At 69.9% G+C, this 55,929-nt stretch carries 55 protein-coding genes (1 of these 55 only partly in view); 28 read left to right on the forward strand and 27 right to left on the reverse strand.

What is annotated here, in order from left to right; all coding sequences use genetic code 11:
- Positions 1-404 (reverse strand): hypothetical protein (locus ACTOWL_RS19850; protein ID WP_441323000.1); only part of this gene is annotated, 404 nt, incomplete at its 3' end.
- A 236-nt stretch (positions 405-640) separates the two neighbouring features.
- On the opposite strand from ACTOWL_RS19850, the gene ACTOWL_RS19855 reads away from it, so the two are divergent.
- From ACTOWL_RS19855 to ACTOWL_RS19890, 8 genes are all read left to right on the forward strand, one after another.
- Complete coding sequence (locus ACTOWL_RS19855) at positions 641-1,702, forward strand: LacI family DNA-binding transcriptional regulator (RefSeq protein WP_441323001.1); 1,062 nt, start codon at positions 641-643, stop codon at positions 1,700-1,702.
- 65 nt (positions 1,703-1,767) lie between these two features.
- Positions 1,768-3,042, forward strand: a complete 1,275-nt coding sequence (locus ACTOWL_RS19860; RefSeq protein ID WP_441323002.1) for an extracellular solute-binding protein — start codon at positions 1,768-1,770, stop codon at positions 3,040-3,042.
- A 277-nt stretch (positions 3,043-3,319) separates the two neighbouring features.
- Entirely contained in the window at positions 3,320-4,168 is an 849-nt protein-coding gene (locus tag ACTOWL_RS19865) for a carbohydrate ABC transporter permease (RefSeq protein ID WP_441323003.1), read from the forward strand.
- A complete protein-coding gene (locus ACTOWL_RS19870; protein WP_441323004.1) occupies positions 4,165-5,010 on the forward strand; it encodes a carbohydrate ABC transporter permease in 846 nt (281 codons plus the stop codon). The genes ACTOWL_RS19865 and ACTOWL_RS19870 overlap by 4 nt, the downstream gene beginning before the upstream one ends.
- 14 nt (positions 5,011-5,024) lie before the next feature.
- Complete coding sequence (locus ACTOWL_RS19875) at positions 5,025-6,065, forward strand: ABC transporter ATP-binding protein (RefSeq protein WP_441323005.1); 1,041 nt, start codon at positions 5,025-5,027, stop codon at positions 6,063-6,065.
- 37 nt (positions 6,066-6,102) lie between these two features.
- Positions 6,103-7,383, forward strand: coding sequence for an MGH1-like glycoside hydrolase domain-containing protein (locus ACTOWL_RS19880; protein ID WP_441323006.1), 1,281 nt, complete (start codon positions 6,103-6,105; stop codon positions 7,381-7,383).
- 2 nt (positions 7,384-7,385) lie between these two features.
- Positions 7,386-8,426: a zinc-binding dehydrogenase gene (locus ACTOWL_RS19885; protein WP_441323007.1), complete on the forward strand. Its 1,041-nt coding sequence runs from the start codon at positions 7,386-7,388 to the stop codon at positions 8,424-8,426.
- Positions 8,427-8,583: 157 nt separating this feature from the next.
- A complete protein-coding gene (locus tag ACTOWL_RS19890; protein WP_441323008.1) occupies positions 8,584-9,018 on the forward strand; it encodes a response regulator in 435 nt (144 codons plus the stop codon).
- Positions 9,019-9,148: 130 nt separating this feature from the next.
- Here the strand turns inward: ACTOWL_RS19890 and ACTOWL_RS19895 are convergent, their stop codons facing one another.
- From ACTOWL_RS19895 to ACTOWL_RS19920, 6 genes are all read right to left on the reverse strand, one after another.
- Positions 9,149-9,475, reverse strand: a complete 327-nt coding sequence (locus ACTOWL_RS19895) for a hypothetical protein (RefSeq protein ID WP_441323009.1) — start codon at positions 9,473-9,475, stop codon at positions 9,149-9,151.
- Positions 9,476-9,722: 247 nt separating this feature from the next.
- Complete coding sequence (locus tag ACTOWL_RS19900) at positions 9,723-11,132, reverse strand: adenylate/guanylate cyclase domain-containing protein (RefSeq protein ID WP_441323010.1); 1,410 nt, start codon at positions 11,130-11,132, stop codon at positions 9,723-9,725.
- Between the two features lie 209 nt (positions 11,133-11,341).
- A complete protein-coding gene (locus ACTOWL_RS19905) occupies positions 11,342-11,821 on the reverse strand; it encodes a hypothetical protein (protein WP_441323011.1) in 480 nt (159 codons plus the stop codon).
- A 160-nt stretch (positions 11,822-11,981) separates the two neighbouring features.
- Positions 11,982-12,281 carry a helix-turn-helix domain-containing protein gene (locus ACTOWL_RS19910; protein WP_441323012.1) on the reverse strand — a complete coding sequence of 100 codons (300 nt, stop codon included), beginning with the start codon at positions 12,279-12,281 and terminating at the stop codon, positions 11,982-11,984.
- Positions 12,282-12,371: 90 nt separating this feature from the next.
- Positions 12,372-12,701, reverse strand: a complete 330-nt coding sequence (locus ACTOWL_RS19915; protein ID WP_441323013.1) for a type II toxin-antitoxin system RelE/ParE family toxin — start codon at positions 12,699-12,701, stop codon at positions 12,372-12,374.
- A 55-nt stretch (positions 12,702-12,756) separates the two neighbouring features.
- Positions 12,757-13,467 (reverse strand): transcriptional regulator NanR, encoded by a 711-nt coding sequence (locus tag ACTOWL_RS19920; protein WP_441323014.1) that lies wholly within the window; start codon positions 13,465-13,467, stop codon positions 12,757-12,759.
- A gap of 128 nt (positions 13,468-13,595) precedes the next feature.
- Here ACTOWL_RS19920 and ACTOWL_RS19925 point away from each other — a divergent pair, with 128 nt between their 5' ends.
- Positions 13,596-14,669 carry a tartrate dehydrogenase gene (locus tag ACTOWL_RS19925; RefSeq protein ID WP_441323015.1) on the forward strand — a complete coding sequence of 358 codons (1,074 nt, stop codon included), beginning with the start codon at positions 13,596-13,598 and terminating at the stop codon, positions 14,667-14,669.
- Here the strand turns inward: ACTOWL_RS19925 and ACTOWL_RS19930 are convergent.
- Positions 14,651-15,580, reverse strand: a complete 930-nt coding sequence (locus tag ACTOWL_RS19930; RefSeq protein ID WP_441323016.1) for an AraC family transcriptional regulator — start codon at positions 15,578-15,580, stop codon at positions 14,651-14,653. The genes ACTOWL_RS19925 and ACTOWL_RS19930 overlap by 19 nt on opposite strands.
- 169 nt (positions 15,581-15,749) lie before the next feature.
- On the opposite strand from ACTOWL_RS19930, the gene ACTOWL_RS19935 reads away from it, so the two are divergent.
- Entirely contained in the window at positions 15,750-16,955 is a 1,206-nt protein-coding gene (locus ACTOWL_RS19935) for an MFS transporter (RefSeq protein WP_441323017.1), read from the forward strand.
- A 7-nt stretch (positions 16,956-16,962) separates the two neighbouring features.
- Here ACTOWL_RS19935 and ACTOWL_RS19940 read toward each other — a convergent pair whose 3' ends face one another.
- The 13 genes from ACTOWL_RS19940 to ACTOWL_RS20000 all read right to left on the reverse strand — a co-directional run bounded on the left by ACTOWL_RS19940 (position 16,963) and on the right by ACTOWL_RS20000 (position 29,301).
- Positions 16,963-17,841: an N-acetylmannosamine kinase gene (locus ACTOWL_RS19940; RefSeq protein ID WP_441323018.1), complete on the reverse strand. Its 879-nt coding sequence runs from the start codon at positions 17,839-17,841 to the stop codon at positions 16,963-16,965.
- Positions 17,831-18,676, reverse strand: coding sequence for a MurR/RpiR family transcriptional regulator (locus tag ACTOWL_RS19945; RefSeq protein ID WP_441323019.1), 846 nt, complete (start codon positions 18,674-18,676; stop codon positions 17,831-17,833). The genes ACTOWL_RS19940 and ACTOWL_RS19945 overlap by 11 nt, the downstream gene beginning before the upstream one ends.
- 4 nt (positions 18,677-18,680) lie before the next feature.
- Complete coding sequence (locus ACTOWL_RS19950) at positions 18,681-19,502, reverse strand: carbohydrate ABC transporter permease (protein WP_441323020.1); 822 nt, start codon at positions 19,500-19,502, stop codon at positions 18,681-18,683.
- Positions 19,499-20,392, reverse strand: a complete 894-nt coding sequence (locus ACTOWL_RS19955; RefSeq protein ID WP_441323021.1) for a carbohydrate ABC transporter permease — start codon at positions 20,390-20,392, stop codon at positions 19,499-19,501. Before ACTOWL_RS19955 ends, ACTOWL_RS19950 begins: the two co-directional genes overlap by 4 nt.
- Positions 20,392-21,717, reverse strand: coding sequence for an ABC transporter substrate-binding protein (locus tag ACTOWL_RS19960; RefSeq protein ID WP_441323022.1), 1,326 nt, complete (start codon positions 21,715-21,717; stop codon positions 20,392-20,394). Before ACTOWL_RS19960 ends, ACTOWL_RS19955 begins: the two co-directional genes overlap by 1 nt.
- 35 nt (positions 21,718-21,752) lie before the next feature.
- Entirely contained in the window at positions 21,753-22,439 is a 687-nt protein-coding gene (locus ACTOWL_RS19965; protein WP_441323023.1) for an N-acetylmannosamine-6-phosphate 2-epimerase, read from the reverse strand.
- 97 nt (positions 22,440-22,536) lie between these two features.
- Positions 22,537-22,818 (reverse strand): helix-turn-helix domain-containing protein, encoded by a 282-nt coding sequence (locus tag ACTOWL_RS19970; RefSeq protein ID WP_441323024.1) that lies wholly within the window; start codon positions 22,816-22,818, stop codon positions 22,537-22,539.
- Positions 22,815-23,153 (reverse strand): type II toxin-antitoxin system RelE/ParE family toxin, encoded by a 339-nt coding sequence (locus ACTOWL_RS19975; protein WP_441323025.1) that lies wholly within the window; start codon positions 23,151-23,153, stop codon positions 22,815-22,817. The genes ACTOWL_RS19970 and ACTOWL_RS19975 overlap by 4 nt, the downstream gene beginning before the upstream one ends.
- 45 nt (positions 23,154-23,198) lie before the next feature.
- Positions 23,199-23,792 carry a sarcosine oxidase subunit gamma gene (locus ACTOWL_RS19980; protein ID WP_441323026.1) on the reverse strand — a complete coding sequence of 198 codons (594 nt, stop codon included), beginning with the start codon at positions 23,790-23,792 and terminating at the stop codon, positions 23,199-23,201.
- The gene (locus ACTOWL_RS19985) at positions 23,785-26,742 is read right to left on the reverse strand and encodes a sarcosine oxidase subunit alpha family protein (protein WP_441323027.1); all 2,958 of its coding nucleotides are present in this window, start codon (positions 26,740-26,742) and stop codon (positions 23,785-23,787) included. Before ACTOWL_RS19985 ends, ACTOWL_RS19980 begins: the two co-directional genes overlap by 8 nt.
- Positions 26,739-26,999 (reverse strand): sarcosine oxidase subunit delta, encoded by a 261-nt coding sequence (locus ACTOWL_RS19990; RefSeq protein ID WP_441323028.1) that lies wholly within the window; start codon positions 26,997-26,999, stop codon positions 26,739-26,741. Before ACTOWL_RS19990 ends, ACTOWL_RS19985 begins: the two co-directional genes overlap by 4 nt.
- Positions 27,000-27,010: 11 nt before the next feature.
- On the reverse strand, positions 27,011-28,261 hold the full coding sequence (locus tag ACTOWL_RS19995; RefSeq protein WP_441323029.1) for a sarcosine oxidase subunit beta family protein: 1,251 nt from the start codon (positions 28,259-28,261) through the stop codon (positions 27,011-27,013).
- A gap of 95 nt (positions 28,262-28,356) precedes the next feature.
- Positions 28,357-29,301 (reverse strand): GlxA family transcriptional regulator, encoded by a 945-nt coding sequence (locus ACTOWL_RS20000; RefSeq protein ID WP_441323030.1) that lies wholly within the window; start codon positions 29,299-29,301, stop codon positions 28,357-28,359.
- A 166-nt stretch (positions 29,302-29,467) separates the two neighbouring features.
- Here ACTOWL_RS20000 and ACTOWL_RS20005 point away from each other — a divergent pair, with 166 nt between their 5' ends.
- From ACTOWL_RS20005 to ACTOWL_RS20090, 18 genes are all read left to right on the forward strand, one after another.
- A complete protein-coding gene (locus tag ACTOWL_RS20005; RefSeq protein WP_441323031.1) occupies positions 29,468-32,773 on the forward strand; it encodes a transglutaminase family protein in 3,306 nt (1,101 codons plus the stop codon).
- A gap of 28 nt (positions 32,774-32,801) precedes the next feature.
- Positions 32,802-35,291, forward strand: a complete 2,490-nt coding sequence (locus ACTOWL_RS20010; RefSeq protein ID WP_441323032.1) for a circularly permuted type 2 ATP-grasp protein — start codon at positions 32,802-32,804, stop codon at positions 35,289-35,291.
- A 163-nt stretch (positions 35,292-35,454) separates the two neighbouring features.
- Complete coding sequence (locus ACTOWL_RS20015) at positions 35,455-36,336, forward strand: transglutaminase family protein (protein ID WP_441323033.1); 882 nt, start codon at positions 35,455-35,457, stop codon at positions 36,334-36,336.
- 163 nt (positions 36,337-36,499) lie between these two features.
- Positions 36,500-37,570, forward strand: a complete 1,071-nt coding sequence (locus ACTOWL_RS20020; protein WP_441323034.1) for an extracellular solute-binding protein — start codon at positions 36,500-36,502, stop codon at positions 37,568-37,570.
- Between the two features lie 189 nt (positions 37,571-37,759).
- Complete coding sequence (locus ACTOWL_RS20025) at positions 37,760-38,884, forward strand: ABC transporter ATP-binding protein (RefSeq protein ID WP_441323035.1); 1,125 nt, start codon at positions 37,760-37,762, stop codon at positions 38,882-38,884.
- Between the two features lie 3 nt (positions 38,885-38,887).
- A complete protein-coding gene (locus ACTOWL_RS20030; protein ID WP_441323036.1) occupies positions 38,888-39,781 on the forward strand; it encodes an ABC transporter permease in 894 nt (297 codons plus the stop codon).
- A gap of 14 nt (positions 39,782-39,795) precedes the next feature.
- Positions 39,796-40,587 (forward strand): ABC transporter permease, encoded by a 792-nt coding sequence (locus ACTOWL_RS20035; RefSeq protein WP_441323037.1) that lies wholly within the window; start codon positions 39,796-39,798, stop codon positions 40,585-40,587.
- Positions 40,584-41,360: an aldolase/citrate lyase family protein gene (locus tag ACTOWL_RS20040; RefSeq protein ID WP_441323038.1), complete on the forward strand. Its 777-nt coding sequence runs from the start codon at positions 40,584-40,586 to the stop codon at positions 41,358-41,360. The genes ACTOWL_RS20035 and ACTOWL_RS20040 overlap by 4 nt, the downstream gene beginning before the upstream one ends.
- 27 nt (positions 41,361-41,387) lie before the next feature.
- Positions 41,388-42,212, forward strand: coding sequence for a carbon-nitrogen hydrolase family protein (locus ACTOWL_RS20045; protein WP_441323039.1), 825 nt, complete (start codon positions 41,388-41,390; stop codon positions 42,210-42,212).
- Positions 42,213-42,220: 8 nt separating this feature from the next.
- On the forward strand, positions 42,221-42,886 hold the full coding sequence (locus ACTOWL_RS20050; RefSeq protein WP_441323040.1) for an RraA family protein: 666 nt from the start codon (positions 42,221-42,223) through the stop codon (positions 42,884-42,886).
- Positions 42,887-42,962: 76 nt separating this feature from the next.
- A complete protein-coding gene (locus ACTOWL_RS20055) occupies positions 42,963-43,880 on the forward strand; it encodes a LysR family transcriptional regulator (protein WP_441323041.1) in 918 nt (305 codons plus the stop codon).
- Between the two features lie 72 nt (positions 43,881-43,952).
- Positions 43,953-44,696 (forward strand): FadR/GntR family transcriptional regulator, encoded by a 744-nt coding sequence (locus ACTOWL_RS20060; protein WP_441323042.1) that lies wholly within the window; start codon positions 43,953-43,955, stop codon positions 44,694-44,696.
- Positions 44,697-44,731: 35 nt separating this feature from the next.
- The gene (gene rpiB, locus ACTOWL_RS20065; protein WP_441323072.1) at positions 44,732-45,169 is read left to right on the forward strand and encodes a ribose 5-phosphate isomerase B; all 438 of its coding nucleotides are present in this window, start codon (positions 44,732-44,734) and stop codon (positions 45,167-45,169) included.
- Positions 45,170-45,172: 3 nt separating this feature from the next.
- The gene (locus tag ACTOWL_RS20070; protein ID WP_441323043.1) at positions 45,173-46,093 is read left to right on the forward strand and encodes an NAD(P)-dependent oxidoreductase; all 921 of its coding nucleotides are present in this window, start codon (positions 45,173-45,175) and stop codon (positions 46,091-46,093) included.
- Between the two features lie 11 nt (positions 46,094-46,104).
- Positions 46,105-46,788 carry an amino acid ABC transporter permease gene (locus tag ACTOWL_RS20075; RefSeq protein ID WP_441323044.1) on the forward strand — a complete coding sequence of 228 codons (684 nt, stop codon included), beginning with the start codon at positions 46,105-46,107 and terminating at the stop codon, positions 46,786-46,788.
- A gap of 13 nt (positions 46,789-46,801) precedes the next feature.
- Positions 46,802-47,473 carry an amino acid ABC transporter permease gene (locus tag ACTOWL_RS20080; protein ID WP_441323045.1) on the forward strand — a complete coding sequence of 224 codons (672 nt, stop codon included), beginning with the start codon at positions 46,802-46,804 and terminating at the stop codon, positions 47,471-47,473.
- 34 nt (positions 47,474-47,507) lie between these two features.
- Positions 47,508-48,236 carry an amino acid ABC transporter ATP-binding protein gene (locus tag ACTOWL_RS20085; RefSeq protein WP_441323046.1) on the forward strand — a complete coding sequence of 243 codons (729 nt, stop codon included), beginning with the start codon at positions 47,508-47,510 and terminating at the stop codon, positions 48,234-48,236.
- A 55-nt stretch (positions 48,237-48,291) separates the two neighbouring features.
- Positions 48,292-49,089 (forward strand): transporter substrate-binding domain-containing protein, encoded by a 798-nt coding sequence (locus ACTOWL_RS20090; protein ID WP_441323047.1) that lies wholly within the window; start codon positions 48,292-48,294, stop codon positions 49,087-49,089.
- Between the two features lie 174 nt (positions 49,090-49,263).
- Here ACTOWL_RS20090 and ACTOWL_RS20095 read toward each other — a convergent pair whose 3' ends face one another.
- The 6 genes in view from ACTOWL_RS20095 to ACTOWL_RS20120 are tightly spaced (at most 39 nt apart) and all read right to left on the reverse strand, a layout consistent with a single transcriptional unit that may run on beyond the window.
- The gene (locus tag ACTOWL_RS20095) at positions 49,264-51,150 is read right to left on the reverse strand and encodes a CocE/NonD family hydrolase (RefSeq protein WP_441323048.1); all 1,887 of its coding nucleotides are present in this window, start codon (positions 51,148-51,150) and stop codon (positions 49,264-49,266) included.
- Positions 51,147-52,733: an ABC transporter substrate-binding protein gene (locus tag ACTOWL_RS20100; protein ID WP_441323049.1), complete on the reverse strand. Its 1,587-nt coding sequence runs from the start codon at positions 52,731-52,733 to the stop codon at positions 51,147-51,149. The genes ACTOWL_RS20095 and ACTOWL_RS20100 overlap by 4 nt, the downstream gene beginning before the upstream one ends.
- Before the next feature lie 39 nt (positions 52,734-52,772).
- Positions 52,773-53,765: an ABC transporter ATP-binding protein gene (locus ACTOWL_RS20105; RefSeq protein WP_441323050.1), complete on the reverse strand. Its 993-nt coding sequence runs from the start codon at positions 53,763-53,765 to the stop codon at positions 52,773-52,775.
- The gene (locus ACTOWL_RS20110; protein ID WP_441323051.1) at positions 53,762-54,736 is read right to left on the reverse strand and encodes an ABC transporter ATP-binding protein; all 975 of its coding nucleotides are present in this window, start codon (positions 54,734-54,736) and stop codon (positions 53,762-53,764) included. The genes ACTOWL_RS20105 and ACTOWL_RS20110 overlap by 4 nt, the downstream gene beginning before the upstream one ends.
- 25 nt (positions 54,737-54,761) lie before the next feature.
- Complete coding sequence (locus tag ACTOWL_RS20115) at positions 54,762-55,670, reverse strand: ABC transporter permease (protein ID WP_441323052.1); 909 nt, start codon at positions 55,668-55,670, stop codon at positions 54,762-54,764.
- On the reverse strand, positions 55,667-55,929 hold the final stretch of the coding sequence (locus ACTOWL_RS20120) for an ABC transporter permease (RefSeq protein ID WP_441323053.1). It continues 709 nt past the right edge of the window; only the last 263 of its 972 coding nucleotides appear in the window; the start codon falls outside the window, past its right edge; the stop codon is at positions 55,667-55,669. Before ACTOWL_RS20120 ends, ACTOWL_RS20115 begins: the two co-directional genes overlap by 4 nt.

Raw genomic sequence — 55,929 nt, forward strand, 5'->3', positions numbered from 1 at the left:
CCGAAGCGCCGGCGAGCCTCTTCCTTCTCGTCCTCGGTCTCGGCGCCGTCATAGACCGCGGCGCCCATGGCCAGCATCACCCGCAGCTCGGGCGACGCCTCGTCGGTCGTCCCGGCCGGTCGGGCCGCGGCCTTCCTCGGCCGCGCCTCGGGCGGACGGGACATCTTGTCCTCCAGCAGCAGGGTCAGACGCACCGAGCGGGCGATGCCGGCGATCCGGGTGCAATAGTCGACGCCGGGCTGCGGCGCCTCGACCGCCTCGGTGCGGGCCGCCTCGGCGACCTCCATCTGGATCTCGGTCAGCCGGGCGAGCACGCGCAGACGCCGCGCCGCCCGCTCCTCCGCGGGAGCGGCCGGGGCCTCCGAAACCGAATCGGTCTGCGCCTTGTCCATAGAACGTAGCATGAACAAGATCGCAAATTAATGCAACCGAACAATGTGTTAACTAACTCCGCCCGATTCCCGGCTCGGGCGGCGGCAGGCTGGATCGCCACGCCCCTGCGGGGCTCGCGATGACGGTGGAGGGGTCCCGGCGCTTGACCCTGTTTTGAATCCACGACACACTTCCAAAACGTTTTGGGAAACGCCCCGGCGTCGTCCAAATCGTTTTGGAATCAAATGCGGAACAGGGAGGCCGGCGGGTGACGGCGCAGCGGCAGATCCGCTTGAAGGAGCTGGCGGCGAAGCTCGGCCTGTCGCCGACCACGGTGTCGCGCGCCCTGGCCGGCTATTCCGACGTCAGCGCCGAGACCCGCCGCCGGGTCGAAGAGGCCGCCCGCACCCATGGCTATGTCGCCAGCCGGATCGGCCGCATGCTGGTCTCGGGCCGCACCAACATCGTCGGCGTGCTGCTGCCGATCAGCGCCCACAACTTCATGGATGATTTCCTCGGCCAGTTCCTGTCCGGCGTCGCCGACGGGCTGGCCGGGCGCGGCCGCGACCTGTTCCTGGCCGCCGTGCCGCGCGGCCAGGACGACCTGACCGTGCTGAGGCACGTCGTCGATGGCGGCCATATCGACGCCGTGGTGATCAACCGCGTCACCCACGACGACCCGCGCGTGCGCTATCTGATCGAGCGCCGCTTCCCCTTCGTCGCCCATGGCCGGCTGCTGGACCCGCCGCCGGCCTATCCCTGGTTCGACACCGACGGCGAGGCCGCCTTCGCCGGGCTGGTCGACCGGCTGCACGCGCTGGGCCACCGCGAGTTCGCGCTGCTGGGGCCGAGCGAGCCCTACAGCTATGCCGAGTTCCGGCGCCGCGGCTTCGAGAGCGCCCTGGCCGGGCACGGCATCCGCCTGGCGCCGGAGCGGCTGCCGACGGTGCCGGTCGCCGACCGCGCCGCCGCCATCGCCGCGTCGCAGCGCCTGTTCGCCCTGCAGCCGCGCCCGACCGCGATCATCGGCATGACCGACCGGCTGGCGCTGGCGGTGATGGAGGCGGCGCAGGAGGCGGGCCTGCGCATCCCCGCCGACCTGTCGGTCGTGGGCTTCGACGACGTGCCGATCGCTGCCTATGCCCGGCCGCCGCTGTCGACCTTCGACCAGGACATCGAGCGCAGCGCCGCGGTCATCGCCGGCATGGTGGTGGACGTGATCGAGAGGGGGTTCGACGGCGTCCAGCCGCGCCTCGCCGAGGTGACCTTCGTCGACCGGGCCAGCCACGGCCCGGCCGCGAAGCCACGGAAACGCGCCCGCCCCGGGTGACCAGGGCCGGCGTGAATTGGACCGGCACCGTGGAGGCCGGCCGCAGACAAAGAGGGAGGACAGGAATGACCATCCGGACCACAGCCGCCGCTTTTGCCGCCGGCCTGATCGGCCTCGGCCTGGCCGGCGCCGCCGGCGCCCAGGAGATCCTCTTCTGGTCGACCCAGGCGACGCCGGTCGAGGAATCGCAGGCGATGCGCGAGAGCGTGCTGGCCGGCTTCGGCAAGCCGGTGACCTATTCGGCGCAGGAGCCGGGGCCGTTCATGACCCGCATCCAGGCCGAGCTGAAGGCCGGGTCCGGCGCCGTCACCGTCATCGGCGGGCTGCATGGCGAGTTCGCCAGCATCCCGGACGGGCTGGTCGACCTGTCCGGCATCGTGCCCGACGGCGCCATCGCCAAGCCCTATCTCGATCTCGGCAGGCTCGGCACGGCCGAGCAGAAATACCTGCCCTGGATGCAGGCGACCTATGTCATGGCCGCCAACAAGCAGGCGCTGCAATACCTGCCGCAGGGCGCCGACATCAACGCCCTGACCTATGACCAGCTGGCCGCCTGGGGCAAGGCGATGGCCGCGGCCGCCGGATCGCCCAAGATCGGCTTCCCGGCCGGGCCGAAGGGGCTGATGCACCGCTTCTTCCAGGGCTATCTGTACCCGTCCTACACCGGGTCGCCCGTGGTGAAGTTCAAATCGCCCGAGGCCGAGGCGATGTGGACTTCGTTCCGCGACTTCTGGGCCACCTCCGTCACCCCGGCCTCGACCGGCTACGCCTTCATGCAGGAGCCGCTGCTGACCGGCGATGTCTGGGTCGCCTGGGACCATGTCGCCCGGCTGAAGGACGCGCTGAACCAGAAGCCGGACGAGTTCGTGGTGTTCCCGGTGCCGGCCGGGCCGGCCGGGCGCGCCCATATGCCGGTGCTGACCGGCATCGGCATCCCGAAGACCAGCAATTCGCCGGAGGACGCCAGGGCGCTGGTGGCGCATATGGAGACGCCGGAGAACCAGATCGCGACGATGAAGGCGACCGGCTTCTTCCCGGTGGTCGAGGTCAAGCTGCCGGACGACGTGCCGACCAGCATCAGGATGCTGCAGCCGGTGGTGGCGGCGCAGAGCGCGGCCAAGGATTCCCTGCCGGTGCTGCTGCCGATGGGGCTGGGCGACGCCGGCGGGCGCTACAACAAGGTGTTCAGCGACACCTTCCAGCGCATCGTGCTGTCCGGCCAGGACGTGCGTGAGGTGCTGGACGAGCAGGCGCAGAGCCTGCAGGCCATCTTCGACGAGAAGGGCGCGCCGTGCTGGGCCCCGGATCCGGTCGGGACCGGGCCGTGCAAGGTTCAATGAGCGCCGAGGCCATGAATTTCACCCTCCCCCTCCCCTTGCGGGAGGGGGTTGGGGGGAGGGGTCTGGTGCCGTCGGCATCGACGCCGAACGGGTGTTGCGACCCGGTCGTCGCCCTGGACGATCAGGCATCGGCTCTCTTCGATCGACACCCCCTCCCCCTACCCCCTCCCGCGAGGGGAGGGGGAGAGTGGAAGGCTGGGGCCGCTCCGATCGATGGACTGACCGAAACGTCCGGCACCGCTTCCCACCCTGCCGCGCCTGACCGACGGAGCCCGCCATGAGCGACGCCCGCTTGCTGCCCTATATCCTGCTGGCCCCGGCCACCGTGTTCCTGCTCGGCTTCTTCCTGGTGCCGTTCGGGCAGGTGGCGGTCGAGGCCTTCACGCAGTACGGCCATTTGTCCTTCGGCAATTTCCAGTCGATCGCGCGCGACTGGAAGTTCTGGCCTTCCGTGCGCAACACCTTCGTGCTGACGCTGATCCTGGTGCCGCTGCAGATCGCCCTGGCGCTGGCCATGGCCAGCCTGGTGATGGCGCTGAAGCGCGGCCGCGACGTGGCGCTGTACATCTTCACCATCCCGCTCGGCATCTCCGACCTCGCGGCCGGGCTGATCTGGCTGGCCATCCTCGAGCAGAACGGCTTCCTCAACAGCGTGCTCTACTATGTCGGCCTGATCCCGGGCCCGAAGCTGCTGCTGAGCTACCAGAGCATCGTGGCGCTGTTCGCCGCCATCATCATCGCCGAGCTGTGGCGCGCCACCGCCATCGTGCTGGTGATCCTGGTCGCCGGCATGTCGCTGATCCCGAAGGAATACTACGAGGCGGCGGAGGTGTTCGGCGCCAGCCCGTGGAAGCGCTTCGTCCGGATCACCCTGCCGCTGCTGCGGCCCAGCCTGCAGACCGCGCTGATCCTGCGCACCATCCTGGCCTTCGAGGTGTTCGCCATCGTCCTGGTGCTGGCCGGCAACAACCTGCCGATCCTGATGGGCGAGACCTTCAGCTGGCAGTTCGCGCTGCAGGACCGCGCCGGGGCCTCGGCCTACGCCATGGTCATCCTCGGCATCTCGATCGGCTTCACCCTGGTCTTCCTGTGGGCGCTGGGCGAGCGGAAGGAAACCGCGCGATGACTGCCATCACGCCCGACATCGTCGCCGTCCCGGCCGCAGAGGCCGCGCCAAGCCGCTGGGGGATCCGGATCTCGACCCTCCTGCTGTGCCTGTGGGTGCTGGTGCCGCTGTACCTGCTGGCGGTCAACGCCTTCAATTCCCGCGAGGCGGTGACCGGCTGGCCGAAAGCCTTCGTCCCGACCTTCGATATCGGCAGCCTGTCCTTCTTCTGGAACTACGCCGGCGTCGCCCGGGCGCTGCTGAACTCGATACTGGTCGCCGGGCTGACCATGATCCTGTCGATCGGCATCGGCGCCCCGGCCGGCTATGCCCTGGCGCGGTTCCGCTTCCGCGGCAAGGGCAGCTTCCGCCTGCTGGTGCTGATGACCCGGGCGTTTCCGCTGCCGCTGCTGGCCCTGCCGCTGGCGATCTTCTACATCCGCACCGGGCTGGACGACACCATCTGGGGCCTGGCCCTGGTGCACACCGTGCTGGCCCTGCCCTTCGCCATCCTGATCACCTTCTCGCTGTTCACCAGCATCCCGGTGGAGCTGGAGGAGGCGGCCTGGACGCTGGGCTGCACCAGGGTCCAGGCCTTCCTGAAGATCGTCGTGCCGCTGGCCCTGCCGGGCATCGCGGCCTCCGGCGTCTTCGCCTTCGTCACCTCCTGGAACGAGGTGTTCGCGGCCTCGGTGCTGACCGTGCAGAACCAGACCCTGACCGCCTTCCTGCTGACCAGCCTGGACGTCTCGCCGCTGCCGCTGAAATTCGCCGGGGCGCTGGTGCTGGTGGTGCCGGCGCTGATCTTCCTGTTCCTGATCAGAAAATATCTCTTCTCCCTCTGGGGCATCGCCAACCGCTGATCGGAGTTCCGACTATGGCAGACATCGAGATCAAGGGCGTCGAGAAGCGGTTCGGCAGCTACGTCGCGCTGCACGCCATCGACCTCACCATCCGCGACCAGGAGTTCCTGGTGCTGCTCGGCGCCTCGGGCTGCGGCAAGACCACGCTGCTGCGCATCGTCGCCGGGCTGGAGACCGCGACCAGCGGCGAGGTGCGGATCGGCGGCCGGCGGGTCGATGGCCTCGCGCCGCGCGACCGCGGCATCGCCATGGTGTTCCAGAACTACGCCGTGTTCCCGCACATGACGGTGTTCGAGAACATCGCCTTCGGCCTGCGCATGAAGAAGATGCCGGAGGCCGATGTCGACCGGAAGGTCAAGCGGGCCGCCGGCATGATGCATATCGACCAGCTGCTGCAGCGCTATTCCGGCCAGCTGTCGGGCGGGCAGCGGCAGCGCGTCGCCGTCGCCCGGGCGCTGGCGGTCGAGCCCGCCGTGCTGCTGATGGACGAGCCGCTGTCCAACCTGGACGCCCTGCTGCGGCTGGAGATGCGGGCCGAGCTGAAGGGCGTGCTGCAGGAGAGCAAGACGACGACCATCTACGTCACCCACGACCAGGTCGAGGCGATGAGCCTGGCCGACCGGATCGCGGTGATGAACCAGGGCCGCATCGTCCAGGCGGCACGGGCGACCGAGGTCTATGCCGACCCGGCGACCCGCTTCGTCGGCAGCTTCATCGGCAACCCGCCGATGAACTTCCTGCCGGCCGAGCCGAATGGCCTGGGCCTCAAGGTCGCCGGGCTGACGCTGGAGCCGCCGAAGGCCTCGGCTGGCCGGATCGAATTCGGCATCCGCCCGGAGGATGTCGAGATCCGCGGCGACGGCCTGCCCGGCGCGATCCGGGTGGTCGAGCCGCTGGGCCCGCACAAGCTGCTGACCGTCGATGTCGCCGGCCATTTGTTCCGCGCCGTGGTCGACAACGAGCATGCGGTCGAGCCCGGCCAGGCGATCAGCCTGCGGCCGAAGCCCGGCCGCGGCCGCTGGTTCGATGCCGAGACCGGCCTCGCCTTGCAATGACCCCCCTCCCCTCACCGAGCCTCACCGGAGCCCTGCCGTGACCTTCGACGACAGCACCGCATTCGAACGGGCGGCGACCGTTCTGTCCGAGAACGACCGCGGCACCTACACCGTCCCGACCAAGGGGCTGTACCCGTTCCAGTGGAACTGGGATTCCTGCCTGACCGCGCTGGGCCAGCGCCATATCGACGAGGCCCGGGCCTGGACCGAGATCGAGACGCTGGCGGCCCATCAATGGCCGGACGGGATGATCCCGCACATCATCTTCCACGTGCCTGACGACGGCTATTTCCCCGGCCCCGATGTGTGGCGGACCGGCCGGCCGGTTCCGACCTCCGGCATCACCCAGCCGCCGGTGCTGGGCTTCGTGCTGCGGCGCCTGTACGAGGAGGCCAAGGACACCGTGCTGGCCGAGGCCAAGGCGCGGGCGCTGATCGGGGCCGCGGATGCCTGGCACCGCTGGTTCTACGCCGCCCGCGACCCGGAGGGCACCGGCCTGGTCGCCCTGCTGCACCCCTGGGAATCCGGCCGCGACAATTCCTGCGACTGGGACGCCGCCCTGGCGCGGGTGCCGACCGACGGGATCGAGCCCTATCAGCGCCGCGACACCAGCCATGTCGACGCCGGCCAGCGCCCGCACAAGGCGGAGTACGACCGCTATCTCTGGCTGGTGCAGCGCTTCCGCGGGCTCGGCTGGGACAATGCGAAGCTGCACGACGCCTCGCCCTTCCGGGTCGTCGACCCCGGCTTCAACGCCATCCTGATCCGCTCCGACGAGGATATTGCCGCACTCGGCGAGGCGCTGGGCATGGCCGGCCTCGCCGCTGCCGCGCGGGCCCGGGTGGCGAAGGCCCGCTCCGCCTTCGAGCGGCTGTGGAGCGAGGCGCACGGCCAGTATCTGTGCCTCGACCGCGTGACCGGCGCGCTGGTCGAGAGCCGCAGCATCGGCGGGCTGCTGCCGCTGTTCGCCGGGCTCGGCACGCCGGAGCGGCAGCGGGCGCTGGCGGCCCGCATCGCCGAATGGCGCGACGCGACCCGCTTCGGCATCGCCAGCCACGACCCCGCCGATCCGCGCTTCGAGCCCAAGCGCTACTGGCGCGGGCCGGTGTGGCTGATCGTCAACACTCTGGTCGCCGACGGCTTGATCCGCTGCGGCCTGACCGAGGCCGCCGACGCCGTGCACCAGGACAGCCTGAAGCTGATCGAGGGCGGCTTCGCCGAATACTACGACCCGGTCACCGGCGAGGGGCTGGGCGGCGGCAACTTCACCTGGACCGCGGCCATGGTCGCCGAACTGGTGCGGCAGCGGGCCGCCTGACCATGCCGACCGCCCTGCTGCTGCGCGGCCCGCGCGCGCTGGATTTCGAGAGCTTCGAGCACCCGCCGCTCGGACCGGAGGAGGTGCGGATCCGGACGCTGTATTCCGGCGTCAGCGCCGGCACCGAGCTGTCGCAGTATCGCGGCACGAGCCCGTTCATGGCCAAACGCTGGGACGAGGCCAGCCGCCTGTTCCGCGCCGCCGACGCGCCGAGCTGGGACACTCCGGTCCGCACCCTCGGCTATGAGGAGGCGGGCGAGATCGTGGAGGTCGGAAGCGAGGTCGCCGACCTGCGGCCCGGCCGGCGGGTCTACGGCACCTGGGGCCACCGCACCCACCATGTCGCGGTACGGGAGGCGGTGCGGCTGCTGCCGGAGGGCGCCGACCCGCGGATCGGCATCTTCTCGCATATCGGCGCGGTGGCGCTGAACGGGGTGCACGATGCCGAGATCCGGATCGGCGATGTCGTGGTCGTCTTCGGCCTCGGCGTGCCCGGCCAGATCGTGGCGCAGGCGGCGCGGGCCTCCGGCGCGCAGGTGATCGCGGTCGACCCGGTGGCGTCGCGGCGCGAGATCGCGCTGCGGCTGGGTGCTGCGGAGGCGCTGGACCCCGCCGCCGGGTCGGTGGCCGAGATCGTCAAGGAGAAGACCGGCGGGCGCGGCGCCGATGTGGCGATCGAGGTCTCCGGCGTCCCGGCTGCGCTGGCCGAGGCGATCCGGGCGGTGGCCTATTCGGCCCGGGTCGTGGCCCTCGGCTTCTTCCAGGGCGAGGCGCGCGGCCTGCATCTCGGCGAGGAGTTCCACCACAACCGGGTGCAACTGGTCTGCTCGCAGATCTCCGGCGTCGCCCCCGGGGCGAGCTATCGCTGGTCGAAGCCGCGGCTGTGGCAAACCGCGGTCAGGCTGCAGCATGAGGGGGTGCTGGACCTGTTGCCCCTGGTTACGGAAGAGGTGCCGTTCCGGCAGGCGCGGGCGCTGTTCGAGCGGCTCGACCGTGGCGATCCCGATACGCTGCAGACCGTGCTGACCTTTGGAGAGGAGTGAGGCCAGTGATCAGGAGACCGACGCAGCGGCAGGTCGCCATCGTATTCATATCCGGTTATTGACCACAGCGACGTCTTTCAAATCGATCACTTCCGATCTATAATAGAGACAGGATTTTCATCTTAACAAACGTCAACTTCAGGGCGGAGAACCAGAGATGCAGACCGGGACGTCCTTCATGGAGCCCGGAGCGGATGTCGCCTCCGTGCTCGGCCGGCCCCACCCGATCCGCCGCGACGGCGCGGCGAAGCGGATCCTGATCGTCGAGGACGAGTTGCTGCTGGCCGAGGATGTGGCGCAATTGATCCACGCCATGGGGCTGGACCCGGTCGGCCCGGTGGGGACGCTCGAGGCGGCGATCGCGCTGGCCGAGACGCAGCAGCTCGACGGCGCGCTGCTGGACGTGCGGCTGCGGCGCGGGATGCGGGTCTATCCGGTGGTCGAGATCCTGTGGCGGCGGCGGATCCCGTTCTGCTTCATGACCGCCTGCACCGACCTGCAGATCGAGCACATGCCGGCCGAGGCCGTGCTGCGCAAGCCGGTGTCCCGGCCCGCCCTGCTGGAGGCGGTGCAGGCGCTGCTCGACGGGTGAAGCGCGGCCGGCACGGCTGGCGCCCGGCGCCTCCGGGCACATAGGCGCGACGTCCGCACCGTCAGCTCTCGACCCTTTGCGGTCACTGGAATGATGACGGGCAGACTGCCGTGGACCGCTGAGTGTCAGGTCACGTTTGGGGTAATTCGCGTCGCTTGAGTGCTATCTCGCGAAGAGTCGCACCGATGACCCGCTTGCTCGGCTTTTCAACCATGACAACGACATTGGCTCCGGAACAAGAATCGACACTCTGCTCCGAATTCGGCCTGCCAGTTAGGTCAGTTTTCTCCCTCAGACAAAAAACAACATAGTAATATGTTTGATCTTGTTCGGTGGTAATTGTAAAATTCTTTACATCAAAGATATAGTTTTTTTCTAGATATTCAGTCGCGGATTGCTCCGGTTCAGATTTGACGTGGCTGCTGCATGCTAAAGTGAACAACGTCACGGCGGTCAACGCAATGATATCCCTCGCGAATTTCATTGATCCACTCCCAATGCCGTACAAATTTCGAAAGATTTATGATTTCGTTTCAGGCGCATCGCGCTGCCGCTTGGCTTGGCCGGAGCAATATCCGCCTGTCACGGTGATCCATCATGGAGGGATTATCAACCGTAGCGGACCTTGTCCACCATTTCGGAATTGGATTGGCCGAACCAGCCGCCAGTCGAGATCGCGCCGGACTGGCTGGAATAGCCGTGCGTCAGGGGATCTCGTACAGCGTCACCTCGGCCTCGATGCCGCGCAGCGTGTGGCGCTGGGCGACCGGCTCGATGCCGCTGGCCTGCAGCAGCCGGGCGGTGCCGGAATCCGTCACCACCGATTCCGTGGCGAAGATGGCGCGCGAATTCACCAGCGCCTGGACCCGGGCGGCGATGTTGACGGTCTGGCCGAAATAGTCCTGCCGCTCGTTCAGCGCGACCGCGAGGCACGGGCCTTCATGGATGCCGATCTTGAGCACTAGGTCCTCGCTGCTCGCATGCGCATCGTTGAGGCGGCCCATGGCGTCGCGCATGCGCAGCGCGGCGGCCACGGCGCGGTCGGGGGTCGGGAAGGTGGCCATCACGGCGTCGCCGATGGTCTTGACCACGGCCCCGGCCTCGGCCGCGACGATCTCGTGCAGCACGCGGAAATGGGCGCGCACCAGGTCGAACGCGGCCAAGTCGCCGACCCGCTCATACAGCGCCGTCGACCCTTTGAGATCGGTGAACAGGAACGTCATGCTGGTGATCTTGAGCCGCTGGTCGACGTCGAGCGTGTCGGTCCGGTAGATGTCGCGGAAGGTCTGGTTGGTGAGCAGGCGCTTGGCGGTCAGGAACGGCTTGCGCCGGCCGAGCAACTCGTGCAGCGCGTGCCCGGCGATCCAGATCCCGGCCAGCACCCGGCGATTGGTGCGGTTCTCGACCGACAGGCGCAGCGGGCCGGGCCGCAGCACGACGGTCTCGTTCAGCCGATGCACCGGATCGATGATGAAGGTGAGCGACTGGCGGTCGCGCGTCGGCTCGCCCTTGACGTCGAGGAACTGGGTCGCATGGCTGACGGGGTCGAAGGCGATCAGGAACTCCGCCGGCAGCTGCAGCGACAGCAGCGCCTTCTCGCCGGCCGGCAGCTCGACGAAGTCGAGGGTGATGTCCTCGATCAGCTGCTCGAAATTCGCCGGCAGATCGATGCCGGAGCCCCAGAACATCTGGCGGCAATACTCCACCGGCGGCAGCGTGTCCGGATCGTGGGCGCCGATCCGGCGCACCCGCGGGCTGACGGTGAAGGCCACCTCCACCATCTCGTCGAGCGTGGCCTCGTAGCCGGCGGCGCAGAGGCCGCAATGGTACTCGTCGCGGTTCAGGGACTTCAGCGTGGCGCCGGCGTCGAGGACGCCGCCGCAGCCGGGGCACAGCACGTTCCAGGACAGCTCGAACAGCCCGAGGCGCGAGGCATGCAGGAACACGGCGATGACACGTTCGACGTCGACCCCGGTCGCGGCCGCGAAGTCGAAGACGTTGATGCGGCAGAGCGCCCGGTCCGGCCCGTCCTGCACCAGCCGCTCCACCGCCGCCACGGCCTCGCCGTCGGCCAGCTGCCGCAGGGCCGCGAACAGGGCCTGGTTTTCGCTCATAGCTCGATTTTACGCCGAATTCGAAGAAAATGCTAAGGCGTTGGCGGGGCGCTGGATTGCCATCTCAGAATCGTTCCGATCCGCCGATCGACCGGATTCGATCCTAAGACAACAAGGGCGCGCCATCTTCGCTGCGCCCCTTCTCCGGTCCATTTTTCGATTTTTTGGAGGCGGCCCTACGAGCAAATACCGCATCGGAACGCCTACCCTCAAGGAGAAGGCGCCGAACTGAAGCAGGCTCTTTCGTCCGCAGCGGTAAGGTTTAGTTTCGGAAAGCATCTATGATAGTTGACGACACCTCTTTCGACCAACATACCTTCGGTAGCGATCCTTGTATTAATGTCGATTCGCCATTGCACTCCTTTGTAGTTGCGGAACGGCTTGGTGGTTATGGAAGCGGTATTTGTCTCGGGATTATATATGAGTGCATCTATGTCTTCCATCACTATCAGGGAATCTATCCCACCAGTTTGATTGCAAATTTTCTTATCTTTAAAGTCGATTAGTGCCTGACCGGAGAAGTCCAGCTTCGAAGCGGCAGGATTCTCGCTATTGTACTCGATGGAATCGCACTGCCACACTGCCGCCGATTTCCACTCAGACGGCAAGCTGTCCCAATTGCTGGACGCCGGAACACAGGAGGCGACCCCTAAGCACACCAAAAGCAGCCAATATGCTATGCGGATCATGCCTATTCCTTTCATAAATTTTTGAGAGATCAATACTGTAATGCGACGAATACATCACCTCAGTGCGTAGGTTAGATTCGCAGCAGCGAACCCAACATTTCCCATCCGGCGCCCAATATTGTTGGGTTCGCTTACCGCGAACCCAACCTACGAACTGGACTCAGGCCGCCGACAGGGCACGGTCGACCGCCTCGGGCTCGCGGTCGATCACCGTCAGAAACGACCGGGCCGGGGCTTCCGGCACGCGGCGGCCCTGTTCCCAATCGCGGACGGCGGCGACGCTGAAGCCGTACCGGTCGGCGAACGCCTGCTGCGACAGGCCGCGCCGGCTGCGGATGGCCTTCACGTCGATGTCGGCAGGGATGTGGACACGATAGGCCGCGGCGTCAGCGGTGCCCGCGGCGTGGGCCTGGGCGTCCTTCAACCCGGCCATGATCTTGTCGAAGGCAGTCTTGGTCATAATAGAATCCAATCGTAGCGGAATGATCAGGTAGCGGCTTGGCAGTCAACTGAGCGAGAGGTCACCAGAGTCAGGTTACGGGGTAGGAGTTCATCGGACGATCGCCTTCGCCACGCCGGCGAGGGCGGCTTTCTCCTTGTTCGACAGGTTGGCCCGCTCGCCCTTGGAGAACACCGTCAGCAGGTAGACGGGGCGATCCGGCCCGGCGAACAAGGTGATCACCCAGTAGCCGCCACTCTTCCCCTTGCCGCGGCCCGCGACGCGGACCTTGCGGCAGCCGCCTGCGCCCTGGATCAGGTCGCCGCCGACTGGGTCAGCGGCGATCGCCAGCAGAGCTGCCAGACGCTCGCCATCCGTCATGCCGGCATCCTTGGCGGCAGCGAGGTAGGCCGGGGTTTGAACAACGGTGTGCACGAGCATCTAATATACGGCAATGCCGCATCATGCACAATCGATCTATACGGCATTGCCGCAGTCACCCGTGATGCGCGTACAGCACCGCCGACCGGTCGAGGTGACGGATCATCGCGGCCTCGGCCGCGTCCGGGTCGTGGCGGCGGATGTGGTCGAGGATCTCGCGGTGCTCGGCCAAAGTGACGTTCTGCTTGCCGGTCCAGATCAGCATCTCGGTGTGGTATTCGCGCAGCCAGCCCAGCATCGCCTCGCTGACCGCCTCGAAGATCGGGTTGCCGGAGATCGCCGCGATCCGGCTGTGGAAGCGCATGTCGGCGGCGATGAAGGCGGCCGGGTCGTCGAGCTTGCCGCTCTGGTCCCGCAGCGTCTCCTCCAGCCGCGCGGCGTCCTCCGCCGTCGCCTTCTCCGCCGCCTCGCGCACCATGCCGCGCTCGAAGAAGCGGCGCGCCTGCTTCAGATGATCGAGGCTGTCGGGCGAGGCGGAGAGCAGGAATTGGGCGGACAGGTCGACCTGCTGGAACAGCGATTTCGCCGTCAGCAGCCGCACCCGGGCGCGCTCGCCATGGCTGATGGTGATCAGGCCCATATTGGCCAGGGCCTGCATCGCCTCGCGGATCGCCGGGCGGCCGACGCCGAAGCGGTCCATCAGGTCGCGCTCCGACGGCATGGCGTCGCCCGGCGCCAGCTCGCCGCGGGTGATCATGGTCCTGAGGCGATCGAAGACCTCGTGCCACAGCTTCCGGCGGATGATGGGTTCGGCCGAATCCCGCACCAGATGAGCTCCTGCCTTGACGCCGCCTGCCATCACTGTCGGCCGCGTCGCCCTGTCGCCCCCGTTACACTGGCCGTGGAGCGCCCGCCGAGGCAAGGATGGTGTTCCTGGAGCCCGGAGAGTCGCCCATGCGCACCCATGCAATCGCAGCCATCCCCGCCGACGGCATCGGCCCCGAGGTGATCGGCGCCGGCCTCCAGATGCTGGAGGCGCTGCAGCAGCGGCTCGGCGACGTCCGGTTCAACGTCACCAGCTTCGACTGGGGCTCGGATTACTACAAAAAACACGGTGCCATGATGCCGGCGGACGGGCTGGCGATCCTGAAGCCGTTCGATGCGATCTATTTCGGCGCGGTCGGCGCGCCCGACGTGCCGGACCACATCACGCTGTGGGGTCTGCGGCTGCCGATCTGCCAGGGCTTCGACCAGTACGCCAATGTCCGGCCGACCCGGATCCTGCCGGGGATCACCTCGCCGCTGCGGAACGCCGGGCCCGGCGACCTGGACTGGGTGATCGTGCGCGAGAACTCCGAGGGCGAGTATTCCGGCCATGGCGGGCGCGCCCATCGCGGCCTGCCGGAGGAGGTCGGCACCGAGGTGGCGATCTTCACCCGGGTCGGCGTGACCCGGATCATGCGCTACGCCTTCCGGCTGGCCCAGGCGCGGCCACGCAAGCTGCTGACCGTCGTCACCAAGTCGAACGCCCAGCGCCACGGCATGGTGATGTGGGACGAGATCGCGGCCGAGGTCGCGCGGGAGTTCCCCGATGTCACTTGGGACAAGATGCTGGTCGACGCCATGACGGTGCGGATGACGCTGAAGCCGCAGAGCATCGACACCGTCGTCGCCACCAACCTGCATGCCGACATCCTGTCCGACCTGGCCGGGGCGCTGGCCGGCAGCCTGGGCGTGGCACCGACCGCCAACATCGATCCGGAGCGGCGCTTCCCGTCGATGTTCGAGCCGATCCACGGCTCGGCCTTCGACATCACCGGCAAGGGCATCGCCAACCCGGTGGCCAGCTTCTGGACCGCGGCGCAGATGCTGGAGCATCTCGGCGAGGCCGAGGCCGCCGGGCGGCTGATGCGCGCGGTCGAGCAGGTGACAGCGGCGGGGATCCTGACCCCGGATGTCGGCGGCACTGCCACGACCAGGGAGGTCACCGACGCGGTGGTCGACGCGATCTACAGCTCGAATACCTGACCGTTGGAGCCAGCCGGGGCGGCACGGACCGCCCCGGGCGACCGGCCGACCACGCGCTTGAAGGCGCGGCTGAAGGCAGCCTGCGAGCCGTAGCCGAGGCGGTGGGCCGCGGCCTCGATCGGCATCCGGTCGCGGCCGATCCACTGCGCCGCCAGGCGCATCCGCAGATCGGCCACGTAGCGCAGCGGGGTCAGGCCGGTGACCGCCAGGAAGCGCTCGGCGAAGACCGAGCGCGAGGCGCCCATCTCCGCCGCCAGCTCGGCCACCGTCCAGTCGCGGCCGGGGTCGCGGTGCATGGCGGCGATGACCCGGCCCAGGCGGGGGTCGCGCAGCGCCTCGATCCAGCCCTTGGCGTCGCCGCAGCCGCATTCGACCCAGCCGCGGACGATCGAGGCGGAGACGACATCGGCCAGCCGGGCCAGGATCGCGGCGAAGCCGGCGCGCTCGTCGCAGGCCTCGCGCGCCATCGCCTCCAGCATCGGCAGGATCTCCGGGTGGCGGTCGAGCAGCGTGCCGACCAGCATCACCTCCGGCATCAGCGCCACCAGCGGATGCATGCCGCCGAGGTCGAACTCCATGCAGCCGCTGAAGATCAGCATGCCCGAGCCCGGCTCGCAGCCCTCCGGGCAGGCCCGGATGACGCCGACGCTCTTGCACAGAGTCTCGGTCTCGAAGGTGGAGATGTCGCGGCTGGGCAGGTCGGGTGCCGAGAGCAGCTCGTGCGGGCCGCCGCGCGGCAGCAGCACGGCGTCGCCGCTGTTGAGCGTGTGCAACGCCCCGGCCGCCGTGCGCAGGACCACCGGGCCGCGGACGACGTAATGGAACTGGGCCCGGTTCTCGACCGTGCCGAAGCCGAGGCCGAAGGGCGGCGCGATCGCGATCCGGCGGTAGTTCACGCCGAACAGGCGCATCCCGAGCAGCAACTCGCTGACGACGTCGCCCGACGGTCGGGGGCTTGTCTGCTCGGATCGCGTTTCGGACGAACGATCAAACATTCCGGAGTATCTGGCATGGATCGTCCGGAGAGTCCATCCTATCTTCTGCTGCACTGCACAACACTTCTTCCGGAAGGGCAAGCGGATGAGCGAGGGAACACAGCGGGCGGTCGCTGCCCCGGCGCGGGAGGAGCCGGCCTGGGGCGCGGTCGTCTCGATGACGCTCGGCGTGTTCGGGCTGGTGACGGCGGAGTTCCTGCCGGCCAGCCTGCTGACGCCGATGGCGGCGGATCTCGGCGTGACCGAAGGCCTGGCCGGCCAGGCGGTGACGGCGACCGCGGTGGTGGCGCTGGTGACCAGCCTGCTGGTCTCGGCCGCGACCCGGCGGATCGACCGGCGCATTGTGCTGCTGGCCTTCTCGATCCTGCTGACGGTGTCGAACCTGCTGGTCGCCTTCGCCCCCGGCCTGCCGGCGCTGCTGCTGGCGCGGGTGCTGCTGGGCGTGGCGCTGGGCGGCTTCTGGACCATGTCGGCGGCGACGGTGATGCGGCTGGTGCCGGAGGCGCTGGTGCCGCGGGCCCTGTCGCTGCTGTTCAGCGGCGTCTCGGCCGCCACCGTCGCCGCCGCCCCGCTGGGCAGCTATTTCGGCGACATCATCGGCTGGCGCGGCGTGTTCCTGATCGCCGCGGTGCTGGGGCTGCTGGCGCTGGCCGTGCAGTTCGCGACGCTGCCGCGGATGGCGCCGAGCGGGACGACGCGCCTGCGCACCCTGGTCGAGGTGCTGGCCCGGCCGCAGGTCGGCTTCGGCATGCTGGCCGTGCTGCTGGTGTTCACCGGCCACTTCGCCTTCTTCACCTATATCCGGCCGTTCCTGGAGACCGTGACCGGCGTCGGCATCACCGGCGTGTCGGGCATCCTGCTGGGCTTCGGCATCGCCAATTTCCTGGGCACCTTCCTGGGCGGCGTGCTGCTGGAGCGCAGCATGCGGCTGACCATGATGCTGATGCCGCTGACCATGGGCGTGCTCGGCCTCGGCCTGGTGGCGGTGGGCGGCGGCGCGCCGGTGGCGAACACGGCGATGGTGGCGCTGTGGGGCGTGGCCTTCGGCGCGGTGCCGGTGGCCTGGTCGACCTGGCTGACCCGCACCGTCCCCGACGAGGCGGAGAGCGCCGGCGGCCTGCTGGTCGCGGCGGTGCAGCTGGCGATCGCCACCGGGGCCGCGGCCGGCGGCGCCATCTTCGACGTCAGCGGCGCGCTCGGCGTGTTCACCGGCGCCGGCTTCGTGCTGCTGCTGGCCGCGGTGATGATCGTGGTCGGCATCCGGCCGCGGACGGCCGCCGCGACCGCCTGACGGAGGATCAGCGGGGCTGGTCGGCGCCCAGCAGGTCGGCCATGCCGATCAGCCCCGCATCGTGACCCAGGGCGGCCGGGCGCAGCTTCAGGCGGAACTGCCGCGGCTCGGCCGCCAGCGCATGTTCGACCCGGCCGATGAAGCCGTCGGCCAGGCCGACGCCGCCGCCGACCACGGCGAGGTCGAGGTCCAGCGCCGCCTTGAGGTCGGAGAGCAGCCGGGCGATGGCCGCGGCGGCGCGGTCGATCAGCGCCGAAGCCATCGGATCCGTGCTCCGGAACAGGGCCGGCGCATCCATCTCTTCTCCGAAGGCCTCTGTCGCGGCTGCGGCCAGGGCTCGGCCGGAGGCGACGGCCTCGATGCAGCCGCGCCTTCCGCAGCCGCAGAGCGGGCCGTCCGGCACCGCCACGACATGGCCGAGATGACCGGCCAGGCCGCCCGGCCCGACCCGCAGCCTTCCGTCCAGCACCAGCCCGCCGCCGACCCCGGTCGAGACAGTCAGGAACACCATCGACCCGACGCCTTGCGCCGCGCCGTGGCGGAACTCGCCCCAGGCCGCGGCCTGGGCGTCGTTCACCGCCCGCACCGTCACGCCGAGCCGGTCCTGCAGCGCCGCGACCAAAGGCGAATCCGGCGGCACCGGCAGGGTGCCGGGGTTGGTGGCGGAGAGCCTGCCATCGCGCACCAGGCCGGTGGTGGCGATGCCGACCGGCCCATCGGCCCAGCCGGCCACCAGGGCGGCGACGGCCTCGATCAGGCTCTCGAATTTTCCGTCACGCGGGGTCGGCGCCTGGCACCGCTCCAGCACCCTGGCGCCCGCCACCCGGGCCGCCGCGATCTTGGTGCCGCCGAGATCGACGACGGTGACGGCAGGCTCAATACCCACGGTCGGTCACGCTCTGCGCGGTGCGGCGGATGGCGTCGCGGGCGCCGGGGTCGCGGTCGGCGATGGTCTCGAACAGCATGTCGACGATCACCAGCTGGCTGATCTTCGAGGCCAGCGCGCCGCCGGTCAGCGGCGTCTCCGGGGTCGAGGCCAGCAGCACCACATCGGCCAGGGCGGTCAGGGGACTCTTGGTGCGATTGGTGATCGCCGCCAGGAAGGCGCCCGCCTCCTTCGCCAGCGTGGCGGCGCGGACCACGTCGAGGGTGGAGCCGGAACTGGAGACGGCCAGCGCCACGTCGCCTTCGCCCAGCGCCGCGGTCGCCATCGCCGCCATGTGCGGGTCGTCATGCGCCACCGCCTGCAGCCCGACCCGGGCCAGCTTGTACTGGGCGTAGCGGGCGGTGATGGAAGAGGCGCCGACGCCGAACACCAGCACGCGCCGCGCCGCCCTGAGGCGGTCGGCCACCAATTCCACCGCCGCCGGGTCGAGCAGATCCTCGGTCTGGCGCAGCGCGTCGACGGCGCGGTCGACGATGCGGAACAGCGCGTGCCGCCCCGCCTCCTCCGCCCGCGGCGGCTGGGCCGAGGCGAGCTCGGTGGCCAGCGCCAGCTTGAAGCCCTGGAAGCTGGGGAAGCCCTGCTCGCGGCAGAAGCGGATCACCGAGGCCTCGGAGGAGCCGGAGGCCTCGGCCAGCTCGGTCACGGTCTGCGACAGCACCCGCTCCGGCCCGTCCAGCACATAGTCACCGATCCGGCCGAGCGCCGGCGACAGGCCGGGATTGGCGGCGCGCAGGCTGGCCAGCACCTTGCGCCCGATGGTCGAAGCCTCTGTCATCGCCCTACCCCTTCACCGCGCCGGCCAGCATCGCCCGGCCGAGATAGCGGTAGCTGACCAGGCCGAGCAAGAGCGGCGGCAGCACGCTGAGCATCATCGCCGCCGCGGTGGCACCCCATTTCACGCCCCAGGAGGTGATGAAGAAGGTGGCGCCGACCGTCACCGGCACGGCGTTGCGGGTGGTCAGGATCAGGCCGAACAGGAATTCGTTCCAGCTGTAGATGAAGCTGAGGATGGCGACCGCCACCAGCACCGGCCGGGCCAGCGGCAGCACGATGTGGCGCAGCACGGCGAAGGTCGAGGCGCCGTCGACCCGCGCCGCCTCCTCGATCTCCTGCGGCAGGTCCTGCAGGAAGCCGACCAGCAGGATCAGCGCCAGCGGCAGGTTGATGATGCAGGAGATCAGGGCCAGGCCGAGCCTGGTGTCGAGCAGGCCGAGCGCCTGGTACAGCAGGTAGAAGGGGATGGCGAAGATCACCAGCGGCAAAGCGCGCAGGTTGGTCACCACCGGCAGGATGGTGGTCGTCCCCTTCCCCAGCCGGGCCATGGCGTAGGCGGCCGGGACGCCGAGCCCGAGCGCCAGCACCGTGCCGCCGAGGGCGATCACGGTCGAGTTCATCAGGTAGCGCGGGAAGTCCAGCGACCGGTCGGTCAGCACCGTGCCGTAATGCTCCAGCGTCGGCGCGAACAGCCAGACCGGCGGGTAGGCGTTGATGTCGAGCGTGGTCTTCAGCGAGGTCAGCAGGGTGACGATGACCGGGATGTTGAGGATGAGGACCGCGACCAGGAACACGGCCCAGCGCAGCCCGGCGACCAGGCGCGTCATCCCCGCGATCCCCTCAGCATCTGCGCCATCAGCAGGCGCAGCACCACGATCGAGGCCAACAGCAGCAGCATCGAGGCGGCGACGGCGGGGCCGATCCGATCCTGCTGGAAGAAGGTGCGGTAGATGTAGATCGACAGGCTCTGGGTCAGCGTGCCGGGGCCGCCGCCGGTCAGCACATAGATGTGGTCGAACACCCGGAAGCTGTCGATGAAGCGGATGAAACCGGTGATCGCCAGCGCCGGCACCATCAACGGCAGGGTGATGTGGCGGAACACCGCCCAGGGGCCGGCGCCGTCGATCCGCGCGGCCTCGACCAGATCGCCCGGGATCGCCTGATAGGCGGTCAGCAGCGCCAGGAAGGCGAAGGGCGTCCATTGCAGCACCTCGATCACCGCGACGGTGGTGAAGGCCCAGTCGACGCCCAGCAGGTTGCCGCTGAAGCCGACCAGCTGCAGGTATTGCGGGATGACCCCGACGAAGTCGTTCAGCATCAGCCGGTACATCACGCCGAGCAGTGCCGGCGACACCATCATCGGCAGCAGCAGGAAGGCCATCAGCCAGCGCCGCTTGGCGATCAGCGGGTCGAGCGCCAGCACCAGGGCGAAGCCGAGCACCAGCTGCGCCGCGGTGACCACGATCGCGAAGCGGGCGGAGAAGCCGACCGCGCCCCAGAAGGCCGGGTCGGCCAGCACCGTCCGGTAATTGTCGAGCCCGACCCAGCGCGGCGACCACAGGCCGGTGAAGCGCACCTCACTGAGGCTGTAGACCAGGTTGGCGACGGCCGGGAAGCCGAGCAGGAGCGCCAGGAACAGCAGCAGCGGCCCGAGCAGCCACAGCCCGTCCCAGCGCCCCTCATAGGGCCGGCGCCCGGCCCTCGCTGCTGCGGCCATCAGCCCTTGATCCGGTCGGCCATGCCCTCGGCCGCCTGCTTCAGCGCGGTGTCGAGGTCGATCTGCCCGGCCCAGAAGGCGGAGAATTTTTCCGCCAGCACCTCATAGACCGGCACGGCATAGGCGGCGGTGCCGCCGGTGACGACGAAGCCGTAGCGGTCGACGAAATCGCCGACCAGCGGGAATTCCGGCCGGGCCGCCGCCATCGCCTTCAGGATCTCCGGCACCGGCGGGGTGCCGCCGGCCTGGGCGTAGACCGTCATCGCGTCCCTGGTCGCCAGCCAGGCCAGGACCTTGCCGGCATCGGCCTTGTTCTTCGACGCGGTGTTCAGGCCGATGCCGAGGGAATGGACATGGCTCTTGTGCCCGGCGCTGCCGGCCGGCAGCGGGGCCAGGCCGACCTTGCCGGCTACGGTGGGCGACTTCGCCGGGTCGTTCAGCTCGTTGAAGGCCGCGTTCCACTGCAGCATCGTCGCCGCCTGGCCGGCCTGGAAGGCGGCGTTGGCCTCCGGATACTCGTAGCTGATCGATCCGGGCGGCGTGGCCTTGGCGTCGATCAGGGTCTTGTAGACCTGCAGCCCGGTGCGGGCGGCCGGGCTGTCGATCGCCGGCTTGCCGTCGGCCAGCCAGTCGCCACCATTCGACACCAAGGTCGCCTGCCACAGCATGATGTTGAAGATCAGGTTCTTCATCTGCAGCACGGTGCCGAAGCGGGTCGGGCTGTCCGGGTTGTCGGCGGCGCTGAAGAACAGGGCGGCGGCGATCCAGTCGTCCCAGGCCCAGTCGTCCGGCGCCTTCGGCTGCATCTCGCGGCCCAGCTTCTGCTTGGCGATCGCGGCGTAGCGCTGCTGCCACTCCGGGTCGGACAGCAGCCGGTCGACCAGGTCCTTGCGGTAGTAGAGGAAATGCACCGAGATGTCGGTCGGCACGCCGTACAGCTTGCCGTCGAAGGTGAGGGACTGCAGCGACACCGGCGCGAAGGCGGCCTTGGCCTCGGCCGGGACCTGGGCGTCGATCGGGTCGAGATAGGGCGCGTAGCGGCCGAGCGTGTAGGTGGTGACCAGCGCCAGGTCGAATTCGCTCGACCCCGCCGCGAGATCCGCCTGCTCCTTCTCGAAATAGCCCTGGCGGCTGAACAGCAGCTGCTTGACGGTGATGCCGTCGGCCTGGCCCGGCCCGGCATTGTAGGCGTCGAGCACCTTCTGCATCGCCTCGCTTTCCGGCCCCGGCCAGAACAGCAGCGTGACCTCGCCCGCCATGGCGGGCGAGGAGAACGCCGACAGGGCCAGCCCGGCCAGCAGGGTCTTGCGCAGGATATTCGTCATCGTTTGCCCCCTGTTTGTTTTGGTGAAGGAGCCCCTCAGCCCGCGCCGAGGGCCTCGAGGAACCAGCGCGTCACATGTTCCGGCCGGGTGATGGCCGAGCCGGCAACCACCGCATGCGCCCCCGCGGCCAGGGCCGAGGCGGCATGCTCCGGCGTCCGCACATTGCCCTCGGCGATCACGGTGAAGCCGTCCGCGGCGAGGTCGGCGACCAGGGCCAGGTCCGGCTCGGTCGGCTCCGGCCCGGCGACATAGCCGGCGAGGGTCGAGGCGACGATGTCGGTGCCGGCCGCCGCCGCAGCCCGGCCTTCCGCCCGGGTCGAGACATCGGCCATGGCGATGCGGCCGTGGGCGTGGATGCGGGCCACCAGCTCCGCCACCGCGACCGGGCGGATTCGGTCGGTGGCGTCGAAGGCGATGATCCCGGCACCGGCCTCGGCCAGCGCGTCGACATCGGCGAGATGCGGCGTGATCCGCACCGGGCTGCCGGCCAGGTCGGTCTTGACGATGCCGATCACCGGCACCCCGGTGATGCGGCAGACCGCGGCGACGCGCTCCACCCCCTCGATCCGGAGCCCGGCGGCGCCGGCGCCGACCACGGCCCGGGCCAGCGCCACCACCAGCTCGGTGCGGTCGAGCGGCCCGCCCACCACCGGCTGGCAGGACACGATCAGCCGGCCGCGCAGGCGGCCGAGGACGGCGGAGGCAAAGGCGGCGTCGGTCATGCCGCCATGCTGGGTCAGTTGATATTTTTCATCAAGAAGAATTTTGAGATGAAAAATTCCTTCATAACCAACACACAGGCCCCCTGCGGTCGCGTGGCTATGCGGCTCGCCCCACGCGCAGCTCCACATGCAGGCCGGCGGCAGCCGCCATGTTGACGAGGCTGTCCAGCCCGAACAGATCGATCTTGCCGCGCATCAGGTCCGACACGCGCGGCTGCGTCACGCCAAACAGCTTGGCGGCCTCGGCCTGACTCAGGCCCTCGTGGCTGATGTGGTCCTTCAGCGCCATCATCAGCGCCGAGCGGAGCTTCATGTTCTCCGCCTGGGCCGCGGTGTCCTCGATCGCGTCCCAGACATTGGCGAAGCGCTCGTTGCTCATCGGCCCAACTCCTGCACTAGTTCCCGGTAACGCCTCGACGCCAGATCGAGGTCCGCCTTGCCGGTCTTCTGCGTCTTCTTCTGAAAGCAGTGCAGCACGTAGATGGCATCGGCAAACTTCGCCACATAGATCACTCGGAACGCCCCGGCCGCGTCCCGGATCCGGATTTCCTGCACCCCTTGCCCAACGGTCGCCATCGGCTTCCAGTCGTCGGGCTCGCGACCCTGCTGCAGCTGGTCGAGCTGATGTCCGGCCTCGCGCCGTGCCGAGGCCGGAAATGCGCGCAGATCATCGAGGGCGCTTCCCCGAAACTCGACAAGCTTGGGGTCGTTCATTCACTTGAACATACAAAATTTTGTATGTTCCGGCAATCCGTCCTCTTAACCGGCGTCGACCGCGCAACCGAACTCCGCCGCGGAGGCTTCGAGCCAGCGCCAGAGGCTGCCGGCGAAGCTGCGATAGACCGCGATCTCGTAAGTCGGGCGGTCGTCGAGCTGCCAGAGCTGGGCGCCGACATGGGCGATCACGGTCACCGCCGCGTCGCCCGGGGCGAAGGCGCGCGGATGCAGGTCGAGGCCGACGCCCTTGATCAGCGCGTCGCGGGCCCGCGGACCGGAAACGCGCAGCACGGCGAGGCCGTCGCTCTGGTCGCTCACGGCCGCGAAGGCGCCGATGGCCGCGGCCAGCTCGCGGGCGAGGTCGCGGCCGTCCTCGGCCACGGCCAGCCATTGGCCGGGGCCGGACCAGATGACGGCGAGGCCGCCCTGCTCCACCCGCTTCGGCGTCGACGGCAGATCCAGGCCATAACGGGACCGGATCGCGGCGGCGAGGTCGCCGGCCCGGCCCTTGCGGGCGATCACCCTGGCCAGGGCCAGATCGTCGCGCGGGCGGATGGCGACGCCGGGCTCGCCCTCGGCGCGGCCGGACCGGCCGGGGAGGCCGATGAAGGCGGATCGGGGGGTGAGGTCAGGCACGCAGGCGCTCCCCTTCCGGGTCGTGGAACACGGGCGACACCACCTCAACCGCTATTTCCTCGCCGCGCACCGGGTCGCAGGCGCGGAGGGTCTCGCCGATCCGCGCCGGCCCGCCGGAGAGCAGGCCGAGGCCAATCCAGTGGCCCAAGGCCGGCGAGAAGGCGACCGAAGTCATGTAGCCCTGGTCGTTGGCCGCGGTGGCCACAGCACCCTGCGGGATGAAATGCGCCCCGGCCCGGAGCCGCCGCGACCGGTCGACCGGCCGGAAGCCGACCAGGGCCGGCCGCGCCGGGTCGGCCAGCCCCGGCCGCCCGGCCAGGACCCGGCCGATATAGTCCTTCCTGGTCGACATCATCCGGCCGAGGCCGAGATCGGCGGCGGTGGTCTGGCCGTTCAGTTCGTTGCCGGCTGCATGGCCTTTCTCGATCCGCATCACGCCCAACGCCTCGGTGCCGTAGGGGACGACGCCGAGATCGGCGCCCACCTGCATCAGCCGCCGCACCAGCGCATCGCCATAGCGCGCCGGCACCGCGACCTCATAGGCCAGCTCGCCGGAGAACGAGATGCGGAACAGCCGCGCCGTGACGCCGCCGCAGACCGTCAGCTCGGCCGCGGCGAGATAGGGGAAGGATTCGTTGCCGGTGTCGAAGGGGGCATCGACGATCCGGGCCAGCAGCGCGCGGGCCTGGGGCCCGGCCACCGAGAACTGGGCCCACTGGTCGCTGACCGAGGTGAACTGCACGTCGAGCTCCGGCCACAGGCACTGGTGGCAGAACTCCATATGCTGGAACACCTTCGCCGCGTTGGCGGTGGTGGTGGTGACCAGGAACCGGTCCTCGCCCAGCCGCGAGGTGGTGCCGTCATCCATGACGATGCCGTCCTCGCGCAGCATCAGCCCGTAGCGCGCCTTGCCGACCGGCAGGGTGGTCCAGGTGTTGATGTAGAGCCGGTTCAGGAACTCGGCCGCATCGGCGCCCTGCAAGTCGATCTTGCCGAGGGTGGAGACGTCGCAGAAGCCGACGGCGGAGCGCACCTGCCGCACCTCGCGGCTGACCGTCTCCAGCCAGTCCTTCTCCCCCGACCGCGGGAAGTACTGGGCGCGCAGCCAGGCCCCGGCCTCGACGAACACCGCCCCCTGCTCCGCCGCCCAGCCATGCGACGGGGTCAGGCGCGTCGGGCGGAAGTCGCGGCCGCGGGCGTGGCCGGCGAAGGCACCCAGCGACACCGGGGTGTAGGGCGGGCGGAAGCGGGTGGTGCCGACGGCCTCGACATCGCGCCTGGTGATCTCGGCCATGATGCCGATGGCGTTGACGTTCGAGGTCTTGCCCTGGTCGGTCGCCATGCCGAGGGTGGTGTAGCGCTTCAGGTGCTCGACCGCGCGGAAGCCCTCGCGCTCGGCCAGCTCGATGTCCTTGTCGGTGACGTCGTTCTGCAGGTCGACGAAGCGCTTGCCGCCGCCTTGGACCCGCCAGAGGGGGCTGACGCCGGTCGGCTCCGCCGCTGTCTCCGGCGGGGCGAAGGCGCCGCCGTCGAAGCCGCAGTCTTTCACCGCCTCGGCCCCGGCCCGACCGCCGCCGGCGAGACAGCCGGCCAGGTCGAACATACCGGCGGCGCTGCCGGCCACGGTCATGCCGGCAGGCAGGTCGCCGGGGACGAAGGCGGCCAGCGCTGCATTCCAGGCAGGACGGCCGCCGAGATGCGAGGTCAGATGGACGTTGGGGCTGAAGCCGCCGGACATGGCCAGCAGGTCGCAGGGCAAGGTCGCCGAGCGGCCCGCCGCGTCGCGGATCTCGACCGCGTGCAGCCCGCGCGCGCCGCCGATGGCCCGCGTCACCACCGCGCCGGCCAGGAGCCGTGTGCCGGCCTGCTGCAGCGTCGATCCCGGCCTTGCGTCGACGATCGCCTCCACCGCCACCCCGGCGGCGGCGAGGTCGGCGGCCACGGCCCCGGCGGTGTCGTTGTTGGCGAAGACCACGGCGCGGCGGCCCGGCGCCACGGCGTAGCGGTTCAGGTAGCTGCGGACGGCGCCGGCCAGCATCACCCCGGGCCGGTCGTTGTCGCCGAACACCAGCGGCCGCTCCAGGCTGCCGGCCGCCAGCACGCAGCGCTTCGCCACGATGCGCCACAGCCGCTGGCGCGGTGCGTGCGGCTCGGGCACCGGCAGGTGGTCGCCGACCCGCTCGACCGCGCCATAGGTGCCGTGGTCGAACACGCCGAACACCGTGGTGCGGCGCAGGATGCGCAGCTCCGGGAGGGTCGCCAGCTCGGACTCGGCCGCGGCCGCCCAGTCCGGCGCCGGCTGGGCGCCGACCGAGCGGCGTTCGGATAAGAGGCTGCCGCCGATGCGGGCGCCCTCGTCGCACAGGATCACCCGCGCGCCGGAGCGGCCGGCCGCCAGCGCCGCCGCCAGACCGGCCGGGCCGGCGCCGACCACCAGCACGTCGCAGTGGATCGTCGCCTTCTCGTAATGGTCCGGGTCCGGCGCGGTGGCGGCGCGGCCGAGGCCGGCGGCGCGGCGGATCAGGGGCTCGTAGACCTTCTCCCAGAACCGGGCCGGCCACATGAAGGTCTTGTAGTAGAAGCCGGCGGCTAAGACCGGGGACAGCAGCCCGTTCACCGCCATCAGGTCGAAGCCGAGGGACGGCCAGCGGTTCTGGCTGTCCGCCTGCAGCCCGTCGAACAGCTCGACCATGGTGGCGCGGCTGTTCGGCTCCCGCCGCGCGCCGCGGCGCAGTTCCACCAGCGCGTTCGGCTCCTCAGCCCCGGCCGAGAGGATGCCGCGCGGGCGATGATATTTGAACGACCGTCCGGTCAATCCGACGCCGTTGGCCAGCAGAGCCGAGGCCAGGGTGTCGCCGGGATGGCCGGCGAGGTCGCGCCCGTCGAAGCGGAAGCGCAGCGTCGCCGAGCGGTCGATCAGCCCGCCGGAGGGGAGCCGGAAGCCGCTCATCGCTGCGCTCCCCGCGCGTCGACGGCGCCGAGGATGCGGTGGTCGCTTGTGTCGCGGGTCACCACCAGCCAGGAGCGGCAGCCGCCAGCATGGTACCAGTATTCGGCCAGCGCCCCGGCCGGGTTGTCGCGGCGATAGGCGTAGTCGACGAAGGCGTCGATGCCGGCATCGGGCGCCGGCCGCCGCACCGAGGCGTCGCCGAGATAGCTGAACTCCTCCGCCGCGCGCTCGCCGCAATGGGGACAGGGGATCCGCATGTCGATGTCCCTCAGTGCAGGTTCGGCTGGGCGCCGACACCCTTCTCGTCGATCAGGTGGCCGGTGGCGAAGCGGTCCAGCCGGTAGGCCGCGTTCAGCGCATGCGGTTCGTCATGGGCGATGGTGTGGGCGAAGCACCAGCCGGAGGCCGGCGTCGCCTTGAAGCCGCCATAGCACCAGCCGGCGTTGAGATAGAGGCCGCGCGCCGGCGTGCGGTCGATGATCGGGCTGCCGTCCATCGACATGTCCATCAGCCCGCCCCATTGCCGCAGCAGGCGCAGCCGGCCGAGTGCCGGCAGGATCGCGAGGCCGCCCTCGACCACATCCTCGACCACCGGCAGGTTGCCGCGCTGGGCGTAGGAGTTGTAGCCGTCGACGTCGCCGCCGAAGACCAGGCCGCCCTTGTCGGACTGGCTGACGTAGAAATGGCCGGCGCCGAAGGTGATGACGCCGTCGACCAGCGGCTTCAGCCCCTCGGACACGAAGGCCTGCAGCACATGGCTCTCGATCGGCAGCTTCAGCCCGGCGAGGGCCGCGACGCGGGAGGAGTTGCCGGCGCAGGCCAGGCCGACCTTGGCGGCGCGGATGCGGCCGCGACTGGTCTCGACCCCGACCACGGCGCCGTCCTCGACCGCGATGCCGGTGACCTCGCAGTTCTGGATGATGTCGACGCCGCGGCTGTCGGCGGCGCGGGCATAGCCCCAGGCCACGGCGTCGTGCCGCACCGTGCCGCCGCGGCGTTGCAGCAGGCCGCCCTGGATCGGGAAGCGCCCATTGTCGAAGTCGAGCAGCGGCACCAGCGCCCGCACCTGGTCGCGGTCCAGCAGCTCGGCATCGACGCCGTGCAGCCGCATGGCGTTGCCGCGCCGGGCATAGGCATCGCGCTGGGCGTCGGAATGGAACAGGTTCAAGACGCCGCGCTGGCTGACCATGGCGTTGTAGTTCAGGTCCTGCTCCAGCCCCTCCCACAGCTTCATCGACCATTCGTAGAACGGGATGTTGCCGGGCAGCAGGTAGTTGGAGCGGATGATGGTGGTGTTGCGGCCGACATTGCCGCCGCCGATCCAGCCCTTCTCCAGCACCGCGACGCGGGTGATGCCGTGCTCCTTGGCCAGATAATGGGCGGTGGCCAGGCCATGGCCGCCGCCGCCGACGATGATGACGTCGTAATCCGGCTTCGGCGCGGCGTCGCGCCAAGCCGGCGTCCAGCCCTTCTGGCCTTTGAAGGCCTGGCCCAGCACCGAGAAGATCGAATAGCGCACGCAGCCTCCACCCCTGGATCGCCTGCAGTATCCGGGAGACCCGGATCGCGATTTGCCTCAGCGCGCCACCGGCATGTCCCAATGGGACAAGCGGCTCAGCCCTCGCGCTCCTTCGCCGGGGGGTGGCCGAAGCGGGTGCGGTAGCTGCGCGAGAAATGGCTGGCGCTGACGAAGCCGCAGGCCAGCGCCACCTCGGTCACCGACAGCGTGGTCTGGCGCAGATGGCGCCGGGCCGCACGCAGCCGCAGGTCGAGATAATGCTCGGCCAGGCTGCGGCCCAGCCGGTCGCGGAACAGCCGCTCGAGCTGGCGCAGCGACAGGCCGGCGATCGCCGCCAGCTCCGGCCGCGACAGCGGCTCCTCGATCCGCTCCTCCATCTTGGCCAGGGCGGCCAGCAGGCCGGGATGGCTGACGCCGAAGCGCCGGCGCGGGTCCAGCCGCTGCGGGTCGTCGCCATGGCGCAGCTGGGTGTGCATGAACCAGTCCGCGACCTGGGCGGCCAGGGCCGGACCGTCGCGCTGGCCGATCAGCGCCTGCATCAGGTCGAGCGCGGCAATGCCGCCGGAGCAGGTCAGCCGGCCGCGGTCGATCTCGAACAGATGGCCGGTCGGCTCCAGCTCCGGGAAGCGCTCGGCGAAGGCGGCGTGGTGATCCCAGTGCAGGGTGAAGCGGTGGCCGCCCAGCACCCCGGCCCGGGCCAGCAGATAGGGCCCGCCGGAGACCGCGCCCAAAGCCGTGCCGTGCCGCGCCAGGTCGCGCAGCCGGGCCAGGGTCGGCGGATGGTCGAAGCCCTCGACCCCAGTGCCGGCGCAGACCACCAGCAGGTCGGCCTCGGCCATCGCCTCCGGCGGCCGGTCCGGCGCGATGGCGATGCCGTTGGAGGCGCGCACCGGCTGCCCGTCCGGGCTGAAATGCAGCCAGCGATAGCGGTCGTGCCCGCCCAGCAGGTTGGCGGCGCGCAACGGCTCGATCGCCGCGGCATAGGGCATCAGCGGAAAGTTCGGGATCAGCAGGAAGCCGACCGTGTACGCCCCCTCCATCCGCGTCCCTCCTGCCGCCCGGGCAAAGGGACGCGATCGGCCCCTCCGGGTCAAGCCTCGGGGTCAAGCCTCGGCCGGCGCTTGCATGCTTCTTGCTTGGCGAGGCGCGCCGTTTCACTCTTCCGACAGCGGGACGTCCCGTGGTCCAGCCAAGGCAGGAGCGCCCGTGTCCATCGTCGCCGCCCTTCACCATCTCACCCGCTACCGCTACGACCGGCCGATCGCGCTCGGCCCGCAGGTCGTCCGGCTGCGCCCGGCGCCGCATTCCCGCACCCGGATCCCCAGCTATTCGCTGACGGTCACGCCGGCCGAGCATTTCGTGAACTGGCAGCAGGATCCACACGGCAACTGGCTGGCGCGGCTGGTGTTCCCGGAGAAGACGACGGAATTCTCGATCGAGGTCGACCTGACGGCCGAGATGACGGTCATCAACCCGTTCGACTTCTTCGTCGAGAGCTTCGCCGAGACCTTTCCCTTCGCCTATCCCGAGGAGCTGCGCGCCGAGCTGGCGCCCTATCTGGAGCCGGAGCCGGCGGGCCCGCACCTGACCGCTTTCGTGGCGGCACTGCCTCAAGAAGAGGCACGCACCATCGATTTCCTGGTCGGGCTCAACGCCCGGCTGCAGCACGACATCCGCTACCTGGTCCGGCTGGAGCCCGGCGTGCAGGAGCCGGAGGAGACGCTGGCGCTGGCCTCCGGCTCCTGCCGCGACTCCGCCTGGCTGCTGGTGCAGGTGCTGCGCCGGCTCGGCCTGGCCGCCCGCTTCGTCTCCGGCTACCTGATCCAGCTCAAGGCCGACATCGACCCGCTGGACGGCCCGAAGGGCACCGACAAGGACTTCACCGACCTGCATGCCTGGGCCGAGGTCTATCTCCCCGGCGCCGGCTGGGTCGGCCTCGACGCCACCTCCGGCCTGATGTGCGGCGAGGGCCACATCCCGCTGGCGGCGACCCCGCATTACCGCTCCGCCGCCCCGATCAGCGGCGTGGTGGAGCCGGCGGAGGTCGAGTTCGAGTTCGCGATGGAGGTGTCGCGCATCATCGAGCCGATCCGCATCACCATGCCGTTCTCGGACGAGGCCTGGCAGGCGCTCGACCGGCTCGGCGAGCAGGTCGATGCCGACCTCACCGCCCAGGATGTCCGCCTGACCATGGGCGGCGAGCCGACCTTCGTCTCGATCGACGACTTCGAGTCGGCGGAATGGAACATCGCCGCGGTCGGCCCGACCAAGCGCGGCTTCGCCGACGAGCTGATCCGGCGGCTGCGCGCCCGCTTCGCCCCGGGCGGCATGCTGCATTACGGCCAGGGCAAATGGTATCCCGGCGAGAGCCTGCCGCGCTGGGCCTTCGCGCTGTACTGGCGGCGCGACGGCAAGCCGGTGTGGCGCGACCCGGGCCTGATCGCGACCGAGATCTCGCGCGCCGAGGCGCCCAAGGCCGGCGCCGCCGAGGCGGAACGGCTGGCCGAGGGCATCGCCGAACGGCTCGGCCTGGCCGGCTATGTCGCGCCGGCCTATGAGGACCCGGTGCATTGGCTGCAGAAGGAGGCCGAGCTGCCGGCCAATGTCGACGTGCTGGACCCGAAGCTCGCGGACCCGGAGGAGCGCGTCCGCATGGTCCGGACCTTCGAGCGCGGCCTGTCCTCCCCCTCCGGCTACGTCCTGCCGGTGCAGCGCCGGACCGCGCGGGTCGGCGGGCGCTGGATCAGCGAACGCTGGGCCCTGCGCCGCAGCCAGCTGTTCCTGATCCCCGGCGATTCCCCGGTCGGGCTCCGCCTGCCGCTGGACTCTCTGCCCAAGGTGCCGGAGGCCGCCTATCCCAAGATCGTGCCGCAGGACCCGTTCGACGAGCGCCCGCCGCTGCCGGATTTCCATCAGCCCCGCCCGGCGGTGGCGGCCGACGGCGCCGCCGTGTCCCGGCCCGTCGTGCCGCAGCCGGACGCGGCGGTCGAGAGCGTGGTCCGCACCGCCCTCTGCATCGAGCCGCGGGACGGCGTGCTGTGCGTGTTCATGCCGCCGGTGGAGCGGCTGGAGGACTATCTCGAGCTGCTGGCCGAGATCGAGGCCACAGCCGAGGCGGCCGGCCTGCCGATCCATGTCGAGGGCTATCCGCCGCCGAACGACCCGCGGCTGCAGGTGATCAAGGTGACGCCCGACCCGGGCGTGATCGAGGTCAACGTCCATCCCGCCGGCGCCTGGCGTGAGGCGGTCGAGATCACCGTCGGCCTGTACGAGGAGGCGCGGCAGACGCGGCTGGGCACCGACCGGTTCATGAATGACGGCCGCCATATCGGCACCGGCGGCGGCAACCATGTCGTCCTCGGCGGCGCCACGCCGGAGGATTCGCCCTTCCTGCGCCGGCCCGACCTGCTGAAAAGCCTGATCGTGTACTGGCAGCGCCACCCGGCGCTGTCCTACCTGTTCTCCGGCCTGTTCATCGGCCCGACCAGCCAGGCGCCGCGGGTGGACGAGGCGCGGCACGATTCGCTGTACGAGCTGGAGATCGCCCTGGCCCAGGTGCCGCCGCCCGAAGCCGGCCCGCTGCCGCTGTGGCTGGTCGACCGGCTGTTCCGCAATCTCCTGGTCGACGTCGGCGGCAACACCCACCGGTCCGAGATCTGCATCGACAAGCTGTATTCGCCGGACGGCCCCACCGGGCGCCTGGGCCTGGTCGAGTTCCGCTCCTTCGAGATGCCGCCCGACGCCCGCATGAGCCTGGCGCAGCAATTGTTGCTGCGGGCCTTGATCGCCTGGTTCTGGCGCGAGCCGCAGCAAGGCGGGCTGGTGCGCTGGGGCACCGCGCTGCACGACCGCTTCATGCTGCCGCATTTCGTCTGGCAGGACATGCTCGACGTGCTGTCCGACCTGCGGCGTGCCGGCTATGCCTGTGACCCGGACTGGTTCGAGGCCCAGCGCGAGTTCCGCTTCCCGATCCTGGGCCGGGCCGAGCGCGGCGGCGTGGCGCTGGAGCTGCGCCAGGCGCTGGAGCCGTGGCACGTGATGGGCGAGGAAGGGGCGCCCGGCGGCACCGCCCGCTATGTCGACAGCTCGGTCGAGCGGCTGCAGATCCGGGCCAAGGGCTTCGTCCCCGGCCGCCACATCATCGCCTGCAACGGCCGCCGCCTGCCGCTCAGCGGCACCGGCACCTCCGGCGAGGCGGTGGCGGGAATCCGCTTCAAGGCCTGGCAGCCGCCCAGCGGCCTGCACCCGAACATCCCGGTCCACGTGCCCCTGACCTTCGATGTGATCGATGCCTGGAACGGCCGGTCGCTGGGCGGCTTCGTCTATCACGCCGCCCATCCCGGCGGCCTGAGTTATGAGACATTTCCGGTAAATTCGTATGAAGCGGAGGCGCGACGCCTCGCGCGCTTCCAGGATCACGGGCATACTCCGGGCCCGATGGCCCTGCCGCCCGAAGAGCGAACCCACGAGTTTCCGTTGACCCTGGATTTGAGAACACCGATTGGCTGGTGAGCTTCCGCTGCGCGCCGGGGAGGATGTGATGACCGCCCGGACCGCCGCCCGGCGCCTGCAGGACTGGATCGCCGGCTACACCCCCCTGCCCGGCGTGCCGGACGAGCTGATCGGCCCGGACGGGAAGCCGCGCGCCTATTGGCGGGACTTCCTCGACGTCATGGCCAGGCTGGCGCCGGAGGAGGCCGAGCGCCGCTTCGCCGCGGCGGACCGGCACATCCGCGACACCGGCGTGTCCTACCGCGTCCATGGCGAGGCCAGCGAGCGGTCCTGGCCGCTGAGCCGCGTGCCGCTGCTGGTTTCGGCGGCGGAGTGGCGCGAGATCGAGGCGGGCGTGATCCAGCGGGCCGAACTGCTGGAGACGGTGCTGCGCGACCTCTACGGCGACGGCAGGCTGGTGGCGGAGGGGGCGCTGCCCGCCGCGGCGGTGGCCGGCAGCCCCGACTTCCTGCGCCCGCTGCACGGCGTGGCGCCGCCGGGCGGGCGGTTCCTGCATCTCTACGCCGCCGATCTGGGCCGCGGCCCGGACGGGCGCTGGTGGGTGCTGAACGACCGCACCCAGGCGCCGTCCGGCGCCGGCTACGCGCTGGAGAACCGGCTGATCCTGTCGCGCGCGCTGCCGGCGCTGTACCACGAGATGAATGTCGAGCGGCTGGCCCCGTTCTTCGGCGCGCTGCGCGCCGGGCTGGCGGCGGTGGCGGACCGGTCCGATCCGCGGATCTGCCTGCTCAGCTCCGGCCGCTACAGCGAGACCTATTTCGAGCAGGCGCATCTGGCCCGCTATCTTGGCCTGATGCTGGTCGAAGGCGACGACCTGGTGCTGCATGACGGGCGGATCCATGTCCGCACCATCGCCGGGCTGAAGCGCGCCGACGTGCTGTGGCGCCGGGTCGACGCCGATTTCTGCGACCCGCTGGAGCTCAACACATCCTCGCGGCTCGGCGTGCCGGGCCTGCTGGAGGCGATCCGCGGCGGCCAGGTGGTGGTCGCCAACATGCCCGGTGCCGGGCTGGCCGAGGCGCGCATCCTGCTGAGCTTCCTGCCGGCGCTGTGCCGCCGGCTGCGGGGCGAGGACCTGACGCTGCCCAATGTCGCCACCTGGTGGTGCGGCCAGCCGCAGGAGCGGGAGACCGTGCTGGCCGCGCTGCCCGAGCTGGCGGTCGCGGCCGCCTTCGGCGCCACCGTCCCCGGCTTTCCGGGGCAGCCTTCCGTGCTCGGCGCCGAGGCGCCGCAGCGGGCGCGGCTGGAGGCGGCGATCCGGACCCGCCCGGTCGACTATGTCGGGCAGGAGGTGGCGCGGCTGTCGACCACCCCGGCCTGGCAGGACGGCAAGCTGGTGCCGCGGCCCTTCGTGCTGCGCGTCTTCGCCGCCGCGACGCCGGATGGCTGGAAGGTGATGCCGGGCGGCTTCTGCCGCATCTCCGACCGGCTGGACGCGCGCGCCGTGTCGATGGGCCAGGGGGTGCAGACCGCCGATGTCTGGATCCTGGCCGACCGCCCGGTCGAGGCCACGTCGCTGCTGCCGCGGCAGGACCGCGTGCCGATCCGCCGGATCGCCGGCAACCTGCCGAGCCACGCCGCCGACAGCCTGTTCTGGTTCGGCCGCTATCTCGAGCGCGCCGAGGCGACGCTGCGGCTGGTGCGGCGGCTGTGCTCGAGCCTGGTCGAGGCCGATCCCGCCATCCATGGCAGCGGCCAGACGCTGGACCGGCTGCAGAAGCTGCTGGTGGCCTGGGGCGCCGTGCCGCGGCCGAAGCCGGGCGACAGTGCCGGCGCCGTCGCCGCCGCGGCCCTGAACCAGGCGGAGAACTACGGCGCCGCGATCTCGCTGGTGCGCTCGGCGCGCCGCGCCTCCTCCGGCATCCGCGAGCGGCTGTCCGCCGATTCCTGGCCGCTGCTGGCCGAGCTGGAGGCCCGGCTGGGCGAGCCCGGCGAGACCGAGCTGTCGGAGGGCGAGACCTTCCACCGCGCCGACCGGGCCCTGCATGTGATCGCCGCCCTGTCCGGCCTGGCCCAGGAGAACATGAACCAGGTCGCCGGCTGGCGCTTCCTCGACATGGGGCGGCGGATCGAGCGCGGCATCAACACCTGCCGCTTCGCCCGCAACCTGGCCGAGCCCGGCACCACCACCGACGATCTCGACGCGCTGCTCGACCTCGTCGATTCCCAGATCAGCTACCGGTCGCGCTACGTCATCGGGCCGGCCCTGGCGCCGGTGCGCGACATGGTGGTGCTGGATCCTTTCAACCCGCGGGCGGTGGCGTTCCAGGTCGAGCGGCTGCTGCAGCATCTGAAGGCCCTGCCGTCGCTGCGCGAGGACGGCATGCCGGAGGCGCCGCTGCGGCTGGCCACCATCATCTCCGGCACCCTGTCGGCGGCCCAGGCCGAATCCCTCGACAACAGCCAGATCCTGGGGCTCGAGCAGAAGCTGATGCAGCTGTCCGAGGCGATCGCCGACCGCTATTTCCTGCAGGGCCGCAACGCCGTGCGGCCGGAAAAGCTGACGGGGCTGTATTGATGGCGTCGAGCGAAGAGAACGAATTGTGCCGTTCTTGTCGTTTTCTGTCATTGCCGGGCTTGACCCGGCAATCCAGAGGATGTCGACAGTCTCTGGATGCCCGGGTCAAGCCCGGGCATGACAATAAAAAAAGGCAGTTGGTGCTGCCTTGTGGCTCTCCCGCATGATCTACGACATCCGTCACCTCTCGACCTACGCCTATGAGACGCCGGTGAGCTTCGCCCGCTGCGTCCTGCGCCTCTTGCCCAGCGACCGGCCGGAGCAGCGCGTTCTGTCCCGGGCGATCGAGGTGAAGCCGGTGCCGGCGGCCTCCGCGGCACGGCGCAGCTTCTTCGGCAACGACGTCGTCACCGTCACCATCGAGGCGGCGCATCGCGAGCTGCGGGTCGACGCCCGGTCGCGGGTCGAGGTGACGCGGGACACCGGCGATTTGCTGCGCCAGGCCAGCCGGCCCTGGGGGGAGGTGCGGGAGCGCGCCTTCGCCGCCGCGACCCTGGCCCCGTCGTCCCCGGCCCATCACCTGTATCCGAGCCGCCTGGTGCCGATCCTCGGCCCGCTGTCGGCCTATGCCCATGTCAGCTTCCCGCCGGGCCGCCCGATCCTGGAGGCCGCCACCGAGCTGATGCGGCGGATCAAGGCCGACTTCACCTACGACCCCAAGGCGACGGCGGTCTCGACCCCGCTGATCGAGGCCTTCGAGACCCGCCGCGGCGTGTGCCAGGACTTCGCCCACATCATGATCGCCTGCCTGCGCGGCGTCGGCCTGCCGGCCGCCTATGTCAGCGGCTATCTGCGCACCCTGCCGCCGCCCGGCAAGCCGCGGCTGGAGGGGGCGGACGCCACCCACGCCTGGGTGATGGCCTGGTGCGGCGAGGAATTCGGCTGGCTCGGCTTCGACCCGACCAATGCGGTGCTGGTCGAGAACGACCACATCGTCCTGGCGAGCGGCCGCGACTATGCCGACGTGTCGCCGATCGACGGCGTCATCCTCGGCGCCGGAGCGCAGGCCCTGACCGTGAAGGTCGACGTCGTCCCGGTTCCCTGACACGGCGTCCGGTCGACCGGCCGGGAAATCTTATCGGGCGATAAGAAAAACCCGTTAGACGCGACCGGCGCCCTGCCCCAGCGTGTCCCCACCGCCGGCAATCGACCGGCGCCCGCAGACCGCCCCAGACGGCGGCCGCCACGGCACAAACAGGGACACGACCATGACACTCGCCTGCTGCGCGCGATCCCTTTGTCTCGCCTCCATCCTCGCCATCACTGCGACTGCTGCGGCGGCCCCCGCGGCGGACGCCGCCCAGATCACCGTCATGGGCTATCGCGGCGAGTTCCAGGAGAACTACACCAAGGCGGTGATCGAGCCGTTCCAGGCCGCCCATCCGGACATCACCGTGACCTATTACGGCGTCCAGAACGCGGCCACGGCCCTCGGCCTGATGCGGGCGCAGAAGGACGCGCCGCAGGTCGACGCCGTGATCTTCGACCTGTCGGTCGCCAAGATCGCACGGGACGAGGGGCTGATCGCCGAGGCGTCGCGGCTGACCAACCTGGCCCATCTCGGCGATCTCGGCCGCGACCTCGGCGCCTTCGCCCCGCCGATCACCTATGACACGCTGGCGCTGCTGTACAACGCCGAGACCTTCCCGACCGCGCCGACCAGCTGGACCGCGCTGTGGGACAAGGGCCAGGCCGGCAAGATCATCGTCCCGGCCCAGGGCGGCGGCGACATCCAGGCGATCGCGCTGACCCTGATCGCCAACCGCATGGCCGGGGCCGAGGATTATCGCCAGGGCGTCGGCCCCGGCGTCGACAAGCTGGTCGAGATGGCGCCGCTGATCCAGACCTGGGAGCCGAAGCCGGACGCCTACACCCTGGTGGCCAACGGCACCGCCACGCTGGCGATCGGCTGGAACGCGCGCAGCCAGTTCTACGCCGACCAGACCGAGGGCCGGCTGGGGTCAGTGGCGCCGGCGGAGGGCACCATCACCCAGGTCAACGTGATCAGCCTGATCGCCAATTCGCCGAACCGCGAGGCGGCCGAGACCTTCATGGACTACACCCTGGGGGCCGAGGCGCAGCAGCGCTTCTCCGAGGCGATGTTCTACGCCCCCTCGAACCGCGATGCGGCGATCCGGCCCGAGACCGGCAAGCGCATCCCGCTGCTCGACCCGGCGCAGAAGGCCAAGCTGGTGCCGATCGACTGGATGACCATCGGCGACATGCGGGAATCGATCCTGGCTCCCTGGCGGCGCCAGATCATCCCGGCCAGCCGCTAGAGACCGCTTGTAAACGCTACTGGTGCGGCCGTCTGGCGGCGGTTTCTCCGCTTCCGGTGCTCACGGACCCAAACGTCCGCTGCGCGCCGGTTCTCGAAACCACCGCCAGCCGACTCACACCAGCGCATTTCCAAACGGTCTCTACCTCCTTCCCTCCACCAGCACCCGGGATTTCCCATGCAGGCGACGATGACCGCCCCCGTCCTCGACCCCGGCCGCGCCGCGCCCGCGTCGCAGCCCGATCCCGCCGCCGGCTTCCTGCGGCTGGAGGGGGTGACCAAGCGCTATGCCGGGGTCACCGCCGTCTCCGACCTCTGGCTCGAGGTCAGCCGCGGCAAGCTGCTCGGCCTGCTCGGCCCCTCCGGCTGCGGCAAGACCACGGCGCTGCGCATGATCGCCGGGCTGCTGCCGGTGACCGACGGCCGGATCGTGGTGGCCGGCGACGACATCACCCAGCGGCCGCCGCACCGGCGCGACATCGGCCTGGTGTTCCAGAACTACGCCCTGTTCCCGCACATGACCGTGGCCGAGAACGTCGCCTTCGGCCTGGACATGCGGCGCGTCGGCAAGGCCGAGGCGCGCGAGCGGGTCGAGCAGGCGCTGGAGATGGTGCGGCTGCCGGGCTATGGCCCGCGCAAGCCGAAGGAGATGTCGGGCGGCCAGCAGCAGCGCGTCGCCCTGGCCCGGGCGCTGGTGATCCGCCCCCGCATCCTGCTGCTGGATGAGCCGCTGTCCAACCTCGACGCCAAGCTGCGCGACGAGATGCGGATCGAGATCCGCGAGATCCAGCAGCGGCTGTCGATCACCACCGTCTTCGTCACCCATGACCAGGTCGAGGCCCTGACCATGTGCGACGTGGTCGGCGTCATGTCCGGCGGCCGGTTGGCGCAGCTGGGATCGCCGGAGGACATCTACGAGCGGCCGGCGTCGCGCTTCGTGGCCGAGTTCGTCGGCCGCACCAACACCCTGCCCTGCGAGTTGCTGGACCGCCGCCGGCTGCGGCTGGGCGGCGCGGTCTACCGCTGCGCCGCAACCGAGCAGACCCCCGGCGCCGCCTGGGCCACGGTGCGGCCGCACCGGATCAGCCTGACGCCGCATCGCGACCAGGCCCTCTTGAGCACCGCCACCAACGGCGCTCCCGGCCGGGTGCTGCGCGTCACCTATATCGGCGACCTGGTGCAGTACGACATCGACATCGGCGGACCCATCCTGAAGGTCGAGGCGCCGACCGCCGGGCCCGGCGCCGCCCACGGCCCGGGCGATCGCTTGATGTGCGAATGGTCGCCCGACGACATGCTGGTCTTCCCAGGCTGAGCCATGACCGCCATTCCCGCCGACCTCGCCCCCGCCGCGACCCCGCGCTCCCGCCGCGGCCGCTTCGCCCTGATCGCCGCCGCGCTCTTGGCGCCGATGGCGCTGATCAACCTCGTCGCCTTCATCTTCCCGGTGCTGCGGCTGGCCCAGATCTCGTTCCAAGAGAGCCGCAGCAGCGGCGTCCTGACCGATGTCTATTCCTTCCGCAACTACCTCGGCTTCTTCACCGACAGCTTCAACCTGAGCCTGATCGCGAACTCGCTGGCGATGAGCTTCGCCGTGACCCTGGCGACGCTGGCCTGCGCCTATCCGATCGCGATGTTCCTGCACCGGGCGCCGGCGCATTGGCGGAACATCCTGTTCGTGATCACGGTGTCGCCGCTGCTGGTCAGCAGCGTGGTCCGCACCTATGGCTGGATGGTGCTGCTGGGCGACCAGGGGCTGGTGAACGGGGCGCTGCTGTCGCTCGGCTTGGTCCAGTCGCCGCTGCGCCTGGTCAACAACATGACCGGCGTCTTCATCGGCCTGGTCGAGATCCTGATGCCCTATATGGCGCTGTCGCTGATGGCCGGGTTCGGCCGGCTGGAGGCGAGCCATGAGGAGGCGGCGGCCTCGCTCGGCGCCGGGCCCTTCACCCGGTTCCGCCGCATCGTCCTGCCGCTGACCCTGCCCGGGATCGCGCTGGGCTGCCTGCTGTGCTTCGTGCTGTCCATCAGCTCCTTCATCACGCCGAAGCTGCTGGGCGGCGGCCGGGTCTTCCTGCTGGCGACCGAGATCTACGACCAGGCGGTGATCCAGCTGCAATGGCCGATGGCGGCGACGATCTCGGTGGTCGTGCTGATCATCTTCGGCGCCGCCCTCGCCGCCTATGCCCGCATCATCCGGCGCTTCGACTGAAGGAGGGAACCGCCATGGTCGGAACCACGACGCTGCCCTTCAGGCTCCTGGTGCTGCTGCTGTACGCCTTCCTGCTGGCGCCGATCCTGATCGTCGTGCCGCTGTCCTTCAGCAACGACGCCTATCTCACCTTCCCGCCTTCGGCCTGGGGCACGCGCTGGTACGCGGCGCTGGCCCAGAACAAGATGATGATCCAGGCCTTCTGGGTCAGCCTGGGCATCGCGGCGCTGGTCACGGCGCTGTCGCTGGCCGCCGGGATCCCCGCCGCCTACGCCATCCGGCGGTTCCGGTTCCGCGGCAGCGAGACGCTGATGAGCCTGTTCACGGCGCCGCTGCTGCTGCCCTCGATCGTGCTGGGCCTGGCGATCCTGCTGGTGTTCGTCGACCTGCGGCTGCTCAGCACCTATCCCGGGCTGGTGGCGGCGCATCTGATCGTCACCACCCCCTATGTGATCCGGATCATGGCGACGGCGCTGGCCACATTGCCGCCGGCGGTGGAGGACGCGGCCGCCACCCTGGGCGCCCCGCCCCTCACCGTGTTCCGCCGGGTCACGCTGCCGCTGATGATGCCGGGCCTGGTCGCCAGCGCCGCCCTGGCCTTCCTGATCTCCTTCGACGAGGTGGTGATCTCGCTGTTCGTCACCGGCCCCGGCATCACCACCCTGCCGGTGGCGATGTTCAACTATGTCGAGAGCCGGACCGACCCGATGATCGCCGCGGTCTCGGTCGTCCTGGTCGCCGCCACGCTTCTCATCATCACCCTGGTCGAGCGCTCGCTCGGCCTGTCGAAGGCGATGGGCAAATGACCCACGCCGCCGCAGCCATGGAGTTCCCCGAGACAATGGATCGTCTGGCCCTCTGGATGTCGCATCCGCACTTCTCCTACGTGGAGATGGCGCATCTCTGCGGCTTCCGCACCCTCGTCATCGATGTCGAGCACGGCACCTTCGACCTGCCGGACCTCGACCGCTTCCTGGCCTTCACCAAGGCCAAGGGCATCTCGGTCCTGGCCAAGGTGCTGGCGCCGACCACCGAGGCGATCCAGCAGGTGCTCGATTTCGGCGCCGATGGCGTGGTCATCCCCCATCTCCTCGGGGTCGAGCACACCAGGGCGGTGACCGCGGCGGCAAAATTCCCGATGCGCGGCATCCGCAGCTATTCCGGCGGCCGGCCGGCCGGATACGCCCGCCCGAGCAGCGGCTATTTCGACGAGGAGAACCGGCGCACCCGCTGCTACGCCATGATCGAGACCGCCGAGAGCCTGGCCGAGGTCGAGGGCATCCTGGACCTCGACACGGTCGACGGGCTGTTCCCCGGCCCGTCCGACCTGGCGCTGGCGCGCGGCCGCGGCGCCTATGCCTTCGGCGACGCCGACCGCGCCGATTTGGCCCGCTGCGCCCGCGCCGCCCGGGCTGCCGGCAAGCCCTGGATCATGCCGGCCTGGACCGCGGCGGAGCGCGAATTCGCCCTGGCCGAGGGCGCGGCGCAGCTGGTGGTCGCGACCCAGACCATGGTCGTCCGCCAGGGCCTGGCCGGGACCCTGGACGCGCTGAAGCGCGAAGCCGTGCTGGCCGCCTGACCCTTCCCTTCCTTCCGGAGCCGAACCATGAAGATCAGCCTGATCCAGACCAACCCGCAGACCGACCGGGCCGAGAATCTCGGCAACACCATGGTGCTGATGGAAGACGCCATCCGCACCGACAAGCCGGACCTGCTGGTGCTGCCGGAGTATTTCGAGCTGTACGGCGGCAGAACCGCCGACAAGGTCGCGGCGGCCGAGCCGGCGCCGGGCGGCGCCGCCTATGCCATGGCCCAGAGCGTGGCCAAGGCCAACCGCGTCTGGGTCCATGCCGGCAGCCTGATGGAGCGCATCCCGGGCGAGAACCGGATCTACAACACCACGGTCGTGTTCGACCGCGACGGGCGCGAGGCCGCGCGCTACCGCAAGATCCATCTGTTCGACATCGTCGCGCCGGACGGCACCGCCTACCGGGAATCGGCGACGGTGCGGCCGGGCGAGGACGTGGTCCTGTACGAGATGGAGGGGCTGAAGGTCGGCTGCGCCATCTGCTACGACATCCGCTTCGCCGAGCTGTTCTTGGCCCTGGCCAAGCAGGGTGCCGACGTGATCGTGCTGCCCGCCGCCTTCACGCTGCAGACCGGCAAGGACCATTGGGAGGTGCTGGCCCGCGCCCGGGCGATCGAGACCCAGACCTATGTCGCCGCCTGCGGCCAGTGGGGTGCCCATGTGTCGAATGGCGAGAAGCGGCACACCTACGGCCATTCGCTGGTCTGCGACCCCTGGGGCCATGTCGTCGCCCGCGCCTCGGACGGGGTCGGCTTCGTCACCGCCCGGGTGGAGCCGGAGCAGATCCGCCGGGCGCGGACATCGATCCCGATGAACGACCACCGCCGCCTGGCCTGCGCGTGAGGACGCCGATGTACACGATCAACGACATGCCGCCGCCGGTGCCGCAGGCCCATCTCGACCTGCTGTCCGGGGTCGAGACCGCCACGGTCGGGCATTGGCGCCTGTTCGGCTTCATGCATCACGGCATTCACCCGCTGCTGCGCGGCAAGCGGGTGGTCGGCACCGCCGTCACCGTCGCCATCCCAGGGCCGGATTCGACCCTGCTGCACCACGCCACCGGCCTGCTGCGTCCCGGCGACATCCTGGTCGTCGACCGCCTCGGCGACGACCGCCACGCCTGCTGGGGCGGCGGCGTCACCGTGGCGGCCAAGGCGGCGGGGGCGGTCGCCGGCATCGTCGACGGGCCTTGCACCGACCTGGCGGAGATCGAGGAGTCCGACTTCCCGATCTGGGCCCGCGGCATCTCGCCGATCACCACCCGGCTCTACGACCTCGGCGGCGGCCTCAACATCCCGGTCGCCTGCGGCGGCGTGGTGGTGATGCCGGGCGACGCGATCCTGGCCGATGACAGCGGCGTGCTGGTGCTGCCGCGGGCGGAGGTCCAGGTGGTGGCGGCGGAGGCGCTGCGCCGGCAGGAGGTGGGGCGCGAGCGCGAGCTGACGGTCAAGCACGGCGCCAAGCTGGGCGAGGTGTCGGGGGCGAGCCGCAAGGTGCTGGCCCGCGGCGCCGCCTGACACGGGCCTTTACGCGGGGCTCGCCGGCGCCCTCAATCAGGATCTCAGATCCTGATCGGGGCACCGCCGACCCGCCATGAACATCCGCTTCCTCGAAACCGCGATCTGGCTGTCGCGCCTGCGCAGTTTCCGGGCCACGGCCGAGCGCCTGAACATCACCCAGGCCGCGATCTCCAGCCGGGTCGCGGCGATGGAGCAGGAGCTGGGCTTCAAGCTGTTCGAGCGCGACGCCCGCGACGTGCGCCTGACCGCCGAGGGCCAGACCTTCGTCGACGGCGCGCAGGAGATCGTGGCCCGCTATCATGAGCTGGTCCAGAGCCTGGACCCGACCTCGGCGATCAAGGGCGCGGTGCGGATCGGCCTGGTGCCGAGCATGGCCCTGACCCTGCTGCCCGACATCGCCGGCACGCTGCGCCGGCAGTTCCCCAATGTCCGCTTCTCGGTCACCACCGACGCGTCCCACACCATCCTGCAGAAGCTGTCGGACCGGGAGATCGACGTCGCGCTGATCATCCGGCCGGACGGGGCGGACGGCTGCAAGGTCCTCGACCTCTGCACCTTCGGCATGTTCTGGATCTCCGGCCCCGCCCTGCTGCCCCGCCCCGCCGACGGGACGCTGCGGCCGGAGGACATCGCCGCCCATGCGATCATCTCCTACGAGCCTGGGGCCCACAACCACGCCCGGCTGCTCGACTACCTCGCCGGGGTCGGCGACCCGGTGCTGCACTATTCCAACTCGCTGTCGACCACGGTCAGCATGACCATCGCCGGCATCGGCATCGCCGTGCTGCCGCCGGTGGTGATCCAGCGCGAGCTGCGCGAGGGCATCCTGCACGTCCTCAAGGTGCACCCGCCCTTCCCGGCCACCCGCTACGCCGCGGTGCATCTCGACCCGCCGATGTCGCGGCTGCCGTCGCTGGTCGCCGCGATCGCCCGCGACGCCGCCGCCGCCTTCTGCTGCCTGTACGACGCCTCTCTCGCACACCAAGGGTGAGCTTGATCGGACGACAGGGTTGACAGCGGCCCCTCCCGTTCGTTTAAGTGGTCTTACCACGGTAAGAGCACTATGACCGACCTCATCAAGCTCACCCGCGATCCCGACGACGCCCCGGGCGGATACGACAAGGTCTTCGCCTTCCTGCGCGAGCAGCTGCTGTCGGGGGCGCTGAAGACCGGCGACCGGCTGCTGCCGGAGCGCGACCTGTCGGCACTGCTGGGCGTCGGCCGGCCGGTGCTGCGCGAGGCGCTGCGGGCGTTGGCGATGCTGGGCGCGGTCGAGATCCGGCACGGCGTCGGCACCATCGTGCGCCAGCCCGACGCCTCGACCCTGGGCGAGTTCTTCACCTTCGTCCTGGCCCAGCAGTCGGACGTCATCGATGACGTGATGGAAGCGCGGATCGCGATCGAGTGCCAGGCCGTGCGCCTGGCCTGCCGCCGCGCCACCCTGGCGGATTTCGAGCGCATCCGGTCGGCGCTGCAGCGGATCGAGGCCACGATCGACGACCCGGTGGCGGGCGGCGAGGCCGATTTCGACTTCCACAACGGCATCGTCCAGGCTGCCCGGTCGGAGACGCTGCGCAGCGTCTACGCCGCCATCTCCGATCTGGTGCACCGGTCGCATCGCGGGCGGCGCGAGTTGATCCTGAAGGTGCCGGGCATCCGGTCGTTCCTGATCGACCACCACCACCGGATCTTCGAGGCGCTGGTGGCGCGCGACGTGCAGCGCTCGGACGAGCTGCTGCGCCGCCATTTCGAGATCGGCGACGAATACCGCCGCAAGGCCTTCGAGACGCCCAGGCCGCAAGGCTGACGGCCCACCCGACAAGGAGACCCGTGTTGAAGATCGTGATCGGCTGCGACCATGCCGGCTTTCCCCTGAAGCGAGAGATCGCCGACTTCGTTGCGGGCCTCGGCCATGCGGTAGCGGATGTGGGCAGCCACACCCCCGACCCGGTCGACTTCCCGGACATCGCCCGGGCGGTCTGCGCCGCCGTCACCGGCGGGGCCGCCGACCGCGGGCTGATGATCTGCGGCACCGGCGTCGGCGCGGCCATCGCCGCCAACAAGATCCGCGGTATCCGGGCAGCCGTCTGCCACGATTTCCACTCGGCGCATCAGGCGGTCGAGCATGACGACGTCAACGTCATGTGCGTCGGCGCCCAGATCGTCGGACCGTGGCTGGCGCGCGACCTGGTCGCCGCCTATCTCGCCGCCGAGTTCGAGCCCAGCGAGGACTTCAAGCGCCGGGTCGAGAAGCTGGCGCAGCTGGAGCGGGAGGGCTGAGCCATGGCGGAGCCCAAGCATATCGTCGGCTTCATCGGCCTCGGCACCATGGGCCGCGAGATGGCGGCCAACCTGCTGCGCGCCGGCCATGCGGTGCGCGCCTATGATTTGGTGCCGGCGGCGGTCGACGCCCTGGCGGCGCAGGGCGCCATCCCCGCCGCCAGCGTGGCCGGGGCGGCCGAAGGCGCCGACATCGTCGTCACCATGCTGCCCGACACGCCGCAGGTCGAGGAGGTCGTGTACGGCCCCGGTGGCCTGCTGGCGGCGCCACCGCGCGGCCGGCTGGTGGTCGACATGAGCACGATCGCGCCGCAGGCGGTGCGGCGGATGCATGCCGACCTGGCCGCCGCCGGCATCGACCTGCTGGACGCGCCCGTTTCCGGCGGGCCGCAGGGCGCCCGCGCCGCCACACTGACGATCATGGCCGGCGGCGCCCGGCCCGCCTTCGACCGCGCCTTGCCGGTGCTGCGCGGCATGGGCACCACCATCACCCATGTCGGCGACAGCGGCGCCGGCCAGACGGTGAAGCTGTGCAACCAGCTGATCTGCGGCATCAACCTGCAGGCGATCTGCGAGGCGTTGGCGCTAGGCCGGGCCTGCGGCGTCGACCTGGACCAGATGCGCGAGGTGCTGCTCGGCGGCTCCGCCGCCTCCTGGATGCTGGACCGTCTGGGGCCGGCGATGATCTCCGGCGATGCCGGCGCCGGCTTCCGCATCGACCTGATGCTGAAGGATCTGCGGCTGGTGCAGGAGTTGGCCTATGGCAAGGCCGTCCCCCTGCCCGCCACGGCGCTGGTCACCAGCCAGTATCTCGACGCCCGGGCCCATGGCGAGGGCGGCAACGGCAACCAGGCCCTGTTCCGCGTCTATGACCGCATGAGCGGGCAGGCCTCGTCCCCCAGCGGCGGCCCGAACGGCAGCTAGAGGAGGCGGCGATGGGCGTCACCCTCGATTTCTCCGTCGTGCTCGAGCGCTGGCCGATGTTCCTGGACGGTGCCTGGCTGACCATCCGCCTGGCCCTGGCCTCGACGGTGCTGGGCTTCGCGCTCGGCACGCTGTGCGCGATCGGCCGGCGCGGCCGGTCGGCCTGGCTGTCGCGGCTGTGCGGTGTCTATGTCGAGGCGATCCGGAACACGCCCTTCCTGGTGCAGATCTTCGTCGTCTATTTCGGCCTATCCAGCCTGGGCCTGTCGCTGCCGGCCGTCACCGTCGCGGTGATCGCGCTGACCATCAATGTCGGCGCCTACACCGCCGAGATCATGCGCGCCGGCTTCGACTCGATCCAGAAGGGCCAGATCGAGGCCGGGGAATGCCTGGGCCTGTCGCGGGTGCAGATCTACTGGCATGTGGTGCTGCGCCCGGCGATGGAGCGGGTCTATCCCGCTTTGACCAGCCAGTTCGTGCTGCTGATGCTGGCCTCCTCCGTCGTCTCGCAGATCTCGGCCGAGGAGTTGACGGCGGTCGCCAACTTCATCCAGTCCGACACCTATCGCGCCTTCGAGACCTACATCGTCGTCGCGCTGCTCTACATCGCCCTCTCGCTGCTGATGCGGGCCGGCTTCTGGGGGCTCGGCCTGATGCTGTTCCCGCGCCGCCGCCGGCTCGGCACGCCGCTCTGACCGCGAGGACGCCATGCAATCCGGTCTGAACCTGAACCATCTCGACTTCCTGCTGCAGGGCGCGCTGTGGACCCTGGTGCTGTCGCTGATGGCGCTGATCGGCGGCGGCCTTGTCGGCTTCGGCGTTGCCCTCGGCCGCATCGCGCCGAGCCGCCTGCTGCGCGTCGCGGTCGGCTGCTATGTCCAGCTGATCCAGGGCACGCCGCTGCTGGTCCTGCTGTTCCTGACCTATTTCGGCCTGCCGACGCTGGGCATCGACGTGCCGCCGCTGCTGGCCGCCGGCGTGTCGCTGACGATCTATGTCAGCGCCTATCTCGGCGAGATCTGGCGCGGCTGCCTGGAGGCGGTGCCGAAGCCGCAATGGGAGGCGGCTGAGTGCCTGGCGCTGAGCCGCAGCCAGCGCCTGTTCAAGGTGATCCTGCCACAGGCCGTGCGCCTGGCCACGCCGCCAACCGTCGGCTTCATGGTGCAGATCATCAAGAACACATCCCTCGCCTCGGTGGTCGGCTTCGTCGAGCTCGCCCGGGCCGGGCAGATCATCAACAACTCCATCTTCCAGCCCTTCGCGATCTACATGGTGATCGCCGTTCTCTACTTCGCCATGTGCTACCCGGTCTCACTGCTCAGCCGCAGGCTGGAGCGCCGGACGGGCCATGTGCCGCGGCTGAAGCCGGCCCTCGCCTGACCGGGCCTCAAGAAGACATCAGGGAGAGAACGCGATGACCGCGATGGTGACGCTGCAGGACGTGCGCAAGAGCTTCGGCGAGCTGACCGTGCTCGACGGCGTGTCCTTCGCCGTCGACAGGGGCCAGGTCACGGCCCTGATCGGCCGCAGCGGGTCGGGCAAGAGCACCGCGCTGCGCTGCATCGACCGGCTGGAGACGATCGACGGCGGCGAGATCACGGTCTGCGACCACAAGGTCAGCGACCCGGAGATCGACCTGCGCCGGCTGCGGCTGGACGTCGGCATCGTGTTCCAGAGCTACAACCTGTTCCCGCATCTGACCATCGAGCAGAACATCACCCTGGCCCCGGTCTCGGTGAAGAAGGTGCCGCGGGTCGAGGCCCGGGCACTGGCCCGCGGCGTGCTGGACCAGGTCGGCCTCGGCGAGAAGGCCGATGCCTATCCCGAGCAGCTGTCGGGCGGCCAGCAGCAGCGCGCCGCCATCGCCCGGTCGCTGGCGATGCAGCCCAAGGTGATGCTGTTCGACGAGGTCACCTCGGCCCTCGACCCCGAGCTGAAGGGCGAGGTGCTGAAGGTGATGGAGGATCTCGCGGCGCGCGGCATGACGATGATCATGGTCACCCATGAGATGGGCTTCGCCCGTCGCGTGGCGGACCGCATCGTCTTCATGCATCGCGGCCGGGTGCACGAGCAGGGGCCGGCCGAGATCCTGGTCAACCCCGAAACGCCGGAGCTGCAGCAGTTCGTCGCCAACGAGCTCTGAGCCCGCCCGTCTCATCAGAACAACCAACCAGAACATAGACAAGGAGGAGACGCAGATGCAGCCGTCAATCCGCTGGAGCCGGGCGATCGCCCTGGCCTGTGCCCTGAGCCTCGGGGCCTTGACCGCCCGGGCCGACCTGCTGGACGACATCATGGCCGCCAAGACCATCCGGATCGCGACGGACCTGGCCATCCCGCCCTCGGGCATGATCGACGACCAGATGAAGCCCACCGGCTCCGACGTCGAGACCGCGCAGCTGCTGGCCAAGGATTGGGGGCTGGAGCTTGAGTTCGTGCAGACCACCGGCGCCACCCGCATCCCGAACGTGCAGACCGGCAAGGCCGACATCATCATCTCGACCCTGTCGGTGACGCCGGAGCGGGCCAAGGTGATCGACTTCTCGAAGCCCTATGCCGCGCTGCAATCGGTGATCGGCGCCCCGGCGAGCGACCCGATCAAGGACTGGGCGGACCTGCAGGGCAAGTCGGTGACCGTCACCCGCGGCACCACCCAGGACACCGAGCTGACCAAGCTGGCGGCGGAGAAGGGCTTCCAGGTGGTGCGCTACGACGACGACGCGACCATGGTGACCGCCGCCGTCTCGGGCCAGGCCCAGATCGTCGCCACCTCGGCGACGCTGGTGAACCAGATCAAGCAGAAAGCCCCGGACCGCGCCTTCGAGCCGAAATTCCTGATCCGCACCTTCGACCTCGCCATCGGCCTGCGCCAGGGCGAGCCGCGGCTGATGGAGAAGGTGAACGAGTGGGTGTCGGCCAACCTGAAGAACCGCAAGCTGAACGACATCTACCAGAAGTACCACGGCTCGCCCCTGCCGGAGGCGATGCTGCAGTAGGACGACCCGACCTCATACTCACGGATCGTCATCCCGTGCGCGCTGCGGCGCGAAGTGTCGCTGCGCAGACACGGGATCTCTGTACGTTCTGGAGCGAGATCCCGGTTCTGCGGCGCATCACTTCGTGCTGCGCCGCGCCCGGGATGACGAGGAATAGTGATGAGGGTGCCGCCCTCACCCCTCCCCCGGCTTCGGCAGGTCCGTCAGCGACCCGACCGGCACCACCGGCAGCACGATCCGCGACGGGTGCGCGCGGTCGAGATGGATCCGGTTGGTCGCCACCCGCTTCAGCCGGCCCGTGCCCTCCGGCTCGCCGCTGTTCGGGTTGACGTCGTATTTCGGGAAGTTGCTGGAGGCGATGTCGAGCCGGATGCGGTGGCCAGCCTTGAACAGGTTGGCAGTGGCGAAGGGCTCGATGGTGATGGCGTAGACCCGGCCCGGCTCCAGCGGCGACGGGCTTTCCCAGCTGTCGCGGTAGCGGCAGCGCAGGATGCCGTCGGTCAGGTTCAGGGCGAAGCCCTTGGGGTCGTCCGCGGTCGGCGGATGCACGTCGATCAGCTTGGCGGTGAAGTCGGTATCCGGCGCATCGGAGGAGACGAAGAGCCGGATTTCGATCGGCCCGACCACCGCGATGTCCGCGGCCAAAGGCTCGGTCTCGAACACCACGACGTCGGGGCGGGCGGAGAGCGGCAGGCCGGGCCGGCGGCTGCCGAAGAAGCGCTCGCCCTCGGTCTGGTCGAAGCCGCCGCCCTCGAACACCGGCTGGCCGGAGGTCAGGGCCCCGCCGATGGTCGGCACCGGGTCGGAAGGGTCGGACTGGTAGGCGATCGATGCCTGCTCCGCCTGCGGCGGGGCCGGGTCCAGCCGGCCGTCTTCGTGCAAATGGTAGTCGGTGAAGGCGGTGCCGGGCAGCGGCCAGTCCGGCGCCGCGATCCAGCGGCCGCCATGGTCCAGCCGGCCCTCTGCCGTGCGCCGGCCGCTGCCGCCGCCCATCAGGAACAGCCGCGCCGTGGGCTCCGCCTCGGCGCCGTTGCCGATGCCCTTCAGCCAGCGGTCGAACCAGCGGCGGCGGAACTGCAGCCAGCTTGAGGTGACATTGCCGTCGATCGTCGCCGCCGGCCCGAACTCGACGTCGCCGCTGAAGGTGGTGTTGCGGTTGCCGTGCAGCCACGGCCCCATGATCAGCTGGACCGGAGCCGTCCGGCCGCTGAGGGCGCCATAGTTCTCCATGGTGGTGCGGACATAGGCGTCGTACCAGCTGGACATCAGCACCATCGGCACGTCGGGGAAGCGGTCGTAATACCCCTCAGCATAGATGCCAAGCTGCTTCCAGTAGTCGCCGAAGGACCCCTGCGTCCATTGCTCGAACAGATAGGCCTCGTAGTCCGGCACGGCGCGCACCGGTGAATGGCCGGGTCGCCAGGGCATGGCGGCGAACCAGGCGCGGATGTCCTCGGCCTCCAGCGCCGCCAGCACCTTGGGATCGGCCAGCGCCGCCGGGCTTTCCTTGGCCTGGCTGAAGGCCCAGGTCGCCTGCTTCAGCTCGAAGGCGCCGCCCTGGCGGATGCCGCACTGGTAGGAGTTCGAGAAGCCGCCCGAATCCACCACCATGCAGGCCAGGCCCGGCGGGTTCAGGCAGGCCAGCGCGAACTGGGTGTGGGCGGCATAGGACAGGCCCATGGTGCCGACCTTGCCGTTCGACCAGGGCTGGGCCGTGATCCAGGCGACCGTGTCGAAGCCGTCCGGCCCCTCGGAGGTGTATTTCGTGAACGCCCCCTCGGAGCCGTGGCGGCCGCGGCAGTCCTGGAAGACCACGGCGTAGCCGGCGCGGACGAAATGCGCCGCCACCTGCGGCCGGGTCATCGGCCCGTCCATGCCGACCCCGATCTCGGAGCGCGACAGCTCGGTCTTGCCGTAGGGCGTGCGCTCCAGGATCGCCGGCAGCGGGGCGTCGACGCCGATGCGGTGGCCGGCCGGCAGGTACACATCGGTCGCCAGCCGCACGCCGTCGCGCAGGGTGACCATCCGGTCGCGCAGCGCCTGGATTTCGCCCGAGCTCACTTGGCCGCCTCCGCATAGGTGGCCAGGGTCCATTCGTTCTTGTTGGCGCGGTAGGTGATGCCGTTGCGCGCCGCCCAATGCACGGTCGGGAAGTACAGCGGCACGATGCCGACATCGCCGAAGCCGATCTGCGCCGCCTGCTCCAGCAGCTGGTTGCGCTTGGCTTCGTCGAACTCCGCCAGCGCCTGCTTCAGTACCGCGTCGAACTCGGGGTTCGAGTAGCGGGCGCGGTTGAAGGCGCCTTTGCCGGCGTCCTTGTCGTAGGTCGCCAGCACATTGGTCAGGGCGTTGGCCGAGTTGCTGTTGCTGTTGCCGAAGCTGAAGATGAAGGCGCTGTACTCCTGCTTCGAGGCGGCGCCGGCATAGACGTTGTAGGGCTGGGTGACCACGCCGTTGATCTTCAGCCCGCCGCGCGCCAGCATCTGGCCGATCGCCTGGGCGATGTCGGCGTCGCCGGCGAAGCGGTCGTTCGAGGAATGCACCGTCAGCCCGAAGCCGTCGCCATAGCCGGAATCGGCCAGCAAGGCCTTGGCCCCGGCGGCATCATAGGCCTCCGGCTTCACGTCGGTCGCGTAGCCGCCCAGCCCTTCCGGCACGATCTGCCCGGCCGCCGTGCCGGAGCCGTTCAGCAGGCGCTGGATGATCAGGTCGCGGTTGATCAGCTTCGAGACGGCAAGGCGCACCCGCTTGTCCTTCAGCGGGTTGGCCGCCAGCGGCTGGCCGTTCTTGTCGGTGACGAACGGGCTCTGGTCCCGCGCCGAATCCAGCGCCAGGTAGATCAGCCGGCCGGAGGTGGTGGAATAGACCTTGGCCTTGCCGCTGCTCTCGACCGTGGCCACGTCGTTCGGCGGCACGCCGTCGATCAGGTCGACCGACCCGGACAGCAGCGCCGCCATCCGCGCCGCGTCGTTCGAGATGAACTTGATGGTGACGTTCTCGAAGGCCGGCTTGTCGCCCCAGTAATGCGAGTTCGGCGCCAGCACCAGCCGGTCGCCCGGCACCCATTGCTTGAACACATAGGGCCCGGTGCCGATGGCGGCGGCGCCGGAGTTGAAGTCGCTGGTGGCCTTCCCGTCCGATGCCTTCTTCGAGACGATGTAGACGAGGCCGACCTGCTCGATGAATTGCGGCGTCGGCGCCTTGGTGGTGAAGCGGATGGTCAGCGGGTCGACCGCGGTCATGGCGGCGATGCTGCCGACCGCGCCAGTGAAGGGGGCCGGGCTGTTCGGCACCGATTTGGCACGGTCGAGCGAGAAGATCACGTCCTCCGCCGTCAGGTCCGAGCCATCGCTGAACTTGACGCCGGGGCGCAGCTTGACCTCCCAGGTCGTCGGGTCGACCGAGGTCCAGGACAGGGCCAGCGCCGGCTGCACCTGCAGGTTCTCGTCGGTCTGCACCAGCCGGTCGAACATGTGCTGCGCGATCGACTGGTTGTTGCCGGTGCGCGAGAATTGCGGGTCGATGGCGGAGGGCTCGGTCGCCGTGCCGATGGTCAGGTCGGCGGCCCAGGCGGCGCCGAAGCTCGCGGCGCTCAGCGCCAGGGCCAGGGCGACGCCGCCCAGGGTCTTCCGCATCATCGACATCGTGCTCTCCTCTGTTCGGTTTCGGGCGCGTTCAGCGCCTCAGATCAGGTGGCAGGCGGCCTGGTGGCCGGGCGCGACCGGGCGCAGCGCCGGCCGCTCGGTGCGGCAGCGGTCGGTCGCCATCGGGCAGCGCGGGTGGAAATGGCAGCCGCTGGGCGGATGCAGCGGCGACGGGATCTCGCCCTTGATCGTCTCGAATTTGCGCTTGCGGTTGCTGAGCCGCGGCACCTCGTTCAGCAGCGCCACGGTGTAGGGATGCAGCGGCCGGTCGAACAGCTCGGCGGTCGCCGCGGTCTCGACCACCCGGCCGAGATACATGATCACCACCCGGTCGCTGATATGCTCGACCACGCCGAGGTCGTGGCTGATGAACAGGTAGGTCAGGCCGAGATCCTGCCGCAGCTCCAGGAACAGGTTCAGGATCTGCGCCTGGATCGAGACGTCGAGCGCGGCGATGGATTCGTCGCAGACCAGGAAGTCCGGCTTCACCGCCAGGGCCCGGGCGATGCCGATGCGCTGGCGCTGGCCGCCGGAGAACTGGTGCGGGAAGCGGTCGCGATAGGCCGGGTCCAGCCCGACCCGGCGCATCACCTCCTGGACATAGCCGTCGGCCTCGCGCCGCCGCACCAGCCCATGCACCCGCGGCGCCTCGCCGATGATGTCGCGCACCCGCTTGCGCGGGTTCAGCGAGGCGAAGGGGTCCTGGAAGATCATCTGCGCCTTCAGCCGGGCGTCATGCGCCGCGTCGCCGGCCAGCCCGTCGACGTCCCGGCCGCGCCAGCGGATCGCGCCGTCGCTCTTCGGCAGGATGCCGGCCATCATCCGGCCCAGCGTGGACTTGCCGCAGCCGGATTCGCCGACCAGCCCGACCACCTCGCCCGGCGCCACCGCCAGGTCGACGCCGTCGACGGCGTGCACCGTCCGCTCCTCGACCTTGGCGCCGAGGAAGCGCGCCGTCTTCTCGGCATAGTCCAGGCGCTTGCTGAAGCGCTTGCCCAGGCCGGCGGCCTCGATCAGGGGGGCCGCGGTCATGGACGGGTCTCCAACTGCGGGTGGAAGCAGCGGAAGGCGCGGTCGCCCCGCCGGGTCGTCTCCGGCGCCGCCAAGCAGGCCTCGCTGGCGTGGTTGCAGCGCGGACGGAAGGCGCAGCCCTCGGGCAGCGACAGCGGCGACGGCGCCATGCCGGGGATCTGGAACAGGTTCGCGCCGCGCGGCCGGTCGCCGGGCACCGAGCCGATCAGCCCGATGGTGTAGGGATGCGCCGGCCGGTCGATCACCTCGTCGACCGTGCCGGTCTCGACCACCCGGCCGGCATACATGACGCAGATCCGGTCGGCCAGGGCGGCGACCACCGCCAGGTCGTGGCTGACCCAGATCAATGCCGTACCGGTCTCGCGGCACAGGGTCTGCACCTGGGCCAGGATCTGGGCCTGGATGGTGACATCCAGCGCCGTGGTCGGCTCGTCGGCGATGATCAGGTCCGGCTTGTGTAGAAGGGCGATGGCGATCGCCACGCGCTGGCGCATGCCGCCGGAGAACTGGTGCGGATAGGCCTTCAGCCGCTCCTCCGGCGACGGGATGCCGACCCGGCCCAGCGCGTCGCGGCAACGGGCCACGGCTTCGGCCCGCGACACCCGCTCATGCGCCTGGATGGTCTCGACCATCTGGGTCTCGACCCGCAGCACCGGGTTCAGGGTCATCATCGGGTCCTGGAAGATCATGGCGATGCGGTTGCCGCGCAGCTGCCGCAGCCGCTCCGCCGGCAGCGCCGCCAAGTCCTCGCCCTTGAAGAGAATCCGGCCGCCGACCACCCGGCCCGGCGGGTCGACCAGGCCGAGGATGGAGAAGCCGGTGATCGACTTGCCGGAGCCGGATTCGCCGACGAGGCCCAGCACCTCGCCGCGGTCGACCCGGAAGCTCACCCCGTCGACGGCGCGCACTACCCCGGCCTTGGTGAAGAAATGCGTCTGCAGGTTCTCGACGCTGAGCGTGGGGGCGGTCATCGGCCTGGACGCCAATTGGGGGCCCTCACTTCTGCAGCCGGGGGTTCAGCGCCTCGCGCAGGCGGTCGCCGACGATGTTGATCGAGAAGATCAGCGCCAGCAGCAGCAGGCCCGGGAACACGCTGATCCAGTACAGCCCGGCCAACAGCACCTGGTAGCCGTTGGCGATCAAGAGGCCGAGCGACGGCTCGGTGATCGGCAGGCCGATGCCGAGGAAGCTCAAGGTCGCCTCGGCGGCGATGGCATGGGCCACCTGGATGGTGCCGATCACGATCACCGGCGGCAGGCAGTTCGGCAGCAGATGGCTGAACAGGATGCGCGCCTTGCTCAAGCCCAGGCATTGCGCCGCCTCGACATACTCCTTGCCGCGCTCGACCAGCGCCGCGGCACGGACGGCGCGGGCGAAATAGGCCCATTGCACCACCACCAGGGCCAGGATGACCTTGCCCACCCCCTGCCCCAGCACGGCCAGCATCATCAGCGCCACCAGGATGGTGGGGAAGCCCAGCATCAGGTCGACGACGCGCATGACCAGCGTGTCGATCCTGCCGCCGAAATATGCGGCCACCAGCCCCAGCGTGGTGCCGACGGCCAGCGCGAAGACCCCGGACAGCACGCCGACGCTGAGGCTGGTGCGCAGCCCGTACAGCATGGCCGAGACCATGTCGCGGCCCTGGGCGTCGGTGCCCAGCCAGTAGGTCCAGCCGTCCATGCTTTCGCTGCCCGGCGGCAGGCGGCCATCCATGATGCTGAGCGAGGCGAGGTCGTAGGGATCCTGCGGCGCGATCCACGGCGCCAGGATGGCGACCGCGACCAGCACCAGGCAGGCGATGGCGGCCAGGGTGGCGGCCTTGCTGTCCAGGATGCCGCGCAGGGCCTGGGCCAGGATGCCGTCGCCGAGCAGCGGCTTGCGGGGGATCACGGCGTCGCTCATGCGTCGGACAGCCGGACGCGGGGGTCGAGCACCGAGTACAGGATGTCGACCACCAGGTTGATGACGATGAACATGGCGACCACGATCAGCAGGTAGGCGATGATCACCGGCCGGTCGAGCCGCATGATGCTGTCGATGATCAGCTTGCCGACGCCGGGCCAGGCGAAGATGGTCTCGGTCACCGTGGCGAAGGCGATCAGCCCTCCGAACTCCATGCCGACCACGGTGACGATCGGGATCAGGATGGTCTTCAGCACAT

The organism is Inquilinus sp. CA228, from assembly GCF_052078665.1.
Classification (GTDB): Bacteria; Pseudomonadota; Alphaproteobacteria; order DSM-16000; family Inquilinaceae; genus Inquilinus.

Excerpts from the sequence above, each read along its gene's own strand:
- ACTOWL_RS19865 (WP_441323003.1), top strand. The coding sequence starts at position 3,320 with ATGAGCGACGCCCGCTTGCTGCCCTATATCCTGCTGGCCCCGGCCACC.
- ACTOWL_RS19890 (WP_441323008.1), top strand. The coding sequence starts at position 8,584 with ATGCAGACCGGGACGTCCTTCATGGAGCCCGGAGCGGATGTCGCCTCC.
- ACTOWL_RS20000 (WP_441323030.1), bottom strand. The coding sequence starts at position 29,301 with ATGGAGGGGGCGTACACGGTCGGCTTCCTGCTGATCCCGAACTTTCCG.
- ACTOWL_RS19930 (WP_441323016.1), bottom strand. The coding sequence starts at position 15,580 with ATGCGCCTGTTCGGCGTGAACTACCGCCGGATCGCGATCGCGCCGCCC.
- ACTOWL_RS20085 (WP_441323046.1), top strand. The coding sequence starts at position 47,508 with ATGACCGCGATGGTGACGCTGCAGGACGTGCGCAAGAGCTTCGGCGAG.
- ACTOWL_RS19875 (WP_441323005.1), top strand. The coding sequence starts at position 5,025 with ATGGCAGACATCGAGATCAAGGGCGTCGAGAAGCGGTTCGGCAGCTAC.
- ACTOWL_RS20060 (WP_441323042.1), top strand. The coding sequence starts at position 43,953 with ATGACCGACCTCATCAAGCTCACCCGCGATCCCGACGACGCCCCGGGC.
- ACTOWL_RS19970 (WP_441323024.1), bottom strand. The coding sequence starts at position 22,818 with ATGAGCAACGAGCGCTTCGCCAATGTCTGGGACGCGATCGAGGACACC.
- ACTOWL_RS20055 (WP_441323041.1), top strand. The coding sequence starts at position 42,963 with ATGAACATCCGCTTCCTCGAAACCGCGATCTGGCTGTCGCGCCTGCGC.
- ACTOWL_RS20105 (WP_441323050.1), bottom strand. The coding sequence starts at position 53,765 with ATGACCGCGGCCCCCCTGATCGAGGCCGCCGGCCTGGGCAAGCGCTTC.
- ACTOWL_RS20010 (WP_441323032.1), top strand. The coding sequence starts at position 32,802 with ATGACCGCCCGGACCGCCGCCCGGCGCCTGCAGGACTGGATCGCCGGC.
- ACTOWL_RS20080 (WP_441323045.1), top strand. The coding sequence starts at position 46,802 with ATGCAATCCGGTCTGAACCTGAACCATCTCGACTTCCTGCTGCAGGGC.
- ACTOWL_RS20050 (WP_441323040.1), top strand. The coding sequence starts at position 42,221 with ATGTACACGATCAACGACATGCCGCCGCCGGTGCCGCAGGCCCATCTC.
- ACTOWL_RS20115 (WP_441323052.1), bottom strand. The coding sequence starts at position 55,670 with ATGAGCGACGCCGTGATCCCCCGCAAGCCGCTGCTCGGCGACGGCATC.
- ACTOWL_RS20110 (WP_441323051.1), bottom strand. The coding sequence starts at position 54,736 with ATGACCGCCCCCACGCTCAGCGTCGAGAACCTGCAGACGCATTTCTTC.
- ACTOWL_RS19935 (WP_441323017.1), top strand. The coding sequence starts at position 15,750 with ATGAGCGAGGGAACACAGCGGGCGGTCGCTGCCCCGGCGCGGGAGGAG.
- ACTOWL_RS20020 (WP_441323034.1), top strand. The coding sequence starts at position 36,500 with ATGACACTCGCCTGCTGCGCGCGATCCCTTTGTCTCGCCTCCATCCTC.
- ACTOWL_RS20100 (WP_441323049.1), bottom strand. The coding sequence starts at position 52,733 with ATGTCGATGATGCGGAAGACCCTGGGCGGCGTCGCCCTGGCCCTGGCG.
- ACTOWL_RS20040 (WP_441323038.1), top strand. The coding sequence starts at position 40,584 with ATGACCCACGCCGCCGCAGCCATGGAGTTCCCCGAGACAATGGATCGT.
- ACTOWL_RS19965 (WP_441323023.1), bottom strand. The coding sequence starts at position 22,439 with ATGACCGACGCCGCCTTTGCCTCCGCCGTCCTCGGCCGCCTGCGCGGC.
- ACTOWL_RS19985 (WP_441323027.1), bottom strand. The coding sequence starts at position 26,742 with ATGAGCGGCTTCCGGCTCCCCTCCGGCGGGCTGATCGACCGCTCGGCG.
- ACTOWL_RS19915 (WP_441323013.1), bottom strand. The coding sequence starts at position 12,701 with ATGCTCGTGCACACCGTTGTTCAAACCCCGGCCTACCTCGCTGCCGCC.
- ACTOWL_RS19870 (WP_441323004.1), top strand. The coding sequence starts at position 4,165 with ATGACTGCCATCACGCCCGACATCGTCGCCGTCCCGGCCGCAGAGGCC.
- ACTOWL_RS20035 (WP_441323037.1), top strand. The coding sequence starts at position 39,796 with ATGGTCGGAACCACGACGCTGCCCTTCAGGCTCCTGGTGCTGCTGCTG.
- ACTOWL_RS19900 (WP_441323010.1), bottom strand. The coding sequence starts at position 11,132 with ATGAGCGAAAACCAGGCCCTGTTCGCGGCCCTGCGGCAGCTGGCCGAC.
- ACTOWL_RS19945 (WP_441323019.1), bottom strand. The coding sequence starts at position 18,676 with ATGACAGAGGCTTCGACCATCGGGCGCAAGGTGCTGGCCAGCCTGCGC.
- ACTOWL_RS19975 (WP_441323025.1), bottom strand. The coding sequence starts at position 23,153 with ATGAACGACCCCAAGCTTGTCGAGTTTCGGGGAAGCGCCCTCGATGAT.
- ACTOWL_RS19860 (WP_441323002.1), top strand. The coding sequence starts at position 1,768 with ATGACCATCCGGACCACAGCCGCCGCTTTTGCCGCCGGCCTGATCGGC.
- ACTOWL_RS20045 (WP_441323039.1), top strand. The coding sequence starts at position 41,388 with ATGAAGATCAGCCTGATCCAGACCAACCCGCAGACCGACCGGGCCGAG.
- ACTOWL_RS20025 (WP_441323035.1), top strand. The coding sequence starts at position 37,760 with ATGACCGCCCCCGTCCTCGACCCCGGCCGCGCCGCGCCCGCGTCGCAG.
- ACTOWL_RS19950 (WP_441323020.1), bottom strand. The coding sequence starts at position 19,502 with ATGACGCGCCTGGTCGCCGGGCTGCGCTGGGCCGTGTTCCTGGTCGCG.
- ACTOWL_RS19925 (WP_441323015.1), top strand. The coding sequence starts at position 13,596 with ATGCGCACCCATGCAATCGCAGCCATCCCCGCCGACGGCATCGGCCCC.
- ACTOWL_RS19955 (WP_441323021.1), bottom strand. The coding sequence starts at position 20,392 with ATGGCCGCAGCAGCGAGGGCCGGGCGCCGGCCCTATGAGGGGCGCTGG.
- ACTOWL_RS19960 (WP_441323022.1), bottom strand. The coding sequence starts at position 21,717 with ATGACGAATATCCTGCGCAAGACCCTGCTGGCCGGGCTGGCCCTGTCG.
- ACTOWL_RS20090 (WP_441323047.1), top strand. The coding sequence starts at position 48,292 with ATGCAGCCGTCAATCCGCTGGAGCCGGGCGATCGCCCTGGCCTGTGCC.
- ACTOWL_RS19885 (WP_441323007.1), top strand. The coding sequence starts at position 7,386 with ATGCCGACCGCCCTGCTGCTGCGCGGCCCGCGCGCGCTGGATTTCGAG.
- ACTOWL_RS20070 (WP_441323043.1), top strand. The coding sequence starts at position 45,173 with ATGGCGGAGCCCAAGCATATCGTCGGCTTCATCGGCCTCGGCACCATG.
- ACTOWL_RS19910 (WP_441323012.1), bottom strand. The coding sequence starts at position 12,281 with ATGACCAAGACTGCCTTCGACAAGATCATGGCCGGGTTGAAGGACGCC.
- ACTOWL_RS20015 (WP_441323033.1), top strand. The coding sequence starts at position 35,455 with ATGATCTACGACATCCGTCACCTCTCGACCTACGCCTATGAGACGCCG.
- ACTOWL_RS19990 (WP_441323028.1), bottom strand. The coding sequence starts at position 26,999 with ATGCGGATCCCCTGTCCCCATTGCGGCGAGCGCGCGGCGGAGGAGTTC.
- ACTOWL_RS20075 (WP_441323044.1), top strand. The coding sequence starts at position 46,105 with ATGGGCGTCACCCTCGATTTCTCCGTCGTGCTCGAGCGCTGGCCGATG.
- ACTOWL_RS20030 (WP_441323036.1), top strand. The coding sequence starts at position 38,888 with ATGACCGCCATTCCCGCCGACCTCGCCCCCGCCGCGACCCCGCGCTCC.
- ACTOWL_RS19905 (WP_441323011.1), bottom strand. The coding sequence starts at position 11,821 with ATGATCCGCATAGCATATTGGCTGCTTTTGGTGTGCTTAGGGGTCGCC.